The 56,690-nt window shown below is 60.9% G+C and carries 53 protein-coding genes (2 of these 53 running past the window's edge); 24 read left to right on the plus strand and 29 right to left on the minus strand.

Annotated features, from left to right (window positions below; genetic code table 11):
- From epd to TU79_RS02640, 7 genes are all read left to right on the plus strand, one after another.
- On the plus strand, positions 1-979 hold the 3' portion of the coding sequence (gene epd / locus TU79_RS02615; protein WP_057006570.1) for an erythrose-4-phosphate dehydrogenase. The gene continues 80 nt to the left of window position 1, outside the view; the window shows 979 of its 1,059 coding nt (coding positions 81-1,059); its start codon lies off the left edge, out of view; its stop codon occupies positions 977-979.
- Between the two features lie 17 nt (positions 980-996).
- Complete coding sequence (locus tag TU79_RS02620) at positions 997-2,160, plus strand: phosphoglycerate kinase (RefSeq protein ID WP_057006571.1); 1,164 nt, start codon at positions 997-999, stop codon at positions 2,158-2,160.
- A gap of 32 nt (positions 2,161-2,192) precedes the next feature.
- Positions 2,193-2,420 carry a hypothetical protein gene (locus tag TU79_RS02625; protein ID WP_057006572.1) on the plus strand — a complete coding sequence of 76 codons (228 nt, stop codon included), beginning with the start codon at positions 2,193-2,195 and terminating at the stop codon, positions 2,418-2,420.
- A gap of 47 nt (positions 2,421-2,467) precedes the next feature.
- Positions 2,468-2,800 carry an MliC family protein gene (locus TU79_RS02630; RefSeq protein ID WP_057006573.1) on the plus strand — a complete coding sequence of 111 codons (333 nt, stop codon included), beginning with the start codon at positions 2,468-2,470 and terminating at the stop codon, positions 2,798-2,800.
- A gap of 123 nt (positions 2,801-2,923) precedes the next feature.
- A complete protein-coding gene (gene fba, locus TU79_RS02635; RefSeq protein ID WP_003234513.1) occupies positions 2,924-3,988 on the plus strand; it encodes a class II fructose-bisphosphate aldolase in 1,065 nt (354 codons plus the stop codon).
- A 211-nt stretch (positions 3,989-4,199) separates the two neighbouring features.
- Positions 4,200-4,673 carry a hypothetical protein gene (locus TU79_RS25930; RefSeq protein WP_139136739.1) on the plus strand — a complete coding sequence of 158 codons (474 nt, stop codon included), beginning with the start codon at positions 4,200-4,202 and terminating at the stop codon, positions 4,671-4,673.
- A 385-nt stretch (positions 4,674-5,058) separates the two neighbouring features.
- On the plus strand, positions 5,059-5,511 hold the full coding sequence (locus TU79_RS02640) for a hypothetical protein (protein WP_057006574.1): 453 nt from the start codon (positions 5,059-5,061) through the stop codon (positions 5,509-5,511).
- An 80-nt stretch (positions 5,512-5,591) separates the two neighbouring features.
- On the opposite strand, the gene TU79_RS25935 is transcribed toward TU79_RS02640, so the two are convergent.
- Entirely contained in the window at positions 5,592-6,038 is a 447-nt protein-coding gene (locus tag TU79_RS25935) for a hypothetical protein (protein WP_139136738.1), read from the minus strand.
- Between the two features lie 395 nt (positions 6,039-6,433).
- Here TU79_RS25935 and TU79_RS02645 point away from each other — a divergent pair, with 395 nt between their 5' ends.
- A complete protein-coding gene (locus TU79_RS02645; protein ID WP_231986880.1) occupies positions 6,434-6,838 on the plus strand; it encodes a hypothetical protein in 405 nt (134 codons plus the stop codon).
- A 176-nt stretch (positions 6,839-7,014) separates the two neighbouring features.
- Positions 7,015-7,467, plus strand: a complete 453-nt coding sequence (locus TU79_RS02650; RefSeq protein WP_057006575.1) for a hypothetical protein — start codon at positions 7,015-7,017, stop codon at positions 7,465-7,467.
- Between the two features lie 91 nt (positions 7,468-7,558).
- On the opposite strand, the gene TU79_RS02655 is transcribed toward TU79_RS02650, so the two are convergent.
- Entirely contained in the window at positions 7,559-8,224 is a 666-nt protein-coding gene (locus TU79_RS02655; RefSeq protein ID WP_057006576.1) for a polysaccharide lyase family 7 protein, read from the minus strand.
- A 307-nt stretch (positions 8,225-8,531) separates the two neighbouring features.
- On the opposite strand from TU79_RS02655, the gene TU79_RS02660 reads away from it, so the two are divergent.
- From TU79_RS02660 to TU79_RS02670, 3 genes are read left to right on the plus strand one after another with little or no spacing between them, the layout of a single operon-like run.
- Positions 8,532-10,637 carry a putative bifunctional diguanylate cyclase/phosphodiesterase gene (locus TU79_RS02660; RefSeq protein WP_057006577.1) on the plus strand — a complete coding sequence of 702 codons (2,106 nt, stop codon included), beginning with the start codon at positions 8,532-8,534 and terminating at the stop codon, positions 10,635-10,637.
- 43 nt (positions 10,638-10,680) lie between these two features.
- On the plus strand, positions 10,681-11,181 hold the full coding sequence (locus tag TU79_RS02665; protein WP_057006578.1) for a M48 metallopeptidase family protein: 501 nt from the start codon (positions 10,681-10,683) through the stop codon (positions 11,179-11,181).
- A gap of 17 nt (positions 11,182-11,198) precedes the next feature.
- Positions 11,199-11,495: a winged helix-turn-helix domain-containing protein gene (locus tag TU79_RS02670; RefSeq protein WP_057006579.1), complete on the plus strand. Its 297-nt coding sequence runs from the start codon at positions 11,199-11,201 to the stop codon at positions 11,493-11,495.
- Positions 11,496-11,512: 17 nt separating this feature from the next.
- Here the strand turns inward: TU79_RS02670 and TU79_RS02675 are convergent, their stop codons facing one another.
- On the minus strand, positions 11,513-11,965 hold the full coding sequence (locus TU79_RS02675; protein WP_057006580.1) for a GNAT family N-acetyltransferase: 453 nt from the start codon (positions 11,963-11,965) through the stop codon (positions 11,513-11,515).
- Positions 11,966-12,165: 200 nt separating this feature from the next.
- Here TU79_RS02675 and TU79_RS02680 point away from each other — a divergent pair, with 200 nt between their 5' ends.
- Positions 12,166-12,903 carry a substrate-binding periplasmic protein gene (locus tag TU79_RS02680; protein ID WP_057006581.1) on the plus strand — a complete coding sequence of 246 codons (738 nt, stop codon included), beginning with the start codon at positions 12,166-12,168 and terminating at the stop codon, positions 12,901-12,903.
- Between the two features lie 90 nt (positions 12,904-12,993).
- Here the strand turns inward: TU79_RS02680 and yccS are convergent, their stop codons facing one another.
- The 13 genes from yccS to TU79_RS02745 all read right to left on the minus strand — a co-directional run bounded on the left by yccS (position 12,994) and on the right by TU79_RS02745 (position 30,883).
- Positions 12,994-15,177 (minus strand): YccS family putative transporter, encoded by a 2,184-nt coding sequence (gene yccS / locus TU79_RS02685; protein ID WP_057006582.1) that lies wholly within the window; start codon positions 15,175-15,177, stop codon positions 12,994-12,996.
- Between the two features lie 160 nt (positions 15,178-15,337).
- Positions 15,338-16,516 carry a BaiN/RdsA family NAD(P)/FAD-dependent oxidoreductase gene (locus TU79_RS02690; protein WP_057006718.1) on the minus strand — a complete coding sequence of 393 codons (1,179 nt, stop codon included), beginning with the start codon at positions 16,514-16,516 and terminating at the stop codon, positions 15,338-15,340.
- A gap of 160 nt (positions 16,517-16,676) precedes the next feature.
- On the minus strand, positions 16,677-18,014 hold the full coding sequence (gene dbpA, locus TU79_RS02695) for an ATP-dependent RNA helicase DbpA (protein ID WP_231986904.1): 1,338 nt from the start codon (positions 18,012-18,014) through the stop codon (positions 16,677-16,679).
- Between the two features lie 130 nt (positions 18,015-18,144).
- Positions 18,145-19,572, minus strand: coding sequence for a multidrug transporter subunit MdtD (gene mdtD, locus TU79_RS02700; RefSeq protein ID WP_057006584.1), 1,428 nt, complete (start codon positions 19,570-19,572; stop codon positions 18,145-18,147).
- Positions 19,573-19,607: 35 nt separating this feature from the next.
- On the minus strand, positions 19,608-20,498 hold the full coding sequence (locus TU79_RS02705) for an alpha/beta fold hydrolase (protein ID WP_057006585.1): 891 nt from the start codon (positions 20,496-20,498) through the stop codon (positions 19,608-19,610).
- 206 nt (positions 20,499-20,704) lie between these two features.
- The gene (locus tag TU79_RS02710) at positions 20,705-22,021 is read right to left on the minus strand and encodes a TldD/PmbA family protein (RefSeq protein ID WP_057006586.1); all 1,317 of its coding nucleotides are present in this window, start codon (positions 22,019-22,021) and stop codon (positions 20,705-20,707) included.
- On the minus strand, positions 22,021-23,463 hold the full coding sequence (locus TU79_RS02715; RefSeq protein ID WP_057006587.1) for a TldD/PmbA family protein: 1,443 nt from the start codon (positions 23,461-23,463) through the stop codon (positions 22,021-22,023). Before TU79_RS02715 ends, TU79_RS02710 begins: the two co-directional genes overlap by 1 nt.
- A gap of 139 nt (positions 23,464-23,602) precedes the next feature.
- Positions 23,603-25,297: a choline dehydrogenase gene (gene betA / locus TU79_RS02720; RefSeq protein WP_057006588.1), complete on the minus strand. Its 1,695-nt coding sequence runs from the start codon at positions 25,295-25,297 to the stop codon at positions 23,603-23,605.
- Between the two features lie 189 nt (positions 25,298-25,486).
- Positions 25,487-26,959, minus strand: coding sequence for a betaine-aldehyde dehydrogenase (gene betB, locus TU79_RS02725; RefSeq protein ID WP_057006589.1), 1,473 nt, complete (start codon positions 26,957-26,959; stop codon positions 25,487-25,489).
- A 61-nt stretch (positions 26,960-27,020) separates the two neighbouring features.
- Entirely contained in the window at positions 27,021-27,614 is a 594-nt protein-coding gene (betI, locus tag TU79_RS02730) for a transcriptional regulator BetI (RefSeq protein ID WP_057006590.1), read from the minus strand.
- Between the two features lie 231 nt (positions 27,615-27,845).
- Complete coding sequence (choV, locus tag TU79_RS02735) at positions 27,846-29,024, minus strand: choline ABC transporter ATP-binding protein (RefSeq protein WP_003234473.1); 1,179 nt, start codon at positions 29,022-29,024, stop codon at positions 27,846-27,848.
- Complete coding sequence (gene choW, locus TU79_RS02740; protein ID WP_057006591.1) at positions 29,021-29,866, minus strand: choline ABC transporter permease subunit; 846 nt, start codon at positions 29,864-29,866, stop codon at positions 29,021-29,023. The genes choV and choW overlap by 4 nt, the downstream gene beginning before the upstream one ends.
- 69 nt (positions 29,867-29,935) lie before the next feature.
- Positions 29,936-30,883, minus strand: coding sequence for a choline ABC transporter substrate-binding protein (locus TU79_RS02745; protein WP_057006592.1), 948 nt, complete (start codon positions 30,881-30,883; stop codon positions 29,936-29,938).
- 413 nt (positions 30,884-31,296) lie between these two features.
- Between TU79_RS02745 and TU79_RS02750 the strand changes: the two genes are divergently transcribed.
- Together TU79_RS02750 and gbdR are read left to right on the plus strand one after the other, a co-directional pair.
- Positions 31,297-32,673: an L-serine ammonia-lyase gene (locus tag TU79_RS02750; protein WP_057006593.1), complete on the plus strand. Its 1,377-nt coding sequence runs from the start codon at positions 31,297-31,299 to the stop codon at positions 32,671-32,673.
- 502 nt (positions 32,674-33,175) lie between these two features.
- On the plus strand, positions 33,176-34,276 hold the full coding sequence (gene gbdR, locus TU79_RS02755) for a choline metabolism transcriptional regulator GbdR (protein WP_057006594.1): 1,101 nt from the start codon (positions 33,176-33,178) through the stop codon (positions 34,274-34,276).
- A gap of 95 nt (positions 34,277-34,371) precedes the next feature.
- Here gbdR and TU79_RS02760 read toward each other — a convergent pair whose 3' ends face one another.
- The 5 genes from TU79_RS02760 to TU79_RS02780 all read right to left on the minus strand — a co-directional run bounded on the left by TU79_RS02760 (position 34,372) and on the right by TU79_RS02780 (position 38,361).
- Positions 34,372-34,635, minus strand: coding sequence for a hypothetical protein (locus tag TU79_RS02760; protein ID WP_057006595.1), 264 nt, complete (start codon positions 34,633-34,635; stop codon positions 34,372-34,374).
- A gap of 224 nt (positions 34,636-34,859) precedes the next feature.
- Complete coding sequence (locus TU79_RS02765) at positions 34,860-35,351, minus strand: thioesterase family protein (RefSeq protein ID WP_057006596.1); 492 nt, start codon at positions 35,349-35,351, stop codon at positions 34,860-34,862.
- 13 nt (positions 35,352-35,364) lie between these two features.
- The gene (locus TU79_RS02770) at positions 35,365-36,330 is read right to left on the minus strand and encodes an L-carnitine dehydrogenase (protein ID WP_057006597.1); all 966 of its coding nucleotides are present in this window, start codon (positions 36,328-36,330) and stop codon (positions 35,365-35,367) included.
- A 125-nt stretch (positions 36,331-36,455) separates the two neighbouring features.
- A complete protein-coding gene (gene cdhC / locus TU79_RS02775) occupies positions 36,456-37,343 on the minus strand; it encodes a 3-dehydrocarnitine:acetyl-CoA trimethylamine transferase CdhC (RefSeq protein WP_057006598.1) in 888 nt (295 codons plus the stop codon).
- A 73-nt stretch (positions 37,344-37,416) separates the two neighbouring features.
- On the minus strand, positions 37,417-38,361 hold the full coding sequence (locus tag TU79_RS02780; RefSeq protein WP_057006599.1) for a choline ABC transporter substrate-binding protein: 945 nt from the start codon (positions 38,359-38,361) through the stop codon (positions 37,417-37,419).
- A 192-nt stretch (positions 38,362-38,553) separates the two neighbouring features.
- Between TU79_RS02780 and TU79_RS02785 the strand changes: the two genes are divergently transcribed.
- Complete coding sequence (locus TU79_RS02785; protein ID WP_015373139.1) at positions 38,554-39,498, plus strand: GlxA family transcriptional regulator; 945 nt, start codon at positions 38,554-38,556, stop codon at positions 39,496-39,498.
- Between the two features lie 180 nt (positions 39,499-39,678).
- Here TU79_RS02785 and TU79_RS02790 read toward each other — a convergent pair whose 3' ends face one another.
- The 3 genes from TU79_RS02790 to TU79_RS02800 are packed head-to-tail and all read right to left on the minus strand — an operon-like array spanning position 39,679 to position 41,061.
- On the minus strand, positions 39,679-40,095 hold the full coding sequence (locus TU79_RS02790) for a DUF3010 family protein (protein ID WP_057006600.1): 417 nt from the start codon (positions 40,093-40,095) through the stop codon (positions 39,679-39,681).
- A 41-nt stretch (positions 40,096-40,136) separates the two neighbouring features.
- Positions 40,137-40,619, minus strand: a complete 483-nt coding sequence (locus tag TU79_RS02795; RefSeq protein ID WP_057006601.1) for a hypothetical protein — start codon at positions 40,617-40,619, stop codon at positions 40,137-40,139.
- 40 nt (positions 40,620-40,659) lie between these two features.
- A complete protein-coding gene (locus TU79_RS02800) occupies positions 40,660-41,061 on the minus strand; it encodes a lysozyme inhibitor LprI family protein (protein WP_057006602.1) in 402 nt (133 codons plus the stop codon).
- A 219-nt stretch (positions 41,062-41,280) separates the two neighbouring features.
- Here TU79_RS02800 and TU79_RS02805 point away from each other — a divergent pair, with 219 nt between their 5' ends.
- The 6 genes from TU79_RS02805 (at position 41,281) to etfB (ending at position 49,019) form a co-directional block, all read left to right on the plus strand.
- The gene (locus TU79_RS02805) at positions 41,281-42,258 is read left to right on the plus strand and encodes a dipeptidase (protein WP_014720245.1); all 978 of its coding nucleotides are present in this window, start codon (positions 41,281-41,283) and stop codon (positions 42,256-42,258) included.
- Between the two features lie 52 nt (positions 42,259-42,310).
- The gene (locus TU79_RS02810) at positions 42,311-42,841 is read left to right on the plus strand and encodes a DUF5943 domain-containing protein (RefSeq protein WP_057006603.1); all 531 of its coding nucleotides are present in this window, start codon (positions 42,311-42,313) and stop codon (positions 42,839-42,841) included.
- 15 nt (positions 42,842-42,856) lie between these two features.
- Positions 42,857-44,917, plus strand: coding sequence for a dimethylglycine demethylation protein DgcA (gene dgcA, locus TU79_RS02815; protein WP_057006604.1), 2,061 nt, complete (start codon positions 42,857-42,859; stop codon positions 44,915-44,917).
- Between the two features lie 157 nt (positions 44,918-45,074).
- Positions 45,075-47,018 (plus strand): dimethylglycine demethylation protein DgcB, encoded by a 1,944-nt coding sequence (gene dgcB, locus TU79_RS02820; protein WP_057006605.1) that lies wholly within the window; start codon positions 45,075-45,077, stop codon positions 47,016-47,018.
- Positions 47,018-48,238: an electron transfer flavoprotein subunit alpha gene (etfA, locus tag TU79_RS02825; RefSeq protein ID WP_057006606.1), complete on the plus strand. Its 1,221-nt coding sequence runs from the start codon at positions 47,018-47,020 to the stop codon at positions 48,236-48,238. Before dgcB ends, etfA begins: the two co-directional genes overlap by 1 nt.
- A 10-nt stretch (positions 48,239-48,248) precedes the next feature.
- Positions 48,249-49,019, plus strand: a complete 771-nt coding sequence (gene etfB / locus TU79_RS02830; RefSeq protein ID WP_057006607.1) for an electron transfer flavoprotein subunit beta — start codon at positions 48,249-48,251, stop codon at positions 49,017-49,019.
- Positions 49,020-49,816: 797 nt separating this feature from the next.
- Here etfB and gbcA read toward each other — a convergent pair.
- A complete protein-coding gene (gene gbcA / locus TU79_RS02835; RefSeq protein WP_057006608.1) occupies positions 49,817-51,112 on the minus strand; it encodes a glycine-betaine demethylase subunit GbcA in 1,296 nt (431 codons plus the stop codon).
- A 282-nt stretch (positions 51,113-51,394) separates the two neighbouring features.
- Between gbcA and gbcB the strand changes: the two genes are divergently transcribed.
- Positions 51,395-52,495, plus strand: coding sequence for a glycine-betaine demethylase subunit GbcB (gene gbcB / locus TU79_RS02840; RefSeq protein ID WP_057006609.1), 1,101 nt, complete (start codon positions 51,395-51,397; stop codon positions 52,493-52,495).
- A gap of 105 nt (positions 52,496-52,600) precedes the next feature.
- Here gbcB and TU79_RS02845 read toward each other — a convergent pair whose 3' ends face one another.
- Positions 52,601-52,804: a hypothetical protein gene (locus TU79_RS02845; protein ID WP_414896178.1), complete on the minus strand. Its 204-nt coding sequence runs from the start codon at positions 52,802-52,804 to the stop codon at positions 52,601-52,603.
- Positions 52,805-52,999: 195 nt separating this feature from the next.
- On the minus strand, positions 53,000-54,040 hold the full coding sequence (locus TU79_RS02850) for a threonine aldolase family protein (protein ID WP_057006610.1): 1,041 nt from the start codon (positions 54,038-54,040) through the stop codon (positions 53,000-53,002).
- A gap of 90 nt (positions 54,041-54,130) precedes the next feature.
- Between TU79_RS02850 and TU79_RS02855 the strand changes: the two genes are divergently transcribed.
- Positions 54,131-54,859, plus strand: coding sequence for a TraX family protein (locus TU79_RS02855; RefSeq protein ID WP_057006611.1), 729 nt, complete (start codon positions 54,131-54,133; stop codon positions 54,857-54,859).
- Here the strand turns inward: TU79_RS02855 and TU79_RS02860 are convergent.
- Both TU79_RS02860 and TU79_RS02865 read right to left on the minus strand, forming a co-directional pair.
- On the minus strand, positions 54,824-55,888 hold the full coding sequence (locus TU79_RS02860) for an NAD(P)/FAD-dependent oxidoreductase (protein WP_057006612.1): 1,065 nt from the start codon (positions 55,886-55,888) through the stop codon (positions 54,824-54,826). The genes TU79_RS02855 and TU79_RS02860 overlap by 36 nt on opposite strands.
- Positions 55,889-55,890: 2 nt before the next feature.
- Positions 55,891-56,690: the final stretch of a hypothetical protein gene (locus TU79_RS02865; RefSeq protein WP_057006613.1), read on the minus strand. Its footprint extends 1,408 nt past the window's final position; only the last 800 of its 2,208 coding nucleotides appear in the window; its start codon lies beyond the right edge, outside the window; the stop codon is at positions 55,891-55,893.

The raw sequence follows: 56,690 nt of genomic DNA on the forward strand, positions 1-56,690 counted from the left end.
GCGAGGGGCGGCAGCCGGGTTCGAGATTGTCGCGATCAACGATCTGGCCGACATGGCCAGCATCGAATACCTGACACGCTTTGACTCCACCCACGGCCGCTTTCCAGGCGAAGTGCGGGTTGAAGACGACTGTCTGCATATCAATGGCAACTGCGTGCAGGTACTGCGCAGCGCCACCCCCGAAGGCATCGACTGGACGGCATTGGGCGTCGACCTGGTGCTGGAGTGTTCCGGTGTCTATAACACCCGCGCCGACGGCCAGCGTTTTCTCGACGCCGGCGCGCCGCGTGTGCTGTTTTCCCAGCCGATGGCCAGCGAGTCGGATGTCGACGCCACCATCGTCTACGGCATCAACCAGGACTGCCTGACCGGCGCCGAGCTGCTGGTGTCCAACGCGTCCTGCACCACCAACTGCAGCGTGCCGCTGTTGCGCCTGCTGGATCGCTCGATCGGCATCGATTACGTGTCGATCACCACCATTCACTCGGCGATGAACGACCAGCCGGTGATCGATGCCTATCATCATGAAGACTTGCGCCGTACGCGCTCGGCATTCCAGTCGGTGATCCCGGTGTCCACCGGCCTGGCCCGTGGCATCGAGCGATTGCTGCCGGAACTTGCCGGGCGAATCCAGGCCAAAGCCGTACGGGTGCCGACGGTGAACGTGTCTTGCCTGGACATCACCCTGCAGAGCATCAGCGACACCGATGCCGCGGAGGTCAACCGGATACTGCGCGACGCCGCCACTCGCGGCCCGCTCAAAGGCTTGCTGGCCTACACCGAGTTGCCCCACGCCAGTTGTGATTTCAACCACGACCCGCACTCGGCAATTGTCGACGCCAGCCAGACCCGCGTCTCCGGCCCCCGGCTGGTGAACATCCTGGCCTGGTTCGATAACGAATGGGGCTTTGCCAACCGCATGCTCGACGTTGCCCAGCACTACCTGCAAGTGGCCTCACCCCAACAACCTCAACAGTAACTCAGGAACTGCGACCCATGACCGTGTTGAAGATGACCGACCTCGATCTGCAAGGTAAGCGCGTACTGATTCGCGAAGACCTCAACGTCCCCGTCAAGGACGGTGTGGTCACCAGCGATGCGCGAATCCTGGCCTCGCTGCCGACCATCAAGCTGGCCCTGGAAAAAGGCGCGGCCGTAATGGTCTGCTCCCACCTGGGGCGGCCGACCGAAGGTGAGTTCTCGGCTGAAAACAGCCTCAAGCCCGTGGCGCAATACCTGAGCAAGGCCTTGGGTCGTGATGTGCCGCTGGTGGCCGACTACCTCGACGGTGTCGACGTTAAAGCCGGCGACATCGTGCTGTTCGAAAACGTGCGCTTCAACAAGGGCGAGAAAAAGAACAGCGACGAACTGGCCCGGCAATACGCGGCGCTGTGCGACGTGTTCGTGATGGACGCCTTCGGCACCGCGCACCGCGCCGAAGGGTCGACCCACGGCGTGGCCAGGTTCGCCAAGGTTGCCGCTGCTGGCCCGTTGCTGGCCGCTGAACTGGACGCACTGGGCAAGGCCCTGGGCGCACCGGCACAACCGATGGCCGCCATCGTCGCCGGCTCCAAGGTGTCCACCAAGCTGGATGTACTCAACAGCCTCAGCCAGATCTGCAACCAGCTGATCGTCGGCGGCGGCATTGCCAACACTTTCCTGGCCGCCGCCGGTCACCCGGTGGGCAAGTCCCTGTACGAGCCGGACTTGCTGGACACTGCCCGTGCCATTGCCGCCAAGGTCAGCGTGCCGTTGCCGGTCGACGTGGTCGTTGCCAAAGAGTTCGCCGAAGGCGCCGAGGCCACGGTCAAACTCATCGCCGATGTGGCCGATGACGACATGATTCTGGATATCGGCCCGCAAACCGCAGCCAACTTCGCTGAACTGTTGAAGGCGTCCCGCACCATTCTGTGGAACGGCCCGGTCGGCGTGTTTGAATTCGACCAGTTCGGCAACGGCACCCAAGTGCTGGCCAAGGCCATCGCTGAAAGCTCGGCATTCTCCATCGCTGGCGGTGGCGACACCCTGGCGGCCATCGATAAATATGGCGTTGCTGATCAGATCTCCTACATTTCTACCGGTGGCGGCGCGTTCCTCGAGTTCGTCGAGGGCAAAGTCCTGCCGGCCGTTGAAGTGCTGGAAACCCGGGCCAAGGGCTGAGGCCCGCCATGATCCGGAAAAGGAGCATTCCCATGATCAAGTTGTTGGCTGGAGTGATCGCAGCGGGCCTGCTGGCCGGCTGTGGCAGCACGCCCAGCGCGCCGCCTGCGCCCGAGAAGGCAGCGGCGCCGCAGAACAAGAGCTGCTATCAGGCCGACTGGCAAGCCGAAACCATGCCGGTGATCAACAAGCGCATCGGCAACGAACGGCTGGAGCAATACGACGTCGCGCCCAACGGTCAGGAACAGGGTTGCCCTTGACGGGTCTGATCAACTGGCGGCCGTTGGCCGCCCTGCGAGGATTGGCAATGAAAGGTGTTTTCGCCCTGGCGGCACTGGCCCTGTTGGCCGGTTGCAGCAGCATGAACATGTTCAGCAAGGCTGAGCCTGCTGACAAGTGGACTACCTGGACCTGCGACAGCAAGGCCGAGGTCAACTGGCGCTTTGCCAATGCGGCGCGCTCTGAAGTGGATGTGCGCCTCGGCGGTTCGGACCAGGTTTATCGTCTCAAGCAGGACGTTGCCGCCTCGGGAGTGCTGTATAGCAATGACCAGTTGGCGTTTCACATCAAGGGTGAGGAAGGCCTGGTTTACTGGGTGGCCACCGATGATTTGATCGGAAGGGGCTGCAAAGCCAACTGAATCCGACAGCTATAACGATTCAGCAGGCCAGGCTTAACCTCTTGATCTGCAATAACTTGAATAGCAGCCGCCGCTACGGCAGGCTTGCACGATTAACGACCCTCTACCGGGAGAGACAACACAATGGCACTTATCAGCATGCGTCAAATGCTGGACCACGCAGCCGAGTTCGGCTACGGCGTCCCAGCCTTTAACGTCAACAACCTTGAGCAGATGCGCGCCATCATGGAAGCCGCTGACAAGACCGACTCCCCCGTGATCGTCCAGGCGTCGGCCGGTGCCCGCAAATACGCCGGTGCGCCGTTTCTGCGTCACCTGATCCTCGCCGCCATCGAAGAATTCCCGCACATCCCGGTGTGCATGCACCAGGACCACGGCACCAGCCCTGACGTGTGCCAGCGCTCCATCCAATTGGGCTTCAGCTCGGTCATGATGGACGGCTCCCTTGGCGAAGACGGCAAGACCCCCACTGACTACGAGTACAACGTACGCGTCACCCAGCAAACCGTGGCCATGGCTCACGCCTGCGGCGTTTCGGTTGAAGGCGAGCTGGGTTGCCTGGGTTCGCTTGAAACCGGCATGGCCGGCGAAGAAGACGGCATCGGCGCCGAAGGCGTGCTGGACCACAGCCAGATGCTGACCGATCCGGAAGAAGCCGCTGACTTCGTGAAAAAGACCCAGGTCGATGCCTTGGCCATCGCCATCGGCACCAGCCACGGCGCCTACAAGTTCACCAAGCCGCCTACCGGCGACGTGCTGGCCATCGACCGCATCAAGGAAATCCACAAGCGCATCCCCAATACCCACCTGGTGATGCACGGTTCTTCCTCCGTGCCGCAGGAGTGGCTGGCGATCATCAATCAGTATGGCGGCGACATCAAAGAAACCTACGGCGTGCCGGTTGAAGAAATTGTCGAAGGGATCAAGCACGGCGTGCGCAAGGTCAACATCGACACCGACCTGCGCCTGGCCTCCACCGGTGCAATGCGTCGCCTGATGGCTACCAACCCGAGCGAGTTCGACCCCCGCAAGTTCTTCGGTGCGACCGTGACGGCGATGCGTGATGTGTGCATTGCGCGTTATGAAGCGTTTGGTACGGCCGGTAATGCTTCGAAGATCAAGCCGATTTCGTTGGAAGCAATGTATCAGCGGTATTTGAAGGGTGAGTTGAACGCTAAGGTCAACTGAGTCTCGGCGATTGAAAAAAAGCCCGCAGCGATGCGGGCTTTTTTGTGTGAAAAATTTGATCAGGCGGCACAGTGATGCGAACGGGCTGTTTTGATTAATAAAACTATCTGCAGGCGTTGGCGTGCTTTTTACTTGGTTTGTCAACTGTCAAGGTCGGCAGTTGTTTTCAATGGCTGGGCTTCTATGATTGTTGTTCAACAGGCGGCGTTGAATGAGTAACTATGTGAGGCGTACGATGAAATTAAAATATAAGATTCTTTCGGGATCGCTTGACGTATACGATTCGGCTTTTTATACAAGCAAACTCGTAGATGGAATGGATTTTGATCCTGAAAACACATCGAACGCTGCAATGACTCAAAGTAATAATCCCGATGTTGTAGTCAGGTATTTAGGTGGTATGGGGTTAGTGATGCCTTTCAGTGTATTGCCTGTTATACCCAGCGTAGGTGATGCATGGACGGTTGATATTATGAATGTCACGACGAATAATCCCGCGGAGGTCTATAATTTTACACGCGCGATTGATGCTGACGATAAACAGGAGGCGCGTAATTTTTTAAGTGCGTCATCGATTAAAGCGCTCGGTGCAGGTGTCATTGAAATCAATTGTAATTTTACGTCGTACTCTGCTAGCACGATCTATATCTTTCAGCCAATAAGTATTAATTTAATAGTCTCGTAGTTTTTTGATAAGAAACAAGCTGCAAGCGTTAGCGCTGGACGCGCCTGTGCCTTATGGAAGAGGTTAGTGTAGTTAAGGTTGTGCTGAGCGCTCCGTTCGACTTGATAACTATCCAGTGTTGGCCTGTGAGTTGAGCGTCAAGGTGAGCTGAATCTCAAGTATTTAAAAAAGAAGCCCGCAGCAATGTGGGCTTTTTTGTTGGGTTTTTGTCGAGTGGTAGTGTGTTGGCGAGCTTACTGTTTTGGTTGTTCAAGGTCAGAATGCATTTGTATATCTCTGTTTAATGGCGTGTCAACTGTTAATGTTGACAGTTGTTTTGCAAGGTAAGGCTTCTATGATGATGTTTGAAGCATGTCCGTAGATTAACCAATTTATGAGGTGCGTGATGGCGTTCAGATATAGAATACTTGCGGTAGAGCCTGATGCCTACTGTTCAGATGGGTTTCAGCATAAGCTCGAGAATGAAATCGTTTTTTATTCCGAGAATCCGCCACACGCTACTTACACTAAGCCCAATATGACGTATGAAAAGTATGCCTATTCGTATGGCATGAGTTTAGAGTTGCTCTACAGCGCATTGCCGTTTGTACCAAAGAATGGCGACAAGTGGGAAGTGAATATCCAGAATATCGAGACGAATGAGATTTCGGCTTTTTTTTCGGATTCAAGAACGGTCAATGTTGCGCGAAAGGTGCCGAGCTTATATATGTTCGTGTCGGTGCCTAATATGGCTTTATTGGGCTTGGGTACAATTGAAATAACTTCTTCATACACGTCAATGTCCACTAATACAATCTATTTTCTTCAGGAGCGGCAGGTGCTTCTGGAGTTGCTGTAGTTGGCGCCTCTGTGCAGTAAGCCACTCGAGGCTTGGGCGAGGCGCTTTCCATCGTTGTCGTCGTGGTTAAAAGTTGATGTTTAAAAATTCCAGCAAGCGTATATCGATCTGAGAAAGCCATATGGATTGCCTGCGGCATCTTTAACGGTACCGTATATGTCGTAGACGGGGTCGATACTAAATCCTTTGATGTTTTTCCCGTTGTCCTGATAAGGCAGAAAAAACTTCGTTGCTGTGCCATTTAATAGAGGCACCGCGGCAAAGGATATAATGGGTTGAGGGAGTATGGGTTGGCCATTTGCACTCATGAAACATTCAGCTTCTACCGTGAGCGTGCTCCCTGGAACGATCATTGAATTGCTTTGAAAAATAAAGGCTGTACCTCTGTTGTAATTAAAAGGCGGCGTATGCAGGTAAACACCGGGAGGCATAATGAAACCGTTTGGTCCTGGGGTGCCTGGCGGATCAAATTCAGTTGATATCAATGCCGGTAAGATGACGGTGGGTGGAGGGAGAGGGGTTGACATGATGATGACCTCAAGGTGAAAGTGAAAAAGCGTTATCCATACACTATTCAAAGGCGCTGACGTCGCGTGCCTTTGTCCTGGATGCGTGAATAGATTGCGGTATTCTCGCGAACGAAACAACTGTCAGAGTTGACAGGTGGTTATATTGATTGGATATAGTGACTCAGCTCTTATATCGCAATGCCGCTAAGTGAGAGGGCGCTCTTTCCTTGTGCATGACTCGTGATGCAACGGAGTCGCCTGGGTATTCGATTGCTTTTGTAAGTTAAATCCTCATAGCCTTCAGTAATTTCTATTTTGGCTGTCTGTCTTTGAAAAGTTAATCTTATTCGGTTCGGATGGTTTAACGTGGCTGCTGACAAACGTGCCTCCCCCTATTCAATAAAGGAAAATGGATGATGAAATTTATTAGAGCTGCTGGCGTAATTATGACATTGCTGGCGATGGGGACGGCTGCGCCCCTATTCGCAAAAAATCAGATATATACTGCGTCTATCGATAAAGATGGCACGATTATCACGCAATCACCGCAGTGGATAAAGGCGGTGAAGTTGACCGCCCAACCCGATTACTTTTCAGATTACAACGTCAGATTTATCCCCGGTACTTTTGAAGACAAGCCGCGCTTCTGCACGGTGTCGGTTACTGACGTCAGTTCCAATGATCACATTTTCTATGGTCACGCCAAGTTAGGCAGTATTCCCGCTATCAATTACGTCAACGTTCTGACCCTCAAGGTGGGTGATAACAAACCGGCGGGGGATTCTTCGATGGGCTTTATGCTGATGTGTAATGAATAACATGACAGAGGCGCACGCGTACTGGCGAAGAACTCACGGCTCATGCGCCTTCCTTGCTGGTAGACAACGGGTTGGAACTGTCAACTGTCAAGGTTGACAGTTGCCTTTCATCGCAAGGCTAATATGATTGTTTTCAATGGGTATGATCTTGGGCCTGTCGCAAGGTGAGGTGCGTTATGCCATTTAAATTTAAAATTCTTTCGATAGAACCCGAGGCCTACTATTCGGACTTTTTTGTCGATAAGCTTGAAGATCAAGTGGGTTTTGATCCGACAAACACTTCAAATGTGGCCTACACCAAATATAACAAACCCTATACGATGTTTCAGGGTTATGGCGGCTTTGGTTTAAAGGTGCCTGTCAGTGTATTGCCCATTAAGCCACAGGCAGGCGATAGGTGGAACGTTGATATTGAAAATATAACGACGGGCAATCCTGCGGCGGTCTTTAATTATGTATATACGGTACATCCTGGCACCAACCCGGTGAGTCTGATGGTCGTCGTGGGTATACCCTCAATGAATACCCTTGGGCCTGGCGATATTGAGATTAACACTTCCTTTACTTCCATTTCGGCCAATACGGTTTATCTTTTTCAGCCAAAGCAAATAACGTTGGTGACGCCATAGTGGTTGGTTTCGTGAAGCTGCGCCGCGTGAGCGCCGGGCACGTCCGGCGCTCACGGAGGCGAGTGTTCAGCGTCGCAAGAGTCCAATCAGTTCATTCGTGATCAATATCCAGCTTGGCAAAGGTCACCCGCGCACCTTCCTTGCTGTCTCCGCTGTTGTCCTGCACATATACCCCCGCCTTGAAGTACAAAGGCTTCGCCCCCCATGCCGCGCCGATGCGCTCGTTCCATTGCCCGTCTGCAGCCTCGACGCTCAGCAGCCCGGCCTTGTTGAGGTTGATGACGTAGGTAAAGCTCTTGTTCATCGGCACATTGGTGGCGACGGTGATCACACGGCTTTCGCCGTCATCCGGGCGCATGCGCACTTTGGCGACGATGTTGCCGCTCTGGGTTTTTTCCTTGAACTGATATTCCAGCTTGATCAGCGGTTTCTGGCTGTCATAGGCGTGGATCTGACCGATCACCACCTTGCCGCTGGAGGGGACCTGGTTCACTTCCAGGGTGGCGCGCAGGAAGTTGTCGGCGTCGGGATAATTCCAATTGCGCAGGCGGCCGTCGGCGTAGGTTTCGCGCAGTTCGCTGCGGGGGTAGATGGCATTGTCGGTGCGCGTGCCGGTTACCGGTGTCCAGAATTGCACGTTGCTGCCTTCAGCCTGAAAGTACTGGTCCTTGAAGCCGTTCATCAGCTTGGGGGTGTCAATGGTCGAGGGGGGCGAGCCGACCGGAATGCTCAGGTTCCAGGTGGAAAGGTCGATCATGGTGTTGGCCTTTTGAAGAAAGAGAAGGCTTTAGCCCGAGGGCTCCAGGGTTATTTATAGGCGGAACTCACCAGGTTGTTAATTATTTTGTGGCAAATTTCTGGCGTCAAAGGAATACCAAAAAGCCATGTTCCCGTACCCCGTGGCGTGTAGCGCTCGACCGTTAGTCGGCTTCCCCGGCTTTGGCGCAATGATGGCACCTGCGTCACTTCTGATTTGCAGGTTCCAAGGCTAGAGTGAGGCCTCAGTATTTGTCCGGGTTTTCTGTCGGAAGTGACCGGGTCAGTTCCTAAGGAAGAGACGTAGCATGGAATGCGCTCCACACCACCGCGATGACAGTTCGGTTCTTCTGGTGGTCGATGATTACCCGGAAAACCTCATTGGCATGCGCGCCCTGTTGCAGCATGACGACTGGCAGGTGATAACCGCCGACTCCGGTGTGCAGGCGCTGGGGCTGTTGTTGGAGCATGACGTCGATTTGGTCTTGCTGGACGTGAAGATGCCCGGCATGGACGGCTTTGAAGTCGCCCGGCTGATGCGCGGCAGCCAACGCACCTGCATGACGCCGATCATTTTCCTGAGTGCCAACGCGCAGTCTCCGGCCTCGGTGCTGGAAGGCTATGCCAGCGGTGCCATCGACTACCTGTTCAAGCCCTTCGATCCGCTTATCCTCAAGCCCAAAGTCCAGGCGTTGCTCGACCACCAGCGCAACCGCCGCGCCTTGCAGCGCCTGAGCCATGATCTGGAGCTGGCCCGCGCGTTCAATGCCTCGGTGCTCGACAATGCCGCCGAAGGCATTCTGGTGGTCGGCGAGGACGGCGTGATCCAGTACGCCAACCCGGCGATCTCGCGTCTGCTCAACGCCACCACGGATGAGCTGCAGGGCCAGGAGTTTCTGCGCTTCCTGCAAAAGCCCCATGTGCCGGCCTGGCTCGATTCGCAGATGTACGCTGGTTACCGCAGCGGCGAAACCTGGCGCCTGCACGACGCTATCCTGCGAACCAGCCGAGGCCAGCAGGTGCCGGTGGCGCTGTCCTGCGCGCGCCTGCCCGTCGAGCAGAAGGCCATGGTGGTGACGGTGCTGGACATGTCCGAAGTGCGTCACCTGCATCAGCAACTTGAGTTTCAGGCCGTGACCGACCCGTTGACCGGGCTGTTGAACCGTCGCGGCTTCCAACAGGCGGTGGACAGCCTTCTGCTGCGCGGCGAACGCAGTGAGGCGTCGTTGGTGCTGCTGTACCTGGACCTTGACGGGTTCAAGCGGGTCAACGATTCGTTGGGCCATGATGCCGGTGACCGGGTGCTGCGCTGGGTCTCCGAGCAGATCAAGGCATGCCTGGGCTCGTGCGACCTGCTTGGGCGCATGGGCGGGGATGAATTCACCGCGTTGCTGGAGCTGGAGTTCCCGGAGCAGGCGGCAAAGATCTCGGAGAAGCTGATCGAACGAGTATCTGTTTGTCATCAGGTTGACGGTTTGGATGTCATGCTCGGGGTCAGCATCGGCATTGCCACGTTTCCCGATTGTGGCTCTGACCTGAACGGCCTGCTGCGCGCGGCCGACATTGCCATGTACGAAGCCAAGCGCGCAGGACGTCAGCAATATCGCTATTACGACCAGGAAATGAACGGCCGCGCACGTTCGCGCCTGATGCTGGAAGACAGCGTGCGCACGGCAATCCACAACAAGGAATTCACCCTGGTATACCAGCCCCAGGTGTCCCTCGACGATGGCTGTTTGCGCGGCGTCGAAGCGCTGTTGCGCTGGCAGCACCCCAGCGTTGGCGACGTGCCGCCGGGGCTGTTCCTGCCGCTGTTGGAAGAGGCGCGGCTGATCAGCCAGTTGAGCGCCTGGATTTACCAGCAAGTCGCCGCGCAACGCCAGGCCTGGCAGACCTGTTTCGACGGTGAACGGGTGCTGAGCGTGAGCCTGAGCGCAAGTCAGTTCAATATGCCCAACCTGGCGACCCAGTTGCAGCAGGTGCTTGACCGACATGGGTTGCAGGGCCGTCAGCTGGAGGTGGAAATCAGCGAAGACAGTCTGATGATTAACCTCGAAGAATCCATCAAACAGCTCAAGCTATTGCGTCGCATCGGTATCCGGATTGCGCTGGACGACTTCGGTTTGGGCAACTGCTCACTCGCCCATCTGCGTGACCTGGCGTTCGACACCCTCAAGCTGGACCCGCAATTGGTCGCCCGGCTGCCGGATTCGGCGCGGGATGCAGCGATGGCCCGGAGCATTATCGAGTTGTGCGCGCATTTCGACGTGCTGGTGGTGGCCGAGGGTGTGGATACCCAGGCGCAGGCCGATTGGCTCAAGGCCAATGGCTGCCGGTTCATTCAGGGCGCATGGGCATCAAAGCCCTTGATGGCCGACGAGGTCGTCGACTGGGCACGCGCCCGCCAACGTTGAATTCGCTACACTGGCGCTTATCCAAAGCCTGTTGCAGACCTCAATGACTACCCTGAAATACCTCCAGGCCTACCCTGCGCCCCTCCAGGAGCAAGTCCGCCAATTGATCGCCAACGATCAGTTGAGCGCCTACCTCGAGCAACGCTACCCCGGACGCCACGCCGTGCAAAGCGACAAGGCGCTGTATGCGTACGCCCTGGCTCTGAAGCAGGAACACCTGCGCAATGCGCCGGCCATCGACAAGGTGCTGTTCGACAACCGTCTGGATCTCACGCACCGCGCCCTGGGCCTGCACACCACCATTTCGCGGGTGCAGGGCGGCAACCTCAAGTCCAAGAAGGAGATCCGCATCGCTGCGTTATTCAAAGAGGCGGCGCCGGCGTTTCTGCGCATGATCGTGGTGCACGAGCTGGCGCACTTCAAGGAATCGGACCACAACAAGGCGTTCTACAAACTCTGTGAATACATGATGCCGGGCTACCATCAGGTGGAATTCGACCTGCGGGTGTACCTCACCTGGCGCGACCTGCAGGGCAAGCCCTAACCACAAGGCGACCGACCATGGACGTGAGCAAGACCAAGAGCAGCTTCTACCGCCGTTTGTACGTGGCTTACCTGATCGACAGCGGGCAGGCCAGCAGCGTGCCGGCGTTGACCGAGTTGACGGGCATGCCGCGCCGCACTGCCCAGGACACGATTGCGGCGTTGGCGGACCTGGATATTGTGTGTGCGTTCGAGCAGGAAGACGGCGCCCGCAACCATGCGGGGCAGTATCGGATTCGCAGTTGGGGGGCGATAGACCGTCAGTGGATCGAGGCACATCTGGCGTCGATCAAGCGGGTGTTGGGGTATCCCTGAAGCTCCCGATAGCGCCCTCAAGCACGCCGCATACCCCTATGTGGAATCCCATCCTCCAGATACTGCTCTCCCTCTGCCACAAACCCATACCGCCCGTAATAGCCCTGCAAATGCGCCTGGGCTGATAGATAAATGGGTGTATCCGGCCAGATATGCCCAATCTGCCTGAGTGCCTCCTCCATCATCTGGTGCCCCAACCCCGTACCGCGCGCCGAGGGCGCCACGATCACACGGCCGATAACCGCATCGCCACCCTGCAGCTGCGGATCAAGCAGGCGCAGATAAGCCACCAGTTCATCGTCTTTCCAGGCCATCAGATGATGGGTGTCACCGTCCAGATCCTGCCCGTCGATGTCCTGGTAAACGCACTGCTGCTCAACGACGAACACGTCGCAACGCAGGCGCAGAATGGCGTACAACTGGTCCTTGCTCAGGTCGGTGTGATGCTTGCAGAGCCAATCCACTGTCATGGTGAAATTCCGATAAATACCTGCGATCAATAGTAAGCGCGGCGCGTATCTGTGTCTAAAGGGGCTATTTTTGTGAGTGAGCTCAAATTGCCATCTTTGTCTGGGTATGCCGCCGGTCAATGTGTGTAATCTGAGCTACTGTTACAGCCTCAGGACTGCCCTGAGCCAAGGCCACCGCCTGCCTGCCAAGGATTTTGAGCATGCCGCGATTCTCTCGTGCCGTTGCTTTATTTGGAGTGTTGTTGCTGGCCCAGCCCGCGTGTGCGCAGCGCTTGCGCCTGGCTGCGGATGCATGGCCGCCGTTTACCGATGCCACGCTGGTCAATGGTGGCCTGGCCACCGATATCGTCAGCACTGCCCTGGCCCGTGCCGGTTACGCCAGTGACTTCGAGCAGGTGCCCTGGGCCCGTGCACTCAAGGGCGTAGGCGATGGGCGTTATGACGTGCTGATCAATGCCTGGTATGACGAGGCGCGCACGCAGTTGGGGCAGTTTTCCGCCGAATACCTGCTCAATCGTGTGCGCTTCATCAAGCGCCGCGAAGACCCCATCGAGTTCCAGAGCCTGGCGCAACTGCACGAGGCGCCCATCGCGGTGGTGCGCGGCTACGCCTATTCGGCGGCGTTTGATGCCGACACGCAACTGCAGAAGATCCCGGTGCACAACTTCGCCATGGCCGTGCGCATGCTGGCGGCCGAGCGAGTGCGGCTGACGGTGGAGGATGAATACGTGGCGCGCTTTTATCTGGCGCGGGAATCGGCTCGGGTGCGCAATGCGGTGGAGTTTCTGCCCATGCCGTTGAGTGAAAACAGCCTGCATATTCTGGTGAGCCTGAAGAACCCTGAGCACGCGCAAATTGTGGCGGGGTTTGATCGCGAGATTGCCAGAATGAAGGCGGATGGCAGTTATGCGCGGTTGATGAAACAGCACGGGATGTAATGTTCTTGGGGGCCAATCGGGAGCAAGCCCCCTCCCACAGCTTGATGTGTGCATACCTTTCAAATGTGGGAGGGGGCTCCCGATAGCGATTCAAGCCGCGCGGGTGTCCTTGATCAAATGCGCCGCCAATGTGCGCAACGGCCCCAGCTGCCGGCAAATCAACGCCAACTGCGTCTGCACCAGCCGCTGCCCTTCATCGATTTCATCCGGCATCTGCTCAAGCTGCGCCGCGAGGGCTTCTTCGGCGTCGCTCTGAATCGCAATCGGTTGTTTGTCGGCCAGGCCGCTGGCGATCTCATCGATGCTCGCCGCCAGGCTGTTGCCCGCGCCATCGATCAACTGCTCGCGCATTTCCGCCGGCAGTTGGGTGTCGCGGTGCGCGCCCAGGCCCGACAAATAGCTGAGCAAGGTGTGCGACAGCACCAGAAAGCGGAACCCCACATCGGCTTCCTTACGAAAGTGCCCCGGCTCCATCAGCATGTTGGCCAGCGTAGTGGACAGCGCCGCGTCGGCGTTGTGCGCGTTGCGTCGGGCCAGGCGGTAGGCCAGATCGTCGCGCTTGCCGGCGGCGTATTGCTGCATGATCTGGCGCAGGTAGATGCTGTTGCAGGTCAGCGTGTTGGCCAGCACTTTGTTTAGACGTCGCCCCTGCCAGTCCGGCAGGAACAGGAACACCGCCAGGCCCGCGATCAGGCTGCCGAGCAAGGTGTCGAACAGCCTTGGCAGGAACAGCCCGTAGCCATCGCCCACCTGGTTGAAGCAAAACAGCACCATCAGCGTGATCGCGGCGGTGGCCAGGGTGTAGCGCGTGGTGCGGTTGATAAAGAACACCAGGCCGGCGGCGATGGCAAACATCGATTGCACCAGGGGGCTGGGGAACAGGTCGAACAGCGCCCAGGCCACCGTGAGGCCGATGGCCGTGCCGATGATCCGCTGGCCGAGCTTGCGCCGCGTCGCGCCGTAGTTGGGCTGGCAGACGAACAGTGTGGTGAGGATGATCCAGTAACCCTGGGACGCGTGAATGGCGTGCAGGGTGGCGTAGCCGATGGTCAGCGCCAGAGACAGGCGCAACGCATGCCGAAACAGCAGCGATGTCGGCGTGAGCTGGGTGCGCAGGCGGGTCCACATTTCCCTGAGGTTGCGCGGCGCACGGTCCAGCAGGTTGCTGTCGGTGGCGTCGGCCAGGGCGTCAGGGTTGCTGGCGTCGCCGAGCAGGCGGTCGAGGGTCGACAGGTTGGCCGCCAGGGCCCGCAGCGAACGCAGCAGGCCGCGCCAGGCCGGATTGCTCTGCAGGCGCAGGTGTTCCAGCGAGGCGTTCAGGTCGCCTAGGGCCTCGGCGAAACTGTCGTCATAGATGAACGGCTGGCGCAGCTGGATCGACTCGCCGAGCGCCTGGCAGGCCTTGCCCTGCTGGCGCAACAGGCGCTGGCAGCGGAACAGCACGTCACTGTGGAAGAACGCCTCGGCCAGCGCGTTATAGGGGTAGTGGGACGAGCTGGCGCGTTCGTGGATGTCCTGGGCCAGAAAGTACAGCTTGAGGTAACGGCTGACTTTCGAGCCCGGTCGACCATTGCCCACGCGGTGCAGAATGATTTCCTTCGCGGCGTTCAACGCGGCGACCACCCGGCCATTCTGCTGCGCCAGTTCCAGGCGGCGTGCTTCCACATCCAACTGGCGGATAGGTTCGAACAGCGACGACTTGAGCTTGAGATAACGCCCCAACTCACGAAACAACCGCGCCAGGCTTTGCTGCACCGGCTGATTGGAAAACAGCGCCTGCCACACCACCGACAGCACGCCGTACCAGGCTGCGCCGGCCACCAGCAGCAGCGGCTCGTGCCAGAAGTCGCTGACCGCGCCGCCGCGCTGGTCCACGCCGATCATGGTGTACACCGACAGAATCAACGTGGCCGAAGCAATCGCGCCGTAGCGTTCGCCCAGCGCGCCGAGCATGGTCAGGCAAAACGTCGCCAGGGCGAGGGAGAGGGCGAAAAACCAGGGGTAGGGGAACAGCAGCTCCACCGACAGCGCGGCGATGCTGAAACACACCAGCGTCACCGCCAGGGCATTGAGGCGGCCCTGCCAACTGTCGTCGGTCTCGGCCAGAGCGCTGGCGATGATCCCCAGGAACAGCGGGATCAGCAGCGCCATTTCATTCTGGTACCAGCACAGCGCCATGCTGCCGGTGAGGGCGATGAACACCCGAATGCTGTAGCTGAATTTATCCAGCGCCCACAGGCGCCTCAGGGAGTGCTTGAACGAGGTCGATGACATGAAGTCGGGCGTCTTCCAGAGCGATGTCGCTAAATTGAGCTATCAAGGACGCCACGGCAAGGGCGGTGATCACATCAGAGGGCAAAATATCTCTCAGGCACACCACCAACCAAATGTGGGAGGGAGCAAGCACCCTCCCACATTTGATCGAGTACATCCTTCAGACATACTGCGCCGCCGCATAACCCGATGCCCAGGCCCACTGGAAGTTAAACCCGCCCAGATGCCCGGTCACGTCCAGCACTTCGCCAATAAAGTACAGACCCGGGCTTTTCAGGGATTCCATGGTCTTGGACGAGACTTCCCGCGTATCCACCCCGCCCAGCGTTACCTCGGCGGTGCGATAGCCCTCGGTGCCCGCCGGCACCAATTGCCAGTTGCCCAGCTTGTTGGCGATGTCGGCAATGTCGGCATGGGTGTACTGCTTCATCGGCTTGGACGCAAACCAGGTGTCCGCCAGCAGGTTGGCCATCTTTTTCGTGAAGATTTCGCCCAGCAGGGTTTTCAGCTCGCTGTTGGGGCGCTCGACCTGTTGCGCTTGCAGCCAGGTGTGGGCGTCGTGGTCGGGCAGCAGGTTGATCTCCACCGTGTCGCCCGATTCCCAGTACGAGGAAATCTGCAGAATCGCCGGCCCGCTCAGGCCACGGTGGGTAAACAGGATGTTCTCGCGAAAGCTCTGGCCGTTGCAGCTGACCAGGCAATCCACCGAGGTGCCGGACAGCTCGCCGCACAGTTCCTTGAGCTGGTCGGTGATGGTGAATGGCACCAGCCCTGCGCGGGTTGGCAGCAGTTCGTGGCCGAACTGTCTGGCCACCTGATAGCCAAAGCCGGTGGCGCCCAGGGTCGGGATCGACAGGCCGCCAGTGGCGATCACCAGGGATTCGCAGTGCAGCTCACCCAGGGTGGTCTGCAACCGATAGCCGTTGTCGACCCTGGCGATGTCCTGGATTGACGTGTCCAGGTGCAGGCTCACGCCGGTCTGGATGCATTCGTCGAGCAGCATGCCGAGGATGTCGCTGGACTTGTTGTCGCAGAACAGCTGACCAAGTTTTTTCTCGTGGTACGGCACACCGTGTTTGGCCACCAGCGCGATGAAATCCCACTGGGTGTAGCGCGCCAGGGCGGACTTGCAGAAGTGCGCGTTGTGCGAGAGGAAGTTGGCAGGCTCGGTGTACATATTGGTGAAGTTGCAGCGGCCACCGCCGGACATCAGGATCTTTTTGCCGGCCTTGTTCGCGTGGTCCAGCAACATGACCTGCCTCCCGCGCCCGGCGGCGGTCAGTGCGCACATCAAGCCTGCGGCGCCGGCGCCAATGATCACAACTTCGGTCGAGCGCACAGCCATGTCCTCATACAAATATTCATCTGAAATGTAATCAAAACTGTGGGAGGGGGCTTGCCCCCGATAGCGGTGTATCAGTGACAGATGGACTGACTGACACACCGCCATCGGGGGCAAGCCCCCTCCCACATTTGGATCTCTGTATAGCTTGAGATTTTTACAGGATACGCACGCGCAGCGAGCGGCCCTTGATCTTGCCGTCGTTCAAGCGCTGCAGCGCCTGTTTGGCGATGCCGCGTTCCACGGCCACGAAGGCCTGGAAATCAAAGATCGCGATCTTGCCGACCTGGGCACCCGGGATGCCCGCGTCACCGGTCAGCGCGCCAAGAATGTCGCCTGGACGCACTTTGTCCTTGCGCCCTGCGGCGATGCACAGGGTGCTCATCTGCGGCAGCAACGGACCCCCGCTTTGCGGCTTGAGGTTGTCCAGTTGGTCCCAGTTCAGCGGCGACTTCTGCAGTTGCTCGATGGCCTGGGCACGGTGCGCTTCGGACGGCGCCACCAGGCTGATGGCGAGGCCGGTCTCACCGGCGCGGCCGGTACGGCCCACGCGGTGGATATGGATTTCCGAGTCGCGGGCCAGTTCGACGTTGATCACCATGTCCAGCGCGTCGATATCCAGGCCGCGCGCGGCCACGTCGGTGGCCACCAGCACCGAGGTGCTGCGGTTGGCGAACATCGCCAGCACCTGGTCACGGTCGCGCTGTTCCAGGTCGCCGTGCAGGCCGACCGCGGAAATGCCCTTGGCGGTCAGGTGATCCACGGTTTCCTGCACCTGCTGCTTGGTAAAGCAGAACGCCACGCATGACGCCGGGCGGAAATGCGCCAGCACCTTCGTCACGGCATCCATGCGTTCTTCCGGCGAGATCTCGTAGAAGCGCTGCTCGATCTGGTCATCGGAATGGAACGCTTCGGCTTTCACCTGTTGCGGCGCGCGCATGAACTTGGACGCCAGTTGCTTGATGCTCACCGGGTAGGTGGCCGAGAACAGCAGGGTCTGGCGGCGTGGCGGGGTCTTGCTGATGATGTCTTCGATGGCGTCGTAGAAGCCCATGTCGAGCATGCGGTCGGCTTCGTCGAGGATCAGCGTGTTCAGGCCGTCCAGCACCAGCGAACCCTTGCGCAGGTGCTGCTGGATGCGCCCCGGCGTACCGACGATGACGTGGGCGCCGTGCTCAAGCGAAGCGATCTGCGGGCCGAGGGACACGCCGCCGCACAGGGTCAGCACCTTGATATTGTCTTCGGCGCGGGCCAGGCGGCGGATTTCCTTGGCGACCTGGTCGGCCAGCTCACGGGTGGGGCACATCACCAGCGCCTGGCAACCGAAGTAGCGTGGGTTGATCGGGTTCAGCAGGCCGATGCCGAAGGCGGCGGTCTTGCCGCTGCCGGTCTTGGCCTGGGCAATCAGGTCCAGCCCCTTGAGGATCACCGGCAAGCTTTGCGCCTGGATCTGCGTCATCTCGACGTAACCCAGCGAGTCGAGGTTAGCCAGCATGGCGGCGGACAGGGGCAAAGTATTAAAAGCGGTGGCGATGGTAGTCACGGGACTGGCTCTGCAAAACAAAATGTCGCGCAGTGTAGCAGCCCTGCGGGATTTTCCCCGCAAGTTCTAGACGAGACGCCCGTCAGTGCTCCAGGTCGTGTTCGCGGTTGATCGCCCGCTTGCCGTCGCCTGGCGACAGTTGCAGGAAGATCGCCGCCGCCAGCATCGCCATCACGCCCACGGTGAGGAAGGTCAGCTGGAACGCGCCAAGTACGGTGTTCACGCCGTCGTTGCCGGCTTCGGCGGTGAACCCGCCGAGCAACGCACCGGCACAGGCCACGCCCAGGCTCAGGGACAATTGCGCGACCACCGACAGCAAACTGTTGCCGCTGCTGGCCTGGGCGTCATCGAGGTCGATCAGGGTGACGGTGTTCATCGCGGTAAATTGAAACGAGTTGATCGCCCCCAGCACTGCCAGCATGGCCAGCAGCAAGGGGTAGGGCGTCTGCTCGCTGACCAGGCCCATGCTCGCCAGCATCAGGCCCAGCGCCAGGGTGTTGCCGGTGAGCACCACGCGATAACCCAGGCGCTCGATCAGCGGCCGCGCGATCGACTTGGCAAACATCGCCGCCGCCGCCAGGGGCAGCATGCTCATGCCGGCCTGGGACGGTGAATAACCCAGCGCCACCTGCAGCAGCAGCGGCACCAGAAAGGGCAGGGCGCCGCTGCCCAGGCGCGCGAACAGGTTGCCCAGGATGCCCACGGCAAAGGTGCGGGTCTTGAACAGCACCGGCGAAAACAGCGGGTTCTCGATATGCCCCGCGCGCAGCCAGTACGCCGCCAGGCACGCCAGCCCGCCGAACAGCAGCAGCATCACGCGCAGGTGCGGCAGGTGCAGTTCGCCCAGGCCTTCCATGGCGATGGTGATCAGCACCATCGCCGCGCCAAACAGCACAAAGCCCATGCCGTCAAAGCGCGTGCGCTCGCTGCCGCGCAGGTCGGGGATGAATTTCCACACGGCGAAGCAGCCGATGATGCCCACCGGCAGGTTGATCAGAAAGATCCAGTGCCAGGTCATGTATTGCACCATCCAGCCGCCCATGGTCGGGCCGAGCAGTGGGCCGAGCAGGCCGGGAATCGTGATGAACCCCATGATCCGCACCAGCTCGGAGCGCGGGTAGGCGCGCAGCACCACCAGCCGGCCGACCGGCAGCATCAGCGCGCCGCCCAGGCCCTGCACGACCCGCGCGCCCACCAGCATGCTCAGGCTGCTCGACAGCGCGCACAGCAGCGAGCCGATGCTGAACAGCATGATTGCGCCGAAGAAGATTTTCTTGGTGCCGAAGCGGTCGGCGATCCAACCGGATGCAGGGATCAGCAAGGCGACGGTGAGCATGTAGGCGATCACCACCCCTTGCATGCGCAGCGGGTTTTCCGCGAGGTCCTGGGCCATCGCCGGCAGGGCCGTGTTGAGAATCGTCCCGTCCAGCGACTGCATGAAGAAGGCAATCGCCACCACCCAGGGCAGCCAGCGAGCGGTCTTGGCGTCGAGAGGGGCGCGGGTCGGCATGGCAATCCTTTGGTTAGCTGGCTATGTATCGGCGATTATGCGCCATCCGCCGCGCGTTTTCCCACTGGCGGTTGGTCTAATTCCGACAGCGTTGCGTGTTTGCCGACCAGGAAGTCCAACAGCGCCCGGTGCACGGCCGCCGCCGCCTCGCGCGATTCGAGGTCGAGCAGGTGGCCGGTGTGCTCGGCCACGGCAAAGCTGCTGCGCCCCACGTACTGTTTGAACAATTGGGCGTCGGCGGCTGGGGTGTAGGCGTCCAGCGCACCATTGAGAAAGTGCACCGGCGTATCGATCTGGCGCAACGCCGGCAGGTAGTTGCCGTCACCCAGCGCCAGCACCTGACGGATATGAAAACGCGCCTGGCGGTACTCGGTGGTCGCCATGTTCGACAGGTGGCGGTGGTTGTTGCGCTTGAGGCGCGGCGACAGGTACTGGCCGACCGTCTCGTTGAGCAGATGGCCCACGGCGGATTTGTCATCGGCTTCGATCAGCACGCGCACGCGTTCCACGTAGTCGAGCATCACCGGGTTGAGGTTGGGCGCCAGGGCCATCACCACTGAGCTTTCGATGGACGGCGGATTATGGGCCAGGGTCAGCAGCGTGGAGATACCGCCCCAGGACGCCGACACCAGGTGGTTGACCGCGAAGCGCTCCACCAGCGCACACAGGATGTGCACCTCATCGTCCTTGGTCACCAGGTCCAGATCGGTGTTGTGTTCGCGCGAGTAGCCGGAGAATGGCAGGTCGAACAGCAGCACATTGAAATGCTCGGCCAGGCACTTGCTGGTGCGCGCAAAGGAGCGCGTGGTGGACAGCGCGCCATTGACCATCAGCACGGTTTTCTTCTGCGGGTCGTTGCCCAGTTGCTCCACGTGAATGTTGTAATGCTTGAACAGCTTCTCTATGACGAAACTTCCATGATTCATCGTCGCACTTCCTGTGGGATGGCGGTCTGCCACTAACCGTTATAGCGAGCTTTTCAGCAGGCGACAACAGGCTGCACGGGGGCGTCACGCAAGATCGGAAGCAGATGTCAGAAACAACGCAGGACACTGTGGGAGGGGGCTTGCTCCCGATGGCGGTGTGTCAGTCACCACCTGCATGACTGATGCGCCGCCATCGGGAGCGGGGATTAGAGGGTCAGGGTGAGGCGTTTGACCAGCGCGCCCGGGAGCAGATTGGACGCGGTGTTGCGCTGGCCGTAGGTGCTCGGTGACAACAGCAATTCCCGCTCTGCCGTGAGCGCTTCCAGCTGCGAGCCTAGCAGGCTGTAGACGCTGTCATCAAAGCGCATGGTGCTGACTGGCGCCTTGATTTCGCCGTTCTCCACCCAGAACGTGGCAAAGCGCGTCATGCCGGTGAGGCGGGCGGCCGGCAGGTCGGAGTAGTTCAGGTACCACAGGTTGCTGATGTACAGCCCGGTGCCCAGTTGCTTGAGGATATCGGCCTGGGCGAGCGTGCCCGCCGCCATCTGCAGGGCGCTGGGGGATTCATCACTGCTGGCGCCGTTGGCGGGCAGGCCGTATTCGGCGGCGCTGCGCGAATTCACCAACTGGTCGCAGGCAGCACCGGCCTTGATCAACGTGACATCGCCGCGCGGGTAACCCTCGGTGGAAAACGCCTGGCTCAGCGAGCCACTGATCTGCTCGGTGACGGTCACCAATGGGCTCAGCGGCTGCTCACCGGCATAGAGCTTTTGCAGCGAGCTGCCTTTGCTGGCGATGGCCTGGGCTGAAAAACCGCCCCAAGTGATGATGCTGATGATTTCTTCCAGCGCCGCCGGAGCGAGGTAGGCGCGGTAGTGCCCGGGCGGCAGCGGGTGCAGCGGCCGACCGAGAAACGCCCACTGCGCGCGCGCCTGCTGGAGGCGCGCGGCGAATTCGGCGCTGTCCCACGTGTGCCCGGCGTAGCTGGCCTTTACCGCTTCGCCGTTGGCATGGAACAGGCTGAAGTCGAAGTTGAAGCTATTGGCCTGATGCCAGCCGAACGCGCCGTTCGAACTGGCAAAACCACGGCTGATCGGGCCTGCGGCGTAGAAACCGACCAGGTCAACGTCGGCTGCGGCCTGGCTGATCTCCTCCAGCACACGGGCCAGGTCCGGCAGCGGTCTCACGTGTTCGTTGTGGCTTTGCCAAGGCTCCTGATTGAGCAGCAGGTAAGGATCCTGTGGCAGCAACGGCAAGGTGTCGCGCAACTGTTGCAGGCCATCGGCGAGGCGCTGGCGATCCAGTGCCGGCGAGCCGGCCAGAGTGATGCCGAGGTCGGCATGCCGGCCATCGCTGATCAGCTTGAGGTTCAGGCTGGCCTGCTGCACATGCCCGGCCTGGCGTACCTTGGCGTGGTTGAATCGCACGAATTCGGACGACTCGGCCGCGTAGCCCAGGTGAAATTGTTCGTTGTCGGTGACGGCTTGCTGGAGCCACTGCACCAATGCCTTGAAATCGTTCATCAGGCATCTCCCCCAAACACATCAACGTTGCTGAACACACAGGCCGGCGACGCATGGCCGACGCGGATCACCTGGTTGGGCTCGCCCTTGCCGCAGTTGGGCGTGCCCAATACCTGGAACGTGCTGGCGTCGCCCACGGCGCTGAGGTTGCGCCAGAACTGTGCAGAAATGGCCCGGTAGTTGGGTTTTTTCACCACGCCCTTGAGTTCACCTTTTTCAATCAACTGGCCCCATTCGCAGCCGAACTGGAATTTGTTGCGCGCATCGTCGATGGACCATGAACGGTTGGTCGACATCAGAATGCCGTGCTCGATGGCGCCAATCATCTGCGCCAGGCTCTGGTCGCCGGGCTCGATATTCAGGTTGGCCATGCGGTCGATGGGCGGGCGGTTCCAGCTGCTGGCGCGGCTGTTGGCCACACCGTCCATGCCGGAGCGGAACTGCGACAGCGCACCGCCCAACGGTTTGAGCAGCAGCCCTTCGCGGATCAGGAATTGTTTGCTGGCCGCAGTGCCGTCGTCGTCATGGCTATAGCTGGCGAGCTGCTCGGGGATGTGCGGGTCGAAGGTCACGTTGAGCAGCGGCGAGCCATATTGCAAATGGCCGAAGTCTTCGGCCTTGACGAAGCTGGTGCCGGCGTAATTGCGCTCATCGCCCAGGATGCGGTCGAGTTCCAGCGGGTGGCCAATGGATTCGTGGATCTGCAGGATCATCTGGTCGGGCATCAACAGCAGGTCGCGCGGGCCCTGGGGCGTGTTCGGCGCGAGCAGCAGTTGCAGCGCCTGGTCGGCGACGCGTGGCGCAGCGCCGATCAGGCCGAAGCGGCTGATCACATCGAAGCCGCCCTGCTGGCCGAAGTTGCTGCCGCCCAGAGTACGCGTCTGGCTGTCGTGGCCATCAAAGGCGGTGACGTTGACGCCGGGGAACACAAAGCGCTGGGCCTGGCGCAGTTCGGCGCCGGCACTGTTGAGGTAGATCTGCTCGACGTGGGTGAGGCCCAGGCTTACGTCCCAGCTCACCAGGCGCTCGTCCCTGGGCACGGCGGCGGATTCATCGCCCAGCAGTTGGTAGCAGTCGCTGAGTGACGGAAAGGCGTGTTCGAAGTTGGGTGACAGGTAATCGGCCACGTCGCTGGACACCGGCTGCTGATGCAGGTCGAGCAGGGCATGGGGCTTGATCTGGCGGGCTTGCTGTTCGGCGCGCTGGAGGGCGGCTTGCAGGCCGGCGAGGGAAATGTCGTTGGTCGCGGCGTAGGCTTGCACGCCGTTGAGACGAACGGTGAGCATGGCGCCTTCGTCGTGGCTGAGGTGCGGCGGTTCGGCGACGTTCTTGCGCACCGACAGGTACTGACCGGATTCGCGCACGTAGCGCAGCGAGAAGAAGTCGGCGGTGGTGCGCAGGGCGTTGAAGTGCTGTTTGAGTGTGGCGTGGTGGTCGAACATGGGGCCTTCCTTGTGGGCGGCTCAGCGCGGGCAGGCGAACAGAGTAGGCCTGGGCCGGTGAGCTGATCAAGGAAAGGCCGTTCGTTGTGGCAGATGCACCCCTGAGTGTGGCGAGCGGGCTTGCCACAAGGGGTATCAGTTACTGCGCTATCTCACGCAACGGCTTGCCGCGCACCGGCGCATCGCCCGCCACGTAATAGTCGGCAGTGCTGCGCGGCAACGGCTTGCGGTTGCGGATCCTGTCGGCGATTTTCTCAGCGATCATGATCGTTGGCGCGTTGAGGTTGCCGGTGGTGATGATCGGCATGATCGACGCATCCACCACCCGCAGGCCCTGCATGCCATGCACGCGGCCTTCGCCATCGACCACGGCCATCTCGTCGGTGCCCATCTTGCACGAGCAGGACGGGTGGTACGCGGTTTCGGCGTGCTCGCGGATGAACGTGTCGAGCTGTTCATCGGTTTGCACCTCGATGCCCGGGCTGATTTCGCGGCCACGGTAAGGGTCCAGCGCCGGCTGCTGCATGATTTCGCGGGTCAGGCGGATGCCGTCGCGGAATTCTTCCCAGTCCTGCTCCGAGGCCATGTAGTTGAAGAGGATGCTCGGGTAGTCCCGTGGATTCTTTGACTTCACCTGCACACGGCCACGGCTTGGCGAACGCATGGAGCCCATGTGCGCCTGGAAACCGTGCTCCTGCACACCCTTGCTGCCGTTGTAATTGATCGCCACCGGCAGGAAGTGGTACTGGATGTTCGGCCATTCGAATTCCGGACGCGAACGGATGAATCCGCCGGCTTCGAACTGGTTGCTGGCGCCGATACCGGTGCCGTTGAACAGCCATTCGGCACCGATGGCTGGCTGGTTGTACCAGAGCAGCGACGGGTACAGCGACACCGGCTGGGTGCACGCGTATTGCAGGTACAGCTCAAGGTGGTCCTGCAGGTTTTCGCCGACACCGGGCAGGTCGTGGACCACCGGGATGTCGAGGCTCTCCAGCAGTTTGGCCGGGCCGACGCCGGAGCGTTGCAGCAGTTGCGGCGAAGCGATGGCGCCGCTGCATACCAATACTTCTTTACGTGCGCGGGCTTCAACGCGTTCTTCGGCGGCGCCGATCAGGTAACGCACGCCCACTGCACGTTTGCCTTCGAACAGCACCTTGTCGGTGAGGGCGTGGGTGACGATGGTCAGGGTCGAACGCTTCTTGGCGGTGTCCAGGTAACCGCGCGCGGTGCTGGCGCGACGGCCGTTGGGCGTGACGGTGCGGTCCATCGGGCCGAAGCCTTCCTGCTGGTAGCCGTTCAGGTCTTCGGTGCGCGGGTAACCGGCCTGCACGCCGGCTTCCACCATGGCGCTGAACAGCGGGTTATTGCCGGCCTTGGGCGTGGTCACACTGACCGGGCCGTCGCCGCCGTGCCAATCGTTCGGGCCGATGTCGCGGGTTTCGGCCTTGCGGAAGTAAGGCAGGCAGTCGAGGTAAGTCCAGTCTTCCAGGCCCGGCAATTTGGCCCAGTTGTCATAGTCCATCGCGTTGCCACGGATGTAGCACATGCCGTTGATCAGCGAGGAACCGCCCAGGCCTTTGCCGCGACCGCATTCCATCCGGCGCCCGTCCATGTGTGGCTCGGGATCGGTCTCGTAGGCCCAGTTGTAGCGGCGGCCTTGCAGTGGGAACGCCAGGGCGGCGGGCATCTGGGTGCGGAAATCCAGACGATAGTCGGGGCCGCCGGCTTCCAGCAGCAGAACGGTGACGCCTTCGTCTTCGGTCAGACGGGTCGCCAGGGTGTTACCGGCGGAGCCGGCACCCACAATGATGTAGTCGTATTCTTGGGACATGAATGTACCCTCGTAAAATTTGGTCCGGCTGCTTTTGTGGCGAGGGGGCTTGCCCCCCGTTCGACTGCGCAGCAGTCGCAAAGTCAGCGCTGGAGTTCTATCTGAAAAGACTGTGCCGGGCTGGAATGGGGCTGCTTCGCAGCCCATCGCGGGGCAAGCCCGCTCGCCACCGGGGCATGGCCCCCGGTTTTAGAACACCGAGGCGTAATCGCCCAGCTCAACCTGTACCGATTTGATGCGGGTGAAGTTGTTCAGCGAGCTGATCCCGTTCTCACGGCCCACACCCGATTGCTTGTAGCCGCCCACCGGCATCTTCGCGTCGGACTCGCCCCAGGCGTTGATCCAGCAGATGCCTGCTTCGAGCTGATGAATCACGCGGTGGGCGCGGTTCAGGTCCTTGGTCACAAGGCCGGCGGCCAGGCCGAAGTCGGTGTCGTTGGCGCGGCGGATCACTTCTTCTTCAGTCTCGTAGGTGAGCAGGCTCATCACCGGGCCGAAGATTTCTTCACGCACGATCACCATGTCGTCGGTGCAATCGCTGAACACGGTCGGGGCCACGTAGGCGCCTTTGGCCAGGTCGCCTTCGGTCATGCGCTCGCCGCCGCACAGCAGGCGTGCGCCTTGCTCTTTGCCCTTGGCGATGTAGCCGAGCACGCTTTCCATGTGGGCAAAGCTGACCAGCGGGCCGAAGTTGGTGTTTTCGTCCTGCGGGTCGCCGACGCGAATGCGCGCCACGCGCTCAAGGATCTTGGCTTCGAACGCCGCTTGCAGTTGCTTGGGCACGAACACGCGAGTGCCGTTGGTGCACACCTGACCGGAGCTGTAGAAGTTGGCCATCATCGCGATGTCGGCGGCGCGGTCCAGGTCGGCGTCTTCGAACACGATCAGCGGCGACTTGCCGCCCAGTTCCATGGTCACTTCTTTGAGCGAAGAGCTGGAAGCGCTGGCCATTACCTTCTTGCCGGTGTCGGTGCCGCCGGTGAACGAGACTTTCTCGATGCGCGGGTGTTCGGTGAGCCAGGTGCCGACTTCGCGGCCGCTGCCGGTGAGCACGTTGAACACGCCTGCCGGTACGCCGGCTTCGGTGTAGATCTCGGCCAGTTTCAGGGTGGTCAGCGAAGTGACTTCGCTGGGCTTGAAGATCATCGCGTTGCCGGCGGCCAGGGCCGGTGCGGATTTCCACAGGGCGATCTGGATCGGGTAGTTCCACGCGCCGATACCGGCCACCACGCCCAGCGGTTCGCGGCGGGTGTAGACGAACGAGGTGTCGCGCAGCGGGATCTGCTCGCCTTCGATGGCGGGCACCAGGCCTGCGTAGTATTCCAGCACGTCGGCGCCGGTGACGACGTCCACGAATTGGGTTTCGGAGAAGGCTTTACCGGTGTCCAGGGTTTCCAGGGCGGCCAGTTCGTCGTTGCGCTCGCGCAGGATATCGACGGCGCGACGCAGGATGCGCGAACGCTCCATGGCGGTCATCGCGGCCCAGATTTTCTGACCTTTTTCGGCGCTGACCACGGCACGCTCGACGTCTTCTTGAGTGGCGCGTTGTACATGGGCGAGCACTTCACCGTTCGCCGGGTTGATGGCTTCAAAGGTGGCATCGCTGCCAGCGTCGCTGTAGCCGCCGTCAATGTAGAGTTTTTGCGTTTCGAAACGGGCCATAAAGTCCTCGCATGTGCATGAGTGGTTGGCGCGGTTCGGGAGTTAAGCGCGTATTCGTGCGCTAGCTCACCTGCTTGGCCAATTGGAGATCCATGTATTCGTAAGCGATCCGCTGCGCCTGCGCCGTGTCGAAAGCGTCTCCCGAGAGGGCGCCGCGCAACCACAAACCGTCGATCAGGGCCGCCAGGCCGCGGGCTGCGCTGCGTGCTTCGGGCAGCGGCAGCACCCGGCGGAATTGGCAACACAGGTTGGAATACAGGCGGTGATCGTTGATCCGCTGCAACCTGTGCAATGACGGGTGGTGCATGCTGGCGGCCCAGAAGGCCAGCCAGGTTTTCATTGCCGGGCCACTGACCTGGCTGGCGTCGAAGTTGCCGCCGATGATCACCTGCAGGTGTGCACGGGGGCTGTCGTCTTCCAACGCCTGTCGACGCTCCTGGACGCGCTCGATCAGCACATTCATCAGGTAACGCATGGTTGCCGCGATCAGGCCGTTCTTGTCCTGAAAGTAATGACTGATGATGCCGTTCGACACACCGGCCAAACGCGCGATCAGCGCAATGCTGGCGTCTGCCATGCCGACCTGGTCGATGGCCGTCAACGTGGCCTCGATCAACTGCTGGCGGCGTATGGGTTGCATACCGACCTTGGGCATGTTTCACCTCTTCCGTAGGCCGCTGATGGGCCAAATGCGTCTACCGGCTTGAGGGCCAGTCTATTTTGTTTTGATTGAACGTTCAATCAATAAAAAATGCGGGCTGGAATCGGCTTAAAAAAATGTGGGAGGGGGCTTGCTCCCGATTGCAGGCTGTCAGCCGCACCCTCTGTGGCTGATACACCGCTATCGGGAGCAAGCCCCCTCCCACAGGTTGTTGTGCAGAGTCTGTCAGCCCAGGTTCTTGCCCAGCAGGGCGTGGTACAGCTCACTGTCTCCGAGGATGCCGACCACCTTGTTGTTGTCATGCAACACCAGCTTGTTGCCGGTCTGGTAGCGAATCTGCAACGCATCGCGCATGCCGATATTGGAATCCACCAGCGTCGGCACCCGCTCCAGGCTTTCAACCGCCTGGCCCGGCGCCCAGTTCTGCAGATTCATGACCACGCCGTTCTGTCGCGCGCCCTGGATGGTATTGCCTTCGGCCAGGTCCAGCCACGAATCGCCGCCCGGGTCCAGGCATACCGAACCGTTGACGCGCGTGCAGTTGTCCAGCGTGCGCATCAGGCTGCGGCCGCACAGCACGTTCAGCGGGTTGGTGTGCGCGACGAAGGTGCGCACGTAGTCATCGGCCGGGTTCAGCACGATCTCTTCGGGCACGCTGTACTGGATGATCTTGCCGTCCTTCATGATCGCGATGCGGCTGCCCAGTTTGAGCGCCTCATCCAGGTCGTGGCTGACGAACACGATGGTCTTGTTCAGCTTGCGCTGCAGTTCCAGCAGTTCATCCTGCAGGCCCTGGCGGATCAGCGGGTCGAGGGCGGAGAAGGGTTCGTCCATCAGCAGGATGTCGGCGTCCATCGCCAGCGCACGGGCCAGGCCCACACGTTGCTGCATGCCGCCCGACAGCTCGTCCGGCTTCTTGTTGCGCCATTGCGTCAGGCCCACCAGCTCGAGTTTTTCATCCACCAGCTTGCGTCGTTCCTTCTCCGGACGACCCTGCATTTCCAGGCCGAAGCTGATGTTTTCGCGCACCGTCAGCCAGGGCATCAGGGCGAACTTCTGGAACACCATGGCAATGCGCTGGGTGCGCATCATCTTAAGCTCGGCGGGTGTGCACGAGGCGATGTCGATCTGGCGGCCTTCATGCTCGACGAACAACTGGCCACGGCTCACGGTATTGAGGCCGTTGATGCAGCGCAGCAGGCTCGACTTGCCGGAGCCTGACAGGCCCATCAGCACGCAGATTTCGCCTTTCTGGATGTCCAGGCTGGCGTTTTCCACGCCGACAATCTGCCCGGTCTTTTTCAGGATCTCGTTACGGCTCATGCCCTGGTCCAGCAGCTTGAGCGCTTCGCGTGGGTCTTTGGAGAAGATCACGTCGACCTTGTCGAATCGGATAATGCTCATGCATCACCCCCTGCTTTGGCTTCGGGTTGTTTGCAGATGCGGTCGAGCATGATGGCCAGCAACACGATCGCCAGGCCCGCTTCAAAGCCCAGGGCGATATCAGCGGTGTTCAGTGCGTTGACCACCGGTTTGCCGAGGCCGTCGGCGCCCACCAGGGCGGCGATCACCACCATCGACAACGACAGCATGATGCATTGGGTGATGCCGGCGGCAATGCTCGGCATGGCGTGGGGCAGTTCAATGCGCGAGAGCAACTGACGGCGCGAGCAGCCGAAGGCCTTGCCGGCGTCCATCAACTCTTGCGGTACGTCGCGGATACCCAGGTAGGTCAAGCGGATGGGCGCGGCAATCGCGAACACCACCGTGGAGATCAAACCAGGCACCACACCCAGCCCGAAGAGGGTCAGGGTAGGGATGAGGTAGACGAAGGTCGGTACGGTCTGCATCAGATCGAGTACCGGCCGCATCATGGTGTAGAACATCGGTTTGTGCGCGGCAACAATGCCCAGCGGCACGCCGATGACCACGCAGACCAGGGTGGCGAACAGCACCTGCGCGAGGGTTTCCATGGTTTCCTGCCAGTACCCCAGGTTGAGGATCAGCAGGAAGGAGGCGATGACAAAGACAGTCAGCCCCCATTTGCGTTGAATAAAGTGAGCCAGCAGCGCAATCAGACCGATCAATGCCAGTGGATTGAACCAGGTCAGCGCGAACGTCACGCCGTGGATCATCGTTTCCAGTGTCGATGCGATTGCGTCGAAGTAGTTGGCACCGTGTTCGGTCAACCATTCGACGAAGGCAGCGATGTACTGGCCTAGTGGGATTTTCTGTTCAGTCAGCATGGTAGTGAATGTCCACATGCGAAGGGGAAAACATCCCGGGCCAGCGCACCGGCCCGGGGTCAGCGGAGGTTACTTGGCGAGGTAAGCTTTAACGGCGTCGAGCCCGGGTTTGCCATCGACGGTGGTCACACCGGCGAGCCAGGTATCGAGGACTTGCGGGTTGGCTTTGAGCCAGGTCTTGGCAGCGGCGTCGGGCTTCTGTTTGTCGTCCAGAACCTTGCCCATCAGGGTGCTTTCCATGTCGAGGCTGAACACCAGGTTTTTCAGCAACTGGCCCACGTTGCTGCATTCCTGGGTGTAGCCCTTGCGGGTGTTGGTGTAGATGGTGGCCTGGCCGTAGTTGGGGCCGAATGAGTCATCACCCCCGGTCAGGTACTTCATCTTGAAACGGGTGTTCATCGGGTGCGGTTCCCAGCCGAGGAACACGATAGCCTTGTCGCGCCGGGCAGCGCGCTCCACCTGCGAAAGCATCCCCGCTTCGCTGGACTCGACGACTTTGAAACCGGCGGTCTTGAGGCCGAAGGCGTCTTTGTCGATCAGGGTCTGGATGGTGCGGTTGCCGTCGTTGCCAGGCTCGATGCCGTAGATCTTGCCGTCCAGCTCGTCCTTGAATTTGGCGATATCGGCGAAGTCTTTCAGGCCCTTGTTGTACAGCGCTTCCGGCACGGCCAGGGTGTATTTGGCGTTCTCCAGGTTGGCGCGTACGGTGTCCACGGTGCCGGCATCACGGTACTGCTTGATGTCGTTTTCCATGGTCGGCATCCAGTTGCCGAGGAAGATGTCCATGTTCTTGCCGTCGGCCAGCGACTTGTAGGTCACAGGTACCGAAATCATCGTGGTGCGCGGCTTGTAGCCCAGGCCCTTGAGAATTTCGCTGGTGGTCGCGGTGGTGACGGTAATGTCGGTCCAGCCGACATCGGAGAAGTTGACGGTCTTGCACTGTTCCGGTTCTGCAGCGTGAGTCATGACGGGCAGACTCAGCATGGCGGCCAACAACAACGAGGGTGAAGCTTTCATAGGGCTAGACTCCTGTTTTTTCTGGCGGCAATCGCCGCGCTTTATAAGTGTTGCGGTTGGAGCGTGCGATGCAGCTTTGGCACGGTGCCTTGCAAACGAGTCGGGACTGATCATGTACCAGTGAAAATCTGACGCCTACAGGGGGCGTCGTATCCAGTACAGGGAGGGTCGTATCCAGTATTGGTGACGTCGCTTACAGATTTTTCTCAAGGCGAAACCGCAGTTTTCAGCCTTGCGCACCGCAAAAAACGGCCAAAACAGGCGATTGCACGCAGGCGACGCTAGTGAGCATGGTTGCGTCGGTGTGAGACGCCGTGACGGCCGACAAAAGCCTGATGATGCCGCCATCTGGGCGATCTGAGCGTAGCAGCTCCCGGGTGTCCGATTTGTGTCCACCGAGGAGTTTCACGTTAATGGCTATCAGTGTTTTCGACCTGTTCAAGATCGGCATCGGGCCTTCGAGTTCTCACACCGTCGGTCCCATGCGCGCCGCGGCGTTGTTCGTTCAGACACTGCGTGAACGTGACCTGTTGGAACAGGTTTGCCGCGTTGAAGTTCAGCTGTACGGGTCATTGTCGGCCACCGGCATCGGTCACGGCAGCGACACCGCCACCGTCATGGGCCTGATGGGCGAGTGGCCGGACGCCATTGATCCGTCGCAGATCGGCATCCGCATCAGCACCCTGCGCGAAACCGACACGCTGCTGCTCGACGGGCGTTTACCGGTGCCCTTTGTGTGGGCGCGGGACATGCGCCTGCTCGACGAGAACCTGCCGTTTCACCCCAATGCCATGACCCTGGTGGTGTTTGACCAGCACGGCGAATTGCACCGCGACACCTACTACTCGGTGGGTGGCGGATTTGTGGTGGACGAGGCTCAGGCGCAAAGCGGCGTGGCTGATATGGACCGCACCGAGCTGCCCTATGATTTTTCCAGCGCGGCGCAGTTGTTGCAGTTGTGCAAGACCCACAACCTGCGCGTCGCCGAACTGATGCTGGCCAACGAAAAAGTGTGGCGCTCGGAAGAGGAAATCCGCAGCGGCCTGATGAAGCTCTGGCGCGCCATGCAGGATTGCGTGGAGCAGGGTCTCAAGCATGAAGGCATCCTCCCCGGCGGGCTGAATGTGCGGCGCCGTGCGGCCAAGTTGCACCGCAGCCTGCAAGAGCTGGGCAAACCGAATGTAATCGGCTCCACCCTGAGCGCCATGGAGTGGGTCAACCTGTTCGCCCTGGCGGTCAACGAAGAGAACGCCGCCGGCGGGCGCATGGTCACCGCCCCCACCAACGGCGCGGCAGGGATCATTCCGGCAGTGCTGCACTACTTCATGAAATTCAGCGAAGACGTCACCGAAGCCAACGTGGTCGACTACATGCTCGGCGCTGCGGCGGTGGGGATTCTGTGCAAGAAGAACGCGTCGATCTCCGGCGCCGAAGTCGGCTGCCAGGGCGAGGTGGGTTCTGCGTGCGCCATGGCCGCCGCCGGGCTGGCGGAGATTCTTGGCGCGACCCCGGAGCAACTGTGCAACGCCGCCGAAATCGGCCTGGAGCACAACCTCGGTCTGACTTGCGATCCGGTGGGTGGCCTGGTGCAAGTACCGTGCATCGAGCGCAATGCGATTGCCGCGGTGAAAGCGATCAACGCCGCGCAAATGGCCCTGCGTGGCGATGGTCAGCACTTTATCTCCCTGGACCGGGTGATCCGTACCATGCGCGATACCGGCGCGGACATGCATGACAAGTACAAGGAAACGTCGCGCGGTGGCCTGGCGGTCAGCGCGGTTGAGTGCTGAGACCGAGTTGCCCGCATCGGGAGCAAGCCCCCCTCCCACATTTTGAATTGTGAATACCTCCAAATGTGGGAGGGGGCTTGCTCCCCGATAGCGGTTGCTTACTCCGACACTGCTCATAAAGTGAACACCCGAACCCGGAAGCGCCACCTTTTAGCGCGTCGCAAACAGATAAGTAGCCAGCGAACGACTTCCCCCGCCACTACCCCTCACCTGTGCATCGGGTGACAGACTTCTCCTGCGCCCGCAAAGCGCCTTCCCACAAGTGCTACCGATCTGCTCACCCCTTTTGAACGGACGCCTTTTTCGGCCCTATCCCGTACTCCCTGCGTGGGCTTATATAGACGCGTCAACAGGTCGTTTTCAGGATTTATTGAATAGGCATTCAAATTCAGGCACGGCATTTGCTCTATCAATTCAAAGCCTCTCTTCTTTATGGATAAAGAGCGCAATAACAAGAGCCTCGCCTGAGGCCATCAACTGCTTTGTGTGAGGAGATACCGCGATGACGTCGTTCAACTCAGGGGCCCAACCCCAGAACCGTGCGCCTCAATCCATCGGCTTTTTGCTGCTGGACAATTTCACGCTGATTTCCCTGGCGTCGGCGGTGGAACCGCTGCGCATGGCCAATCAGCTGTCCGGTCGCGAACTGTATCGCTGGACCACCCTGAGTGCCGACGGCAGCCAGGTGTGGGCCAGCGACGGCCTGCAAATCACCCCCGATGCCTCCATGCACAAAGCTCCGGCCCTGGACATCGTCATTGTGTGCGGCGGCGTGGGCATCCAGCGCACCGTGACCCGTGAGCACGTGTCATGGCTACAGAGCCAGGCGCGCCAGTCACGCCGCCTGGGTGCGGTGTGCACCGGCAGTTGGGCACTGGCCTGTGCCGGCCTGCTCGACGGGTTCGATTGCAGCGTGCACTGGGAATGCCTGGCGTCGATGCAGGAAGCCTTCCCGCGCGTGGCCATGAGCACGCGCTTGTTCACCCTCGACCGCAACCGCTTCACCAGCTCCGGCGGCACCGCGCCGTTGGACATGATGCTGCACCTGATCAGCCGCGACCACGGCCGTGAATTGTCGGCAGCCATCTCCGAAATGTTCGTCTACGAACGCATCCGCAACGAACAGGATCACCAGCGCGTGCCGCTCAAGCACATGCTCGGCACCAACCAGCCGAAGCTGCAGGAAATCGTCGCGCTGATGGAGGCCAACCTCGAAGAGCCCATCGACCTGGATGAACTGGCGGTGTACGTCGCCGTGTCGCGGCGCCAGCTGGAGCGGCTGTTCCAGAAATACCTGCACTGCTCGCCGTCGCGCTATTACCTCAAGCTGCGCCTGATCCGTGCGCGCCAGTTGCTCAAGCAAACGCCGATGTCGATCATCGAAGTGGCCTCGGTGTGCGGGTTCGTGTCCACGCCGCACTTCTCCAAGTGCTACCGCGAATACTTCGGCATTCCGCCACGGGATGAACGCGTCGGCTCCAACACCACCCAGCAGGTGGCGATGTTGCCGATTCCGCAGGCGCTGTTGTCGCCGCTGTCGGGACCGATGTCGGCGTTGAGCCAGGCGCGCAATGAGTCGACGTTTGCCAGTGTAAGGCTGTAGACCGCGTTGCCTGTATCGGGAGCAAGCCCCCTCCCACATTTTGAATTGTGAATACCTTCAAATGTGGGAGGGGGCTTGCTCCCGATAGCGCTCTCTCAGGCGCCGGCGTTCTGTCTGAACTGCATCAAGGCCGGCAGCAGCTGCTTGTCAATCGCCTGCCTCACCGCTGGCAGGATCGTCGCACTGCCGCCATACATCTGCTCAACCATCCCCTTGAGCGCCTTCGCCCGCGCTTCACTCAAACCGCGCACCGCACACTCGCAGGCCTGTTCGGCGCTGGCGCCGCTGGACACCTCGAAACCCAGCGAGCGCAGCTGGCTCAGCAGGTCATCCTGATCAATCAAATCCGCGTGCATCATGACGTTTACCCTGGTTAACGGAGCTGGATTGACTCGGATTCTGGTAGGCCCCCGACCGGTCGGCAAGGGCAGAATGCGCGAATGCCTCGAATGACTATGAGCGTGTCGTTTTGGGGGCAGGTGCCGAGCGCATGAACCGGCACACTGCACCCAGGCAAGCAGCTTGACGGTTTGGTCACCCTCGGGATGCATGGCTCACACAAGGCACCTCTGCCCCGATCCCGTCACGGCTGGATCGGGGCTTTTTTTGTCGGCAAACCGATCACCCGGCCCAGCAGGGCAGGCCGGGAGAGGTCATTCTGCGCGGCGCTGAGGGCCATGAGTCTTGCCAGTGTGGCCTCGCTGAACGGCGTCGCGTGCGGGCCGGCCAGGTCGACGTGCAGCAACATCTGTTCGTTGCCGGCCAGGGCCTTTTCCTCTCCAGCCAGGTGCAGGCTGTGATAAAGGTGCAGGCGCTTGGCATCAAAGGCGATCAGTTGGGTGCGCACCTGCACCTCGGCGCCGAGTTTGACTTCGTGCAGGTAGTTCAGGTGCAGCTCCAGGGTGAACAACGAGTGGCCGCTGGCTTCGCGGTTGTCGCTGTCCAGGCCCAGAGTGTCCATCAGCGCGTCGGTGGCGTGGCTGAAAATCAGCAAGTAGTACGCATCGCGCAGATGACCGTTGTAGTCCACCCAGGCGGGCTGGATGTTGGTGGTGCAGGTGATCAATGCGGGCATGGAAAGTGGTCCTTTATTCGGCGAAGGTCATGCCGTGTTTTGCCTTGGTGCTCTTCACCGCTTCAAGCACTGCCAGCAGGCAATCATCACGATAGCGCTCCAGCGCCGAAATGCTGTGTTTGCCCAACTGATCGCGGGTGCCATCGACCACATCGTCGATCAGCTTGTCGGTCAATTCCGGTGCGGGCAGGTAAGTCCACGGCAACTGCAACGCCGGACCGAACTGCGCCATGAAGTGCCGCATGCCGGCATCGCCGCCCGCCAGGGTATAGGTGAGAAACGTGCCCATGAACGACCAGCGCAGCCCCGCGCCAAAGCGAATCGCATCGTCGATCTCACCGGTGGTGGCCACGCCGTCATTGACCAGGTGAAGCGCCTCGCGCCACAGCGCTTCGAGCAGGCGGTCGGCGATAAACCCGGGGACTTCCTTGCGCACATGCAGCGGGCGCATGCCGAGGGATTCGTACACCCTGATCGCCGCCTGGATGGCCTCGGGCGCGGTGTGCCGGCCGCCTACCACTTCCACCAGCGGCAGCAGATACACCGGGTTGAACGGGTGCCCCACCACGCAACGTTCCGGGTGGGTCGAGCCCTCGTAGAACTCACTCGGCAACAGGCCGGAGGTGCTGGAGCCGATCAAGGCATCGGGCCTGGCGGCTGCGCTGATCTTGCCGTGCAGTTCCAGTTTCAGTTCCAGGCGTTCTGGGGCGCTTTCCTGGATGAAGTCGGCGTCTTTTACGCACGCCTCGATGGTGGCGACAAAGCGCAGGCGATCCTGTGATGCGCCCGGTGCCAGGCCCTGTTTCTCCAGGGCTCCCCAAGCATTGGCGACGCGTTTGCGCAGGGCGGCTTCCGCACCGGGCGCCGGGTCCCAGGCCACCACATCGAGCCCATGGGCCAGGGCACGGCACACCCAGCCGCTGCCGATAACACCGCTGCCGAGGGCGGCGAAGGTTTTGATTTCAGTGATAAAGCTCATGGCGACATTCCTGAAGCGTTCGGTGATCCCTTGTGGGAGGGGGCTTGCTCCCGATGGCGATGTGTCAGTTGATGGATTTACTGGCTGACACACTGCTATCGGGAGCAAGCCCCCTCCCACCTTCTTTAACCGCGTTTGGTCAGACCCATCTTGATTCGGCCTTCGGCGGGGGTCATGACCCGCGCACCCAACCGGCTGAGGATCTCCCCGGCGCGTTCCACCAGTTGGCCGTTGGTGGCCAGCACACCCTTGTCCAGCCACAGGTTGTCTTCCAGGCCAACCCGCACGTTGCCGCCCAGCAGCACCGCCTGCGCCGCCATGGGCATCTGCATGCGGCCGATGCCGAAGCCGGCCCACACCGCGCCGGTCGGCAGGTTGTCGACCATGGCTTTCATCGTGGTGGTGTCGGCCGGCGCGCCCCAGGGGATGCCCAGGCACAGCTGAAACAGCGGGTTATCCAGCAGGCCTTCCTTGATCATCTGCTTGGCGAACCAGAGATGGCCGGTGTCGAAAATTTCCAGCTCGGCTTTTACGCCCAGTTCCTGGATGCGTTTGGCGCCAGCCCGCAATTGCGCCGGGGTGGACACGTAAATGGTGTCGCCATCGCCGAAATTGAGGGTGCCGCAGTCCAGCGTGCAGATTTCCGGCAACAGTTCTTCGACGTGGGCCAGGCGGGTCAGCGGGCCGACCAGGTCGGTGTTGGGGCCGAACTCCATGGGGTGTTCGCCGCCGCCAATCTCCAGGTCGCCGCCCATGCCGGCGGTGAGGTTGACGATAATGTCGATGTCGGCGTCGCGAATGCGCGCCATCACTTCGCGGTACAGCGCCACGTCGCGGCTGAACTTGCCGGTGTCTGGATCGCGTACGTGGCAGTGCACCACCGTGGCGCCGGCCTTGGCGGCCTCCACGGCAGCGGCGGCGATCTGTTTGGGGGTGACCGGCACGTGGGGGCTTCGGGCGCTCGTGTCGCCAGCACCGGTGAGTGCGCAGGTGATGATGACGTCGTGGTTCATGGGGCGGTTCCTTACAGGCGTGGTGATGCCGTTCGCGGTCGAAAGCGACCGCGAAACGGTGATTGAGAACGGGTTATTTACCGGTCAGTTGCAGGTTGGCCGCAGCCGGCTTGCCGTCGAAGGTGGTCACGCCTTCCAGCCAGCGCGCCTGGTCCTGCGGGTGGTCCTTGAGCCACTGCCGGGCGGATTCCAGGGCGTCCTTGTGATCCAGCAGCGGCTGCATCATCCGGCTCTCGTCGGCGGCGGTGAAGGTCAGGTTGGTCAGCAGCTTGTGCACGTTGGGGCACTGTTGGGCGTAGGTGGGCGAGGTGACGGTCCACACGCTTGCCATGCCCTCGTTCGGCCCCAGGGCGTCTTCGCTGCCGCTGAGGTAGGTCATGGCAATGTTGACGTTCATCGGGTGCGGCGCCCAGCCGAAGAACACCACGGCTTCCTTGCGGCGCACGGCGCGGTCGACGGCGGCGAGCATGCCGGCTTCACTGGATTCCACCAGCTGGAATTTGCCCAGGCCGAACTGGTTCTTGGCGATCATCGCCTTGATCTGCGTGTTGGCGCCTGAACCCGGCTCGATGCCGTAGAGCTTGCCGCCCAGCTCCTTGTCGAACCTGGCGATGTCGGCGAAGGTTTTCAGGCCCTTGTCGGCCAGGTAAGTCGGCACGGCGAGGGTGGCGCGGGCGTCTTCCAGGCTCGGCTTGTCGAGAACGTTGACTTGCCTGGCGTTGACGAACGGCGTGATGGTCTGGGTCATCAGCGGGTTCCAGTAGCCGAGGAACAGGTCCAGGCGCTGGTCGCGGATGCCGGCGAAGATGATTTGCTGCGAGGCGCTGGTCTGTTTGGTGGTGTAGCCGAGGCCGTCGAGCAACACTTGGGTCATGGCGCTGGTGGCGATGACGTCGGTCCAGTTCACCACGCCCATGCGCACGTTCTGGCAGGATGCCGCGTCGGCGGCCAGAGCGTTGGTGCTCAAAATGGCGCTGGCGCCGAGTGCAAGCACGCAGCGGCTGATCAGTCGGTTCATGGTGGATCCCTCGGCAGGTCGTTATTGTGGGGGCCGGCGTCTTTGTGCACCGTGACGCCACGTTACGGATCTTCGTCGAGCACAAAACGCACAGCGGCGACCGGCGCTTGCACTGCAGCGACCTGCCCCCTTGAATCCGCCCGGCAACGGGAGTATCACAGTGCCACTTAGCCTGCCGACGAGAGCCCCACCATGTCTCAGGATTTCTACTTCTTGCTGATGCCGGGCTTCTCTGCCATCGGTTTCATCTCTGCGCTGGAGCCGCTGCGGGTGGCCAACCGCTTTCGCGGCGAGCTGTACCGCTGGCACATACTGAGCGCCGACGGCGGTGCGGTGCTGGCGAGCAACGGCATGTCGGTCAACGCCGATGCGGCGCTTGAGCCGCTGAACAAAGGCGCGACGCTGTTGGTGGTGGCCGGCTTCGAGCCGCTGCAGTTCGCCACGCCCGCTCTGGAACATTGGCTGCGCCGCCTTGACCATGACGGCGTGACCCTGGGCGCCATCGACACCGGCGCCTGCGTGCTGGCCGAAGCCGGCCTGCTCGACGGCCACCGCGTGACCCTGCACTGGGAAGCCATCGATGCCTTCAAGGAGTCGTATCCGCACCTGAGCGTGACTCAGGAACTGTTCGAAATCGACCGTCGCCGCATCACCTGCGCCGGCGGCACCGCCTCCATCGACCTGATGCTCGACCTGATCGCCCAGGCCCACGGTCCCGACCTGGCGATCCAGGTTTCCGAACAGTTCGTGCTCGGCCGCATCCGCCCGCGCAAAGACCACCAGCGCATGCAGATCGCCACGCGCTACGGCATCAACAACAAGAAACTGGTGCAGGTCATCGGCGAGATGGAGCAACACACCGAACCGCCGCTGAGCACACTGGCCCTGGCCGAAGCGATCAAAGTGACGCGGCGCCAGCTGGAACGGCTGTTTCGCCTGCATTTGAACGACACGCCAAGCAACTTCTACCTTGGCCTGCGTCTGGAAAAAGCCCGGCAGCTGCTGCGCCAAAGCGGCATGAGCGTGCTGGAGGTGAGCATTGCGTGCGGGTTTGAGTCGCCGTCGTATTTCACCCGCAGCTATAGAGCGCGGTTTGCCAAGTGCCCGAGGGAGGATCGGCGACGGGAGGTGGTTTGATCGTTTTTTAGTCAATTATAGTCGCGAGTATAATTTATAGTCGTTTCGATAATTAGGTATAGAAAGCGGCCAAATGTGGGAGGGGGCTTGCCCCCGATAGCGGTGGGTCAGCAGCACATAAGTGACTGACACACCGCCATCGGGAGCAAGCCCCCTCCCACAGTAGAGTGTCGGTGTGGCTTATTTTTTCAGCAATGCCGAACACGCCGCCTTGTACGCCTCATGCTGATACTTGTTCAGCGAAGCCGGCAGGTCAAAGGTGTGCTTCTTGTTCTGCGCATTGATGGTCTGGGGCGACAGCAGCGTCACCTCAACCCCGTCCAGCAACTGAAATATCCCTTCAATCTTGAATGTGGTCGGGCCACCGGCAAACTCGCCTTTTTTACTGCGCTTTTTGATCGCGATGCGGGTGACGGCGTTGGCCTGCACAAAGGCTTTCACCTGCGCGGCGAAGGCTTTGACGTTGGCGGCCTCATCGTCGTCTTCCAGGGCGATTTTCTTGGTGGACAGGGCGACGTGGGTCAGCGCCTGGTTATCCAGTGAGGCCACCGCGATGATTGCTTCACTGCCTTTGATTTCGATGCCGCAGACTGTCATGCATTAAGCCTATAGAGAGAGGAGTTGGCAGAGCGAAGGTATCAGTAAGAGCGGTCTTCTTCTTTATGCCGATAGATCTGGCGCAGTGTCCAGAACATCCAGGCCTGGCACAGGACTATCAAGGCGGCACTGAAACTCATAATGTAGAAGTTCCACGAACCTTTACTGAGGTTCTCCTTTATGTTGTGAACTTCAGGAAACCACTTTGAATACACCACTTGCACCGGGCTGCCTACTTCGTAAACAGGGCTGTCGGCGTAGTTGCTGGTGCTCACCATGCCTTCCTCGTTTTGATCATCATGTTTGAAACGGTAATAAACATTGGTAATGGCGCCCCAATTGCCAATGTCTTCCACTTGAGTGACCTGTCCGGTCGTCTCCATTGGAGCTGCCTTGATCAACGCATAAGGCGCGCCCCGGCCTTTGGAGAGAAACAGCATCAGCGCCAGTACCAGAGTGGCGAAAAACAGCATGGCAGCGCGCGTAAACAGGAAGTCTCGTTGTGCCTCGCGAGGGTAATACATTTGAGGTCCTTTTCAATGGTTGGTAAGTTTTGAAGCCTGATTATTCCTGCCCAATCGACTCCAAAAACTCCGACCGTTCATCACTCATCCGCGCCAGGCAATCATTCTGCGCAATTGCATACGCCTTGCTGCCATTCACCGCCGGGAAGGTGTCCACGGCGCAGTCGGCGTCGCGCAGTTTTTCCCATTTTTGCTGGGCGTCCTTCAGACGGGCGGTAATGTCGGCCAGTTTGGTCTTGTCGCTGCCATAGGTCGAACCCATGCGTTCCAGCAAACCCTGATAGTTGTCCTTGAGCAATTGCTCGGCGGTGGTCTTGTTGTAGGTGGCGCAGGCCAGGGTCTGCTGGTCGTTTTCGATGCCGTCGCACGGCGTGCTGTCGGTGTCTTCGGCGGCGTGGACGCCGGTTGCGATGAGTGCCAAAGCCAGGAAAATCGATTTCATTGCGCCGTCTCATATCAGGTGATGGCCGAATTCTGGCTTAAGCGTAAGACAAAGAACAGCCGCCAGTCAGGCATGTCTGTGCAGCCTTTGTCGCGGATTGACGCTTTCGGCAATTCCCCTGTCGTTTTTGCACCCGGTCCGTTCAGCCCCGGGGCATATGCTGGCCCCAAAGCGCCGGCAGACGATTCGGCGCATGAATCGCCAATAAGGGGACGCCTGATGAGCCCAGCCGAGTTGCACGCCGACAGCATCGTTATCGACGGTCTGATTATTGCCAAGTGGAACCGCGACCTGTTCGAAGACATGCGCAAGGGTGGCCTCACCGCCGCCAACTGCACGGTATCGGTGTGGGAAGGTTTCCAGGCCACAATCAATAACATCGTGGCCAGCCAGACCCTGATCCGCGAGAACAGCGACCTGGTGATCCCGGTAAAAACCACCGCCGACATTCGCCGCGCGAAAGAGCAGGGCAAGACCGGCATCATCTTCGGCTTCCAGAATGCCCATGCCTTTGAAGACCAACTGGGCTACGTCGAGATCTTCAAGCAGCTCGGCGTGGGTGTGGTGCAGATGTGCTACAACACCCAGAACCTGGTCGGCACCGGCTGCTACGAGCGTGACGGCGGCCTGTCGGGCTTTGGCCGTGAGATCGTCGGCGAGATGAACCGCGTCGGCATCATGTGCGACCTGTCCCACGTTGGCTCCAAGACCAGCGAAGAAGTCATCCTCGAATCGAAAAAACCGGTGTGCTACTCCCACTGCCTGCCGTCCGGCCTTAAAGAGCACCCGCGCAACAAGTCCGATGAAGAACTCAAGTTCATTGCCGACCATGGCGGTTTTGTCGGCGTGACCATGTTCGCGCCGTTCCTGGCCAAGGGCATCGATTCGACCATCGACGACTACGCCGAAGCCATCGAATACACCATGAACATCGTCGGCGAAGACGCCATCGGCATCGGCACCGACTTCACCCAGGGCCATGGCCAGGATTTCTTCGAAATGCTGACCCATGACAAGGGCTACGCCCGCCGCCTGACCAGCTTCGGCAAGATCATCAACCCGCTGGGCATCCGCACCGTGGGCGAATTCCCCAACCTCACCGAGACCCTGCTCAAGCGCGGCCACAGCGAACGCGTGGTGCGCAAGATCATGGGCGAGAACTGGGTCAACGTCTTGAAGGACGTCTGGGGCGAATAAGCCAGACACCCACCGGCTACACCACTACGAATTTTTCTGGAGTTAAGTTTCCATGGCCAAGATCGCCCCGCAATTGCCTATCGAAGTCGACAGCGAAACCGGTGTCTGGACCTCCGACGCCCTGCCAATGCTGTACGTGCCGCGCCATTTCTTCGTCAACAACCACATGGGTATTGAAGAAGTGCTGGGCGCCGATGCCTATGCCGACATCCTCTACAAGGCCGGCTACAAGTCCGCCTGGCACTGGTGTGAAAAGGAAGCCGAATGCCACGGCCTGGAAGGCGTCGCCGTGTTCGAGCACTACATGAAGCGCCTGTCGCAACGCGGCTGGGGCCTGTTCAAGATCCAGGACATCGATCTGGACAAAGGCACCGCCAGCGTCAAGCTTGAGCATTCGGCGTTTGTCTATGTGTACGGCAAGGTCGGGCGCAAGGTCGACTATATGTTCACCGGCTGGTTTGCCGGCGCCATGGACCAGATCCTTCAAGCCCGTGGCAGCTCCATCCGCACTGTGGCCGAACAAGTCTACGGAGGCTCCGAAGAGGGTCACGAAGATGGCTTGTTCACCGTCAAGCCGTTGTAAGCCGAGGACCGTGCCATGGCTTTCGAAGCAATGTTTGCGCCGATTCAGATCGGCAAACTGACCATCCGCAACCGCGTGCTCAGTACCGCCCACGCCGAGGTGTATGCCACCGACGGTGGCATGACCACCGACCGCTATGTGAAGTATTACGAAGAGAAAGCCAAGGGCGGTATCGGCCTGGCAATCTGCGGCGGCTCGTCGGTAGTGGCCATCGACAGCCCGCAGGAATGGTGGAGTTCGGTGAACCTGTCCACCGACCGCATCATCCCGCACTTTCAGAACCTGGCCGACGCCATGCACAAGCATGGCGCCAAGATCATGATCCAGATTACCCACATGGGCCGTCGCTCGCGCTGGGACGGCTTTAACTGGCCGACCCTGATGTCGCCGTCCGGCGTGCGTGAGCCGGTGCACCGCGCCACCTGCAAGACCATCGAGCCCGAAGAGATCTGGCGCGTGATCGGCAACTACGCCAGCGCCGCCAAACGCGCCAAGGCCGGTGGCCTGGACGGCGTGGAACTGTCCGCCGTGCACCAGCACATGATCGATCAGTTCTGGAGCCCGCGCGTCAACAAGCGCACCGATGAATGGGGCGGCACCTTCGAAGGCCGCATGAAGTTCGGCCTCGAAGTGCTCAAGGCTGTACGCGCCGAAGTGGGCGACGACTTCTGCGTGGGCATGCGCCTGTGCGGTGACGAGTTCCACCCGGACGGCCTGTCCCACGAGGACATGAAGCAGATCGCCAAGTATTACGACGACACCGGCATGCTCGATTTCATCGGCGTGGTGGGCTCGGGGTGCGACACCCACAACACCCTGGCCAACGTGATCCCCAACATGAGCTACCCGCCGGAGCCGTTCCTGCACCTGGCCGCCGGTATCAAGGAAGTGGTCAAGGTGCCGGTGCTGCACGCGCAGAACATCAAGGACCCGAACCAGGCCACGCGCATCCTCGAAGGCGGCTACGTGGACATGGTCGGCATGACCCGTGCGCACATCGCCGACCCGCACCTGATCGCCAAGATCAAGATGGGCCAGATCGACCAGATCAAGCAGTGCGTCGGCGCCAACTACTGCATCGACCGCCAGTACCAGGGCCTGGATGTGTTGTGCATCCAGAACGCCGCGACCTCCCGTGAATACATGGGCGTGCCGCACATCATCGAGAAATCCGCCGGACCGAAACGCAAGGTCGTCGTGGTCGGCGCCGGCCCGGCCGGGATGGAAGCTGCGCGCGTGGCGGCCGAACGTGGCCACGACGTAACGCTGTTCGAGAAGAAAGACTTTATCGGCGGGCAGATCACCACGGCGTCCAAAGCGCCGCAGCGTGACCAGATTGCCGGTATCACCCGCTGGTTCCAACTGGAGCTGGCGCGCTTGAAAGTCGACCTGCGCCTGGGCGTGGCCGCCGACGCCGACACCATTCTGGACCTGCGTCCCGACGTGGTGGTGCTGGCGGTGGGCGGGCATCCGTTCATCGAGCAGAACGAACACTGGGGCGCCGCCGAAGGCCTGGTGGTGAGCAGCTGGGACGTGCTCGACGGCAAGGTTGCACCGGGCAAGAACGTGCTGGTGTACGACACCATCTGCGAATTCACCGGCATGTCGGTGGCAGACTTTCTGGCCGACAAGGGCTGCCAGGTGGAGATCGTCACCGACGACATCAAGCCGGGCGTGGCGATTGGCGGCACGTCGTTCCCCACCTACTACCGCAGCATGTACCCGAAAGAAGTGATCATGACCGGCGACATGATGCTGGAAAAGGTCTACCGCGAGGGCGACAAACTGGTGGCGGTGCTGGAGAACGAATACACCGGCGCCAAAGAGGAGCGGGTGGTGGACCAGGTGGTGGTCGAGAACGGCGTGCGTCCGGACGAGGCCATCTACTACGCCCTCAAGGAAGCCTCGCGCAACAAGGGCCAGATCGACGTCGAAGCCTTGTTTGCGATCAAGCCGCAGCCATGTCTGAGCGAAGCGGGCGAGGGGTACTTGCTGTTCCGCATCGGTGACTGTGTGGCGCAGCGCAATACCCACGCCGCCATCTATGACGCCCTGCGTCTTTGCAAAGACTTTTGATGAGGTGAACTCGGTCAAATGTGGGAGGGGGCTTGCCCCCGATAGCGGTGGTTCAGCGACAGCTGTATCAACGGACACTCCGCCATCGGGAGCCAGCCCCCTCCCACATTCAAGGCCAGTTTCACAGTAGGCCTGTGTGGTCTTTGGGAGCTTCACCATGTTGAACACCTTGCTGCCTATTCTCCTGTTTGCCGCCCTGGGCCTTGCCGTCCTCGGCGCCCTGCGCCGGGCAAACATGTGGCGCCGTGGCCGCGCGTCCAAAGTCGACCTGCTGGGCGGCCTGTTGGCCATGCCCAAGCGCTACATGGTCGACCTGCACCACGTGGTCGCTCGCGACAAATACATCGCCAACACCCACGTCGCCACAGCGCTGGGCTTTGTGCTGTCGGCGCTGCTGGCGATCCTGGTGCATGGGTTTGGCCTGCAAAACCGTATCCTCGGCTACGCCTTGCTGCTGGCCTCGACCTTGATGTTTGTCGGCGCCATCTTCATGTACCTGCGCCGCCGCAACCCGCCTGCGCGCCTGTCGAAAGGCCCGTGGATGCGCCTGCCGAAAAGCCTGCTGGCGTTCTCGGTGAGCTTTTTCCTGGTGACCTTGCCGGTCGCCGGCATTCTGCCCGCTGACTTTGGCGGCTGGCTGCTCGCTGCATTGCTGAGCGTGGGTGTGCTGTGGGGCGTGTCCGAAATGTTCTTCGGCATGACCTGGGGCGGCCCGATGAAGCACGCCTTCGCCGGGGCTCTGCACCTGGCCTGGCACCGCCGCGCCGAGCGCTTCGGTGGTGGGCGTTCCACCGGCTTGAAGCCGCTGGACCTCAGCGATAAATCCGCGCCGTTGGGTGTGGAAAAACCCAAGGACTTCACCTGGAACCAACTGCTCGGTTTCGACGCCTGCGTGCAATGCGGCAAGTGTGAAGCGGCATGCCCGGCCTTCGCCGCCGGCCAACCGCTGAACCCGAAAAAACTGATCCAGGACATGGTGGTCGGCCTGGCCGGTGGCACCGATGCAAAATTCGCCGGCAGCCCCTATCCGGGCAAACCCGTCGGCGAACACGGCGGCAACCCGCATCAACCCATCGTCAACGGCCTGGTGGACGCCGAAACCCTGTGGTCGTGCACCACCTGCCGCGCCTGCGTGGAAGAGTGCCCGATGATGATCGAGCACGTGGATGCCATCGTCGACATGCGCCGCCACCTCACCCTGGAAAGGGGCGCCACGCCGAACAAGGGCGCTGAAGTGCTCGAAAACCTGATCGCCACCGACAACCCCGGCGGCTTCGCCCCGGGCGGTCGGCTCAACTGGGCGGCGGATCTGAACCTGCCGTTGCTCAGCGAAAAGGCCAGCTGTGATGTGCTGTTCTGGGTCGGCGACGGCGCCTTTGACATGCGCAACCAGCGCACCCTGCGCGCCTTCGTCAAAGTGCTGAAGGCCGCCAGGGTGGACTTCGCCGTACTCGGCCTGGAAGAACGCGACAGCGGCGACGTGGCCCGACGCCTGGGCGACGAGGCGACCTTCCAGCTGCTGGCGACACGCAATATCCAGACCCTGGAAAAGTACTGCTTCAAACGCATCGTCACCTGCGATCCGCACAGTTTTCACGTACTCAAAAACGAATACGGCGCCTTCAATGGCAATTATCAGGTGCAGCACCACAGCACCTTCATGGCCGAACTGATCGACGCGGGCGCCCTGAACCTGGGCCAGCACAAGGGCAGCAGCGTGACTTACCACGACCCTTGCTACCTGGGCCGCTACAACGGCGAATACGAGGCGCCGCGTCAGGTGCTGCGTGCGCTGGGCATCGAGGTCAAGGAGATGCAACGCTCGGGCTTCCGTTCGCGCTGCTGCGGCGGCGGTGGCGGCGCGCCGATCACGGACATTCCCGGCAAGCAACGGATCCCGGACATGCGCATGGACGACATCCGCGAGACCGGCGCCGAACTGGTGGCCGTGGGCTGCCCGCAATGCACGGCGATGCTCGAAGGCGTGGTCGAACCGCGGCCGTTGATCAAGGACATCGCCGAATTGGTGGCTGACGCGTTGCTGGAAGACGCTGCACCGACCAAAGCGCCCTTAAAACGTGAACCTGCGGAGGTGCACTGATGAGCGACATTATCCGCCGCGACCCACGGGCTGAATGGATCGCCCGTAATCGTCTGCATCCCTTGCACGCGGCCATGCAGCCCGTGCAGCAGAGCTGGATGGGGCCCAACGGCGTCATGCGCAAAAACGTGCATGGCGTGGGCTTTATCGGCCCCAACGGTATCAAGCGCATCGACCGCAGCGGCGCCCAGCAGGGCGGCGCGGCCAAGCGTACGGCGGCAGTGGAAGTGCAGTTGCCGTTGCACCGGATTGCCGAGCCTGCGTTTTACATCAACGTGGTGCCGGACATGGTCGGCGGCCGCCTGAGCAGCCACGACCGCGATCTGTTGGGCCTGGCACGGCAACTGGCCGGCCACGACGGCGCGGTGCTGGCCGTGGTGTTTGGCGAGCACAAGGAAAGCGCATTCGCCACCGCCGGCGTCGACCGCCTGCTGGTGCTGGACGGTCACGCGTTCGACGGTTATTCACCGGAGCAACGGGTGCAGGGCCTGCGCGCTGTGGATAACCAGTTCAACCCACGCCACTGGTTGCTGCCCGACAGCCGCAGCGGCGGCGGTGAACTGGGCCGACGCTTTGCCGCCAGCCTCAAGGAACGTCCGGCCACGCGGGTGTGGCAGGTCAAGGACGACCAGTGCATCGGCCGTGCCGGCGCGGGCCAGCAGGATGTGGCGCGGCCATTGCCTCGCGTGATCCTCGCCGCTGTCGAATGCGCCGAACCGGTCAGCGACACGCGCCATGAAGTGTTACCCGTGGAGTTATCCACAACCCTGGCGCGCAGCCTGCCGCGTATCGAAGATTTGGGCGCGGTGGCGGTGGACCCGGCGGCGATTCCCATGGCCGAAGCCGAATTCATTTTCTCCGGCGGTAATGGGGTCAAGGACTGGGCGTTGTTTCACCAGACCGCCGCCGCACTCGGCGCCACCGAAGGCGCGTCACGGGTGGCGGTGGACGATGGCTTCATGGCGCGCGACCGCCAGGTCGGCGCCAGCGGCACCTGGGTCACGGCGCGGGTGTACGTGGCCGTGGGTATTTCCGGGGCGATCCAGCACCTGCAAGGCATCGGTGCCTGCGACAAGGTGGTGGCGATCAACCTCGACCCGGGTTGCGACATGATCAAGCGGGCCGACCTGTCGGTGATCGGCGAAAGTGCCGCGATTCTGCAAGCCTTGATCGCTGCGGTCGAGGCCCATCGCCACGGCGCCAAGCGCGACGCGGCTTGAGGACATGAGCATGACAACCAATGTAATCAGCCTGGTGTCCATCGGCGCCCATCCCACCTCCGGGCGCGCGCGCCGTGCAGAACAGGACGCACGCGCTGTCGAGCTGGGCCTGCAAATGGCTGGGGATAAGTTGCAGGTGCTGCACGCCGGCAACATCAATGAGCCCACCTTGCGCAGCTACCTGGGCATGGGCCTGCCGCACCTGCACGTGCTGGAACAACCGAGCGGCGCGGATGCGCTGCCGGTGCTCGGCGATTATCTGCGCGAGGCCGGCGCCCAGGTGGTGCTCACCGGCAGCCAGGCCGAAACCGGCGAAGGCTCGGGCATGCTGCCGTTTTTGCTCGCGGAGCACCTGGGCTGGCCGCTGATTGTGGGGCTGGCGCAAGTGGAATCCATCGACGGCGGCGTGGCCCATGTGCTGCAGGCGCTGCCCCGTGGTCAGCGGCGGCGCCTGAAGGTGCGCCTGCCGTTTCTGGCAACGGTGGATAACGCCGCGCCCAAGCCTCGGCAGAGCGCGTACGGCCCGGCGCAACGCGGCGAGTTGGCGGCCCATGAGGTTGAAGTCGAAGAAGACGAGTTATTCACAGGCGCCTCGCTGCAACCGGCCAAGCCTCGTCCCAAGCGTCTCAAGGTGATCAAGGCCAAGAGCGGCGCTGACCGCATGAAAGCCGCCACGGCCAAGGCCAGCGGCGGCGGTGGGCAGGTGCTCAAGGGCGTCAGTGCCGAGGAGGGCGCCCAGGCCATTCTCAAGCTGCTCATAGAGGAAGGCGTCGTACGCTGAACAACGGTGGGAGGGGGATTGCTCCCCTCCACCGTTGTTTTAGCGGTGCCTGGGCAATTACCCACAATCCCTGTTGACCCGTCTGTGGATAACCTGTTCGCGCATGTCCACACCCCATGTAAATCAAGCCCTGCAGCCTGCCGTACGAAAAATAACCAGGCTAACTGGCGGTTTTTATTGGGGTTTTCCGTTGAGCAAGTCCTGAACTTGCCCCCAAAGTCTGTTGGCGCTTCTGTGGATAAGATGTTCGCTATCGGCTACAGGCCTTATAAAACGCGGCTTGCGCGACTCTGGTTAAATTCTGATCAATGTCGCGTTTTCAGCTGCCAAAAAACCCTGGATACCCCGGTTTATGAAGCGTTGACATGGTTTTCCACAGCGCTTTGAAAGTTGCCCCCAAAGTCTGTTGGTGCTTCTGTGGATAAGGTGTTCGCGCACCGCTGCAGCCCTTGCAGCTTGTGGCTTTGGTGGGGTTGATCAATAAGTGACCAGAGCGGGATAAAACTGCGCCAACTGAATAAGTCACGGATTTTCTTGATTTAATTTCAGCTCAGCGACGCACTTGCCCACAATTGCTGTGGGTGGCTTTGTGGATAAGTTGTTGGGTAAAGGCTGGAGGGCAGGGCGGTAAAGGGCTTGAAGGGGGCTGAGCATTTTTTGAACACTGATGATATCCAATGTGGGAGCTGGCTTGCCTGCGATGGCATCACCCCGGTGCCACCGGGCCGCGAGGTGTGCGCATCGCAGGCAAGCCAGCTCCCACAAAAGCCCCACATTTCTGATCTGTGGGGTGTCAGTTACTCGTGTGCAGCCACGCCCTTGAGATAAGGCGCTGGCGCCGCGCCGAGGTTATTGAGCATGCGCTCGCTGTACCAATCCACGAAGTTCACCACGCCAAACTCATAGGTCTTGGAATACGGGCCCGGCTGGTAGGCCGTGGAGTTGATCCCGCGCTGGTTCTCTTCGGCCAGGCGACGGTCCTGGTCGTTGGTGGCGTCCCACACCTGGCGCATGCGGTCGACGTCGTAATCCACGCCTTCCACCGCGTCCTTGTGCACGATCCACTTGGTGGTGACCATGGTTTCCTGGGCGCTGATCGGCCACACGGTGAACACGATGATGTGGTCGCCCATGCAGTGGTTCCAGGAGTGCGGCAGGTGCAGGATGCGCATCGAGCCCAGGTCCGGGTTCTTGATGCGGCCCATCAGTTTGGCGCAGCCCTGTTTGCCATCCAGCGTCATCGACACGGTGCCCTTGAGCAGCGGCATGCGCACAATGCGGTTGCGCAGGCCGAAGCTGGCGTGGGCGTAAGGGATCTTCTCGGCATCCCAGGCGGCGGCCGAGGCGGCGACGTGGTCCTTGAAGGCCTGGTCGGCCCGTGGGTCGGTAACGTCGTCCCATTCCAGCAGGGTTTTCAGCAGTTCCGGGTGCGACGCGTTGCAGTGGTAGCACTCGCGGTTGTTTTCCAGCACCAGTTTCCAGTTGGCTTTTTCGAACAAGGTGGTCTGGATCGCCACCTTGGTGTTTTCCATGTCGTAGGGTTCCATGTAGTGGTTCAGTGTCGACAGGAAGTCATCGATGGCCGGCGGGTTTTCCGCCAGGCTGATAAAGATGTAGCCGCCGGCGGTCTTCACGTTCACCGGCTTCAAGCCGTACTGCTTCATGTCGAAATCGGCGCCCATCTCGGTGCCGGCGAACAGCAGGCGGCCATCGAGCTCATAGGTCCACTGGTGGTAGTGGCACACCAGTTTGGCCACCTTGCCCTTGTCGCTGGTGCACAGGCGCGAGCCACGGTGACGGCACACGTTGTGAAACGCATGCACCACGCCTTCGGCGCCACGGATCACGATGATCGGGTTCTTGCCGATCTGCAGGGTCAGGTAGTTGCCCTTGGCGGGGATTTCGCAGGTCATGCCGGCGATCAACCACTCTTTCTGGAAGATCTCCTGCATGTCGATATCAAACAACCGCTCATCAGAGTAAAACGGCTGCGGCAGGGAAAAGGTGCGCTCACGCTCGTGCAGCATTTGCGCGGTGGCCTTGCGTGCGGGTTCCAGCGGATCGCCCAAGCTTAAGGTTGCGGTGACGTCCATCGTGTGTGTCCTCAAGGCCATTCTGTGTGGCCGGTGAAAGTGGCTACGGTTGTTGCAATGCAAGGCGTAAAGAAAGTGTCTTGTTGGGCGTGAGTGTGGGGCCGGCGTTGCGGCGAACCTTATCCATGGGCGACATGGCCCAATCAGATCCCGACGCGCAACCCCCTGTCGTTGGGGGCTGGTCGCCGTAAGTATGTGAATGTCGCAGATAGGTAAGTGGGTGGTTCCGGCGTTACGCAGAATCGCCACCATCAGGCCGACCTACGGCTACGGAGAATAAGCATGTCCAACAATTTCCTGAATCCGGTAACGACCCAGACCTGGGCCAATGGTCGGCACATTGTCCGTTGCGTCAAAGTCATCCAGGAAACCTGGGACGTGCGCACCTTCTGTTTCATGGCCGACCAGCCGATTCTGTTCTTTTTCAAGCCGGGGCAGTTCGTCACCCTGGAGCTGGAAATCGAAGGCCAGCCGATCATGCGTTCCTACACCATCTCCAGTTCGCCGTCGGTGCCCTACAGTTTTTCGGTGACCATCAAGCGCGTACCGGGCGGCCGGGTGTCCAACTGGCTGCACGACACCCTGCATGAAGGGCAGGAGCTGGCGGTGCACGGGCCGGTTGGTCTGTTCAATGCCATCGATTTTCCCAGCCCCAAAGTGCTGTACCTGAGCGGCGGTGTCGGCATCACGCCGGTGATGTCCATGGCGCGCTGGTTCTACGACACCAATGCCAATGTCGACATGACCTTCGTCCATAGCGCCCGTTCGCCCAAAGACATCATCTACCACCGCGAGCTGGAGCACATGGCGTCGCGGATCGACAACTTCAGCCTGCACCTGATCTGCGAGAAACATGGTCTGGGCGAACCCTGGGCGGGTTATCGCGGCTACCTGAATCACAAGATGCTCGAACTGATGGTGCCGGACTTCCTCGAGCGCGAAGTGTTCTGCTGCGGCCCTACACCGTACATGAGCGCGGTGAAGCGCCTGCTGGAAGCGGCCGGGTTCGACATGGCGCGGTATCACGAAGAATCCTTCGGCGCCACGCCGCCGGAAGCCCGCGCCGACGCGGTGGAGCAAGCCGAACAGGCAGCCGACGCCCCGGAAGTCGACCTGGCCGACCTGCATCAAGTGGAATTCATCGCTTCGGGCAAGAGCATCCGCGTGGCCCCCGGCGAAACCGTGCATGCGGCCGCCGCCAAGCTCGGCCTGCTGATTCCGAAGGCCTGCGGCATGGGCATCTGTGGCACGTGCAAAGTGATGAAGCTGGGCGGGGAAGTCGAGATGGAGCACAACGGCGGGATCACCGAAGAAGACGAAGCCGAGGGCTACATCCTGTCGTGCTGCAGCGTGCCGAAGGGCGATGTGCGTATCGAGTTCTGATAAAGCCTCGACCCAGGGAGGCACGGTCCAATGTGGGAGGGGGCAAGCCCCTCCAGCACAAGAACTGCGCCGGGGTGGATGAGTCCCCGGCGCCGCTCCTGATCGTTATTGGGTGTAGACGTAGATGGCGAACTGATCACCTGAAGGTGTCAGTTCGAACACTTTTCCGGTCACGGTCAAGGTCCTGGAAGGTTCCCTGATGGTGTCACCGACGCTCGCCAGTTTTCTGAAGTCGTCCCAACCGATGTAGGTTGGCGCGGGAGTGCCGAGTTGTTTTGCGTTCATTGCATAGCGTGCAGCGTCTTCCATGGTGTAGCCCTCAATTGGATTTCCGTTTCCTGCCGATTTACTCGGCGGGCGGTCAGCCCCGGAAGGTGGCAGACCGGTCTGCGTTTTCCTTCCGGGTTCCAAGAGGCTAGTCAATGATTTTGATGACGTGGGCTGTCGGAAATACCAGAAAACAACCTCGGCAATCGGCCATTACCTACTTGCCGATTTCCTGCGTCAGGCGTTCATCACTTCCCTGATATCGGCAGCCAATTCCCTTACACGCTCTTCCTCGGTATCCCACGCACACATGAATCGCGCGCCGCCTTTGCCAATGAAGGTGTAGAACCGCCAGCCCTTGGCCGTGAGCGCCGCAATCGCCGGTTCCGAGAGTTGCAGGAACACGCCGTTGGCCTGTACCGGGAACATCAACTCCACGCCGGGAATATCCGCCACCAGGCTGCTCAGCAGTTGCGCACAGTGGTTGGCGTGGCGGGCGTGCTTGAGCCACGCGTCGTTTTCCAGCAGGCCCACCCACGGCGCGGAGAGAAAGCGCATCTTCGATGCCAGCTGGCCCGCCTGTTTGCAGCGGTAGTCGAAGTCTTCGGCCAGCGCGTGGTTGAAGAACAGGATCGCTTCACCCACCGCCATGCCGTTTTTGGTGCCGCCAAAGCACAGCACGTCCACCCCGGCCTTCCAGGTCAGGTCGGCCGGCGAGCAACCGAGGAAGGCGCAGGCGTTGGCGAAGCGCGCGCCGTCCATGTGCAGGTTCAGGCCCAGTTCCTTGCAGGTGACGCTGATGGCGCGGATTTCTTCGGGGGTGTACACGCTGCCCACTTCAGTGGCTTGGGTCAGCGTGACCACGCGCGGTTTGGGGTAGTGAATGTCCTGGCGCTTGAGGGCGATCTCGCGGATCGAATCCGGGGTCAGCTTGCCGTTTTCGGTGCGTGCGGTGAGCAGCTTGGAGCCGTTGGAGAAAAACTCCGGCGCGCCGCATTCGTCGGTTTCGACGTGAGCGGTTTCCGAGCAAATCACGCTATGGTAGCTCTGGCACAGGGACGACAGCGCCAGTGAGTTGGCGGCGGTGCCGTTGAAGGCGAAAAACACTTCGCAGTCGGTTTCGAACAGGTGGCGGAAACCGTCGGCGGCGCGATGGGTCCATTCATCATCACCGTAGGCGCGCTGGTGGCCCTGGTTGGCTTGTTCCATGGCGGCCCAGGCTTCCGGGCAGATGCCGGAATAGTTGTCGCTGGCAAATTGTTGGCTCTTGTCGGTCATGGCCCGTTCCTGTGGTCGATGTTGGTGCGCACTGTACCCAACATCGGCCGGGGTGCGCACGCGCTGTAAATGCAAAGTCAGTGGGGCATTATGCACGGTACTCACACTACGCCTGTCGGACGCGTCCGTGATGGCGCCCTGGACCTGCTCAAGTGGCTGGCGCTGCTGAGCATGGTGCTCGACCATTTGCGCTACGTCGGGTTGAGCCTGGATGGGCTGTATGTGCCGGGGCGCCTGGCGTTCCCGTGGTTTTGCCTGGCGATTGCGGCGAATCTGCACCGTACGCGTAACGCCGTGGTGACCGGCCACTGGCGCTATCTGGGCTGGCTGCTGCTGTTCAGCGTGATCAGCGAGGTGCCGTACCGGATGTTTATCGACGATGCCGATACCTTGAATGTGCTGCCCACCCTCGCGCTGGGTCTGCTGGTTGCCCGAGGATGGCAGCAGAAGGCGCTGATTGATCGGGGGTTGGCGCTGATCGCGCTCATACTGGGGGCGGTATTTTCCTCCCAACTGATGTTCGGGTTTTTCGGTGTATTACTGCCGCTGGCGATGCTGCTGGTCTTCCGTCGACCATGGTATTTCAGCGTATTGCCGGGGTGGGTGTGTGTAGCCGCCAATCAGTGGCAGATTTTGCTCAACAGCGGCTCGGTTGTGGCGCTAACCGGGTTGGTCGCCTGCCTGATTGCGCCATTGGCAGGGTTGATGCTGTTGCAGTATGCCAAAAACGTCTCGCCGCCGGCCATGCGCCGCTGGGCGTATGCCCTGTACCCGCTGCATTTTTTACTCTTGCTGCTGCTTCGCAAAGCGCTGGCGTGATGTCGATTCGAGCCAGTCGGGAGGGTACGGATGGGCCGCATACAGCTCGCGCATTTTTTGCACATCACTCTCGAACCCGTCGCGCAGCCATTGGCAGTATTGGCGTGAAACCGCAGGGCCATGCGCTGGCGTGTTCCGTTCATCCACAATGCACTGCGCCGCCATCATCCCCGACATCAATGCCTTGAGCACGCCATGGGAGGCGCCCGGGTCCAGCACGCTGGCCGCGTCGCCAGTGATGAAATAGCCGTTGCCGGCGGCTTGATCGCACAGTCTCCAGGTGACGTCGGCGCCGTGGATCGCGCCTTCGTCCGTCAAGTGGGCAAGACAGGCCGGAACCGCCAATGCCCTGGGCAGCCTGTCCTGGGCAAAGCGCAGGCGCGTCCAGTGATAAAGGCCCTGGCCTATGTGCGCGGTCCAGTACCAACCTGTTTCATCGGCGAAGATGCCCAGGGCGCGCTCATCGACCGTCCCGCGCTTGTAGCCATACAGCGCGGTCAGAGCGGGGGAGCAGCGCCGTGAGCTGAGCCCCAGCTGACGTGCCAGCCAGCCATGGGCGCCACTTGCATCAATCAGGTGCCTGCAAAACAGCTGTTCCGTCGGGGTGCGGATGCCCACGACGCGGCCTGCCTCCAGCAGCACCGCTTTGGCCTGGCAGGGCTGCAGCACATGGACGCCGACGGCGACGGCGCTCTCCAGCAGCCAGCCATCAAGCGTTGCCCTGGGAATCTGAAAGCCCCGCCAGGGCCCGTCCCTGTCTGCCCCAAACGCCACAAAGTGCCGCTCCTTGTCCCACGTCACCCAGGTGCCCGTGGGGCGGATAAACGCCTCGCCGCGCACTTTTTCAGCGATGCCCAGCTGCTGCAGCAGTGGCTCTATACCGGGGTGCAATGTTTCGCCCGGGCGGTTGCGCGGAAAAGGTCGGCGCTCCACAAGGGCGACCTTCAAGCCATGCCTGGCGCATGAAATGGCCGCCGCGCAACCGGCCGGGCCGGCGCCTGTCACGATGACGTCATAGCGGCTGCCCACGGCTACACGCGCTCCCAGGGTTTGGTCCCTTGTTGGCGCAACACCACCTGTGGCCATACGAAGTAGGTGAACGTTGCCTTCAGTTTGATCCGTATCTGGTCGAACGCCGGCGAATCGACCGGGGCGAAGCGAAACAACTCGAATCGATAGCCTTTGTCGTTCGGCCTGATTGGCACGTTCGTGTTCAGCGTGACGACGTTGGTGTCTTCAGGGGTTGCATCACTGAATGAGTCGATAAACCAATTGCCCGCATCGTTGCCCAGTGACTTTTTGATTGTGTACCAGGCATTCATGCGGCGTTGATATTCCACTGAGTCAACCTGACCCGTCAGTGCCAGTGAGAATTTATCGTTGAGTGCGTTTTCCGTGTAGTCGGTGTACAGGTAGGTCTCGTAGGCTCGGTGGGTGATGCCGCCGGCGATGTATTTTTTGGCGGCGGGTACGCCATCCCACGGGTAACCGCCAGCCTTGCCGATTTCCTGATCCCGCATCGGCTTGATGGTCGGGCCGGCTTGGTCGCCGGGCTCGTAGGATTGCGCCGAGTCCGGGGCAACGGCGGGCCAGAATGAACTGAGCGCCGCGCAAAGCTTGGCATCTTCGGGAAAGGGGCTGCCCAGTCGGTAAGCCGCCAGGTGTTCTATGTCTTCGTCGTCTTCCGACTGGGCTTCGTAAGACACTACGCCGACATCCCAGCCGGGTGCAAAGGACCCGGCTCCCGCATCCGGGAGCGACGAGGCGCACCGTGCTGCGGCGACGTTCGGCTGCAGCGGCGCAGACACGGGCCGGGACGAATCAAACTGCG

The organism is Pseudomonas trivialis (genome assembly GCF_001439805.1).
Classification (GTDB): domain Bacteria; phylum Pseudomonadota; class Gammaproteobacteria; order Pseudomonadales; family Pseudomonadaceae; genus Aquipseudomonas; species Aquipseudomonas trivialis.

Excerpts from the sequence above, each read along its gene's own strand:
- TU79_RS02620 (WP_057006571.1), top strand. The coding sequence starts at position 997 with ATGACCGTGTTGAAGATGACCGACCTCGATCTGCAAGGTAAGCGCGTA.
- TU79_RS02625 (WP_057006572.1), top strand. The coding sequence starts at position 2,193 with ATGATCAAGTTGTTGGCTGGAGTGATCGCAGCGGGCCTGCTGGCCGGC.
- TU79_RS02630 (WP_057006573.1), top strand. The coding sequence starts at position 2,468 with ATGAAAGGTGTTTTCGCCCTGGCGGCACTGGCCCTGTTGGCCGGTTGC.
- fba (WP_003234513.1), top strand. The coding sequence starts at position 2,924 with ATGGCACTTATCAGCATGCGTCAAATGCTGGACCACGCAGCCGAGTTC.
- TU79_RS25930 (WP_139136739.1), top strand. The coding sequence starts at position 4,200 with ATGAGTAACTATGTGAGGCGTACGATGAAATTAAAATATAAGATTCTT.
- TU79_RS02640 (WP_057006574.1), top strand. The coding sequence starts at position 5,059 with ATGGCGTTCAGATATAGAATACTTGCGGTAGAGCCTGATGCCTACTGT.
- TU79_RS25935 (WP_139136738.1), bottom strand. The coding sequence starts at position 6,038 with ATGTCAACCCCTCTCCCTCCACCCACCGTCATCTTACCGGCATTGATA.
- TU79_RS02645 (WP_231986880.1), top strand. The coding sequence starts at position 6,434 with ATGATGAAATTTATTAGAGCTGCTGGCGTAATTATGACATTGCTGGCG.
- TU79_RS02650 (WP_057006575.1), top strand. The coding sequence starts at position 7,015 with ATGCCATTTAAATTTAAAATTCTTTCGATAGAACCCGAGGCCTACTAT.
- TU79_RS02655 (WP_057006576.1), bottom strand. The coding sequence starts at position 8,224 with ATGATCGACCTTTCCACCTGGAACCTGAGCATTCCGGTCGGCTCGCCC.
- TU79_RS02660 (WP_057006577.1), top strand. The coding sequence starts at position 8,532 with ATGGAATGCGCTCCACACCACCGCGATGACAGTTCGGTTCTTCTGGTG.
- TU79_RS02665 (WP_057006578.1), top strand. The coding sequence starts at position 10,681 with ATGACTACCCTGAAATACCTCCAGGCCTACCCTGCGCCCCTCCAGGAG.
- TU79_RS02670 (WP_057006579.1), top strand. The coding sequence starts at position 11,199 with ATGGACGTGAGCAAGACCAAGAGCAGCTTCTACCGCCGTTTGTACGTG.
- TU79_RS02675 (WP_057006580.1), bottom strand. The coding sequence starts at position 11,965 with ATGACAGTGGATTGGCTCTGCAAGCATCACACCGACCTGAGCAAGGAC.
- TU79_RS02680 (WP_057006581.1), top strand. The coding sequence starts at position 12,166 with ATGCCGCGATTCTCTCGTGCCGTTGCTTTATTTGGAGTGTTGTTGCTG.
- yccS (WP_057006582.1), bottom strand. The coding sequence starts at position 15,177 with ATGTCATCGACCTCGTTCAAGCACTCCCTGAGGCGCCTGTGGGCGCTG.
- dbpA (WP_231986904.1), bottom strand. The coding sequence starts at position 18,014 with ATGCTGGCTAACCTCGACTCGCTGGGTTACGTCGAGATGACGCAGATC.
- mdtD (WP_057006584.1), bottom strand. The coding sequence starts at position 19,572 with ATGCCGACCCGCGCCCCTCTCGACGCCAAGACCGCTCGCTGGCTGCCC.
- TU79_RS02705 (WP_057006585.1), bottom strand. The coding sequence starts at position 20,498 with ATGAATCATGGAAGTTTCGTCATAGAGAAGCTGTTCAAGCATTACAAC.
- TU79_RS02710 (WP_057006586.1), bottom strand. The coding sequence starts at position 22,021 with ATGAACGATTTCAAGGCATTGGTGCAGTGGCTCCAGCAAGCCGTCACC.
- TU79_RS02715 (WP_057006587.1), bottom strand. The coding sequence starts at position 23,463 with ATGTTCGACCACCACGCCACACTCAAACAGCACTTCAACGCCCTGCGC.
- betA (WP_057006588.1), bottom strand. The coding sequence starts at position 25,297 with ATGTCCCAAGAATACGACTACATCATTGTGGGTGCCGGCTCCGCCGGT.
- betB (WP_057006589.1), bottom strand. The coding sequence starts at position 26,959 with ATGGCCCGTTTCGAAACGCAAAAACTCTACATTGACGGCGGCTACAGC.
- betI (WP_057006590.1), bottom strand. The coding sequence starts at position 27,614 with ATGCCCAAGGTCGGTATGCAACCCATACGCCGCCAGCAGTTGATCGAG.
- choV (WP_003234473.1), bottom strand. The coding sequence starts at position 29,024 with ATGAGCATTATCCGATTCGACAAGGTCGACGTGATCTTCTCCAAAGAC.
- choW (WP_057006591.1), bottom strand. The coding sequence starts at position 29,866 with ATGCTGACTGAACAGAAAATCCCACTAGGCCAGTACATCGCTGCCTTC.
- TU79_RS02745 (WP_057006592.1), bottom strand. The coding sequence starts at position 30,883 with ATGAAAGCTTCACCCTCGTTGTTGTTGGCCGCCATGCTGAGTCTGCCC.
- TU79_RS02750 (WP_057006593.1), top strand. The coding sequence starts at position 31,297 with ATGGCTATCAGTGTTTTCGACCTGTTCAAGATCGGCATCGGGCCTTCG.
- gbdR (WP_057006594.1), top strand. The coding sequence starts at position 33,176 with ATGACGTCGTTCAACTCAGGGGCCCAACCCCAGAACCGTGCGCCTCAA.
- TU79_RS02760 (WP_057006595.1), bottom strand. The coding sequence starts at position 34,635 with ATGATGCACGCGGATTTGATTGATCAGGATGACCTGCTGAGCCAGCTG.
- TU79_RS02765 (WP_057006596.1), bottom strand. The coding sequence starts at position 35,351 with ATGCCCGCATTGATCACCTGCACCACCAACATCCAGCCCGCCTGGGTG.
- TU79_RS02770 (WP_057006597.1), bottom strand. The coding sequence starts at position 36,330 with ATGAGCTTTATCACTGAAATCAAAACCTTCGCCGCCCTCGGCAGCGGT.
- cdhC (WP_057006598.1), bottom strand. The coding sequence starts at position 37,343 with ATGAACCACGACGTCATCATCACCTGCGCACTCACCGGTGCTGGCGAC.
- TU79_RS02780 (WP_057006599.1), bottom strand. The coding sequence starts at position 38,361 with ATGAACCGACTGATCAGCCGCTGCGTGCTTGCACTCGGCGCCAGCGCC.
- TU79_RS02785 (WP_015373139.1), top strand. The coding sequence starts at position 38,554 with ATGTCTCAGGATTTCTACTTCTTGCTGATGCCGGGCTTCTCTGCCATC.
- TU79_RS02790 (WP_057006600.1), bottom strand. The coding sequence starts at position 40,095 with ATGACAGTCTGCGGCATCGAAATCAAAGGCAGTGAAGCAATCATCGCG.
- TU79_RS02795 (WP_057006601.1), bottom strand. The coding sequence starts at position 40,619 with ATGTATTACCCTCGCGAGGCACAACGAGACTTCCTGTTTACGCGCGCT.
- TU79_RS02800 (WP_057006602.1), bottom strand. The coding sequence starts at position 41,061 with ATGAAATCGATTTTCCTGGCTTTGGCACTCATCGCAACCGGCGTCCAC.
- TU79_RS02805 (WP_014720245.1), top strand. The coding sequence starts at position 41,281 with ATGAGCCCAGCCGAGTTGCACGCCGACAGCATCGTTATCGACGGTCTG.
- TU79_RS02810 (WP_057006603.1), top strand. The coding sequence starts at position 42,311 with ATGGCCAAGATCGCCCCGCAATTGCCTATCGAAGTCGACAGCGAAACC.
- dgcA (WP_057006604.1), top strand. The coding sequence starts at position 42,857 with ATGGCTTTCGAAGCAATGTTTGCGCCGATTCAGATCGGCAAACTGACC.
- dgcB (WP_057006605.1), top strand. The coding sequence starts at position 45,075 with ATGTTGAACACCTTGCTGCCTATTCTCCTGTTTGCCGCCCTGGGCCTT.
- etfA (WP_057006606.1), top strand. The coding sequence starts at position 47,018 with ATGAGCGACATTATCCGCCGCGACCCACGGGCTGAATGGATCGCCCGT.
- etfB (WP_057006607.1), top strand. The coding sequence starts at position 48,249 with ATGACAACCAATGTAATCAGCCTGGTGTCCATCGGCGCCCATCCCACC.
- gbcA (WP_057006608.1), bottom strand. The coding sequence starts at position 51,112 with ATGGACGTCACCGCAACCTTAAGCTTGGGCGATCCGCTGGAACCCGCA.
- gbcB (WP_057006609.1), top strand. The coding sequence starts at position 51,395 with ATGTCCAACAATTTCCTGAATCCGGTAACGACCCAGACCTGGGCCAAT.
- TU79_RS02845 (WP_414896178.1), bottom strand. The coding sequence starts at position 52,804 with ATGGAAGACGCTGCACGCTATGCAATGAACGCAAAACAACTCGGCACT.
- TU79_RS02850 (WP_057006610.1), bottom strand. The coding sequence starts at position 54,040 with ATGACCGACAAGAGCCAACAATTTGCCAGCGACAACTATTCCGGCATC.
- TU79_RS02855 (WP_057006611.1), top strand. The coding sequence starts at position 54,131 with ATGCACGGTACTCACACTACGCCTGTCGGACGCGTCCGTGATGGCGCC.